The organism is Erwinia sp. AK-PDG3-5 (assembly GCF_056821705.1).
Map to the genome: position 1 here is coordinate 2,007,389 of NZ_CM165967.1, position 57,671 is coordinate 2,065,059.

Consider the following 57,671-nt stretch of genomic DNA (forward strand, 5'->3'; position numbering starts at 1 on the left):
AACCACCTTGTAAACAGTTTGTGCATAATGTACTTTTAAGTGCATATCTTACCCCAGGCCAGCCAGTTTGGCGGTCCGTCAGGAAAACATATGCATTCCAGAGGCATCCCCGTTATTACCGCAGAACAAACCGCTGAAATCCTTCTGCATGTCGATGTCAAAGAGGCCATGCGCCGGGTCTTTACCAGTCTTGCGCGTGGACAGGCTGTTCAGCCTGCACAGAAAGACGTCCTGCTGCCAAACTGCAAAGGGGACTTCATAAACTATTTTGGCGCGGATATGTCTCGCCAGATGCTCGGCGCGAAAATATCGCCTTATCTTGTGACAGAGCATAAGCCGGTCATTACCGCCTGGACGCTGCTTATGTCTGCAAGTGATGGTATGCCGCTGATGCTGTGCGATGCCTCGCTGCTGACCATAGAACGCACGGCGGCCACCACTGCGCTTGCTGTAGAACTACTGGCTCGGGAAAGCGCACAGATACTCACGGTCATCGGCACAGGACCTGTTGCGCGCGCTCATATCCGCCATGCCCTAACACTTCGCAACTGGAAAGAAATCAGGATCTGGAGCCGGAGCGGCTCACAGTCAGCTGAATCTATCCAGCGTGAATGCGGGCTGACTGAAGGGATGTTGAAAATCTGCCACAGCGCAGAAGACGCCGCAAAAGATACAGATGTACTGATGTTATGCACCTCCTCAGCAACACCGGTAATCGATGTGAAACGACTGATCCGGCCCTGCCTGATTACGTCCATCAGCACGAACGCGCCAGGTGCGCACGAGGTTTCTCCCCAGGCACTACAGGAAATGGACGTTTACTGTGATTACAGGCAGACCACTCCCTCTCACGCAGGCGAGATGGTCATCGCGGCCCGCGAAACAGGCTGGAGCACCGGGGATATCCGGGGGGACTTACCGGAATTGGTCACTGGAAGCGCCATCAGCCCCAGTTACAAACGACATGCATTTTTCCGCTCCCTGGGGCTGGGGCTGGAAGATGTGGCAATTGCAGACAGCGTGCTGTCTTACCTCAAAGAACAGGATAAATACGATGAAAATCAGACCGTTTGGTGTAGAGCAGTGGATGAATGATTGGGAAAACAACTGTAAATATAATCTTGCTGAAACCTGTGTTGAATCCCTGACCATGCAGCAACTGCTGGACATGACCGGTAAACCCCGGGAGGTTCTGGATGACATGCTGAATATTAAAATGACTTACGGGCATATCACCGGTTCACAAAGACTGCGTCAGCTCATCTCTGAGCAATATAGCAAACAGTCGGCTGAAAACATTCTTATCACGCACGGCGCGATCGGGGCTAACGCCCTGATTTATGGAACCCTTGTTGAGCCGGGTGACACGATAATTTCCGTTTTGCCAACCTATCAGCAACATTATTCTATCCCTGCAAGTTACGGGGCGAACGTCAGAATTCTGGCCTTGCGTGAAGAAAATAACTTTCTTCCCGACCCAGAGGAGCTGAAATCGCTCATTGATGACAAAACAAAGCTTATTGCCATTAATAATCCGAACAACCCGAGCGGATCGCTGATGGATGAAACACTTTTGAAGGAAATCGTTGAAGTTGCACGAGCAGCAGATGCCTGGCTGCTGTGCGATGAAGTCTATCGCGGTACCAATCAGGAAGGCGATGGTTATGGTCCCGCAATCGCTGACCTTTATGAAAAAGGTATCAGCACCGCCAGCATGTCCAAGTCTTACTCGCTGGCCGGTCTGCGCCTTGGATGGATAGCCGGTCCTCATTCTCTGCTCAAAGAGGTTGAAATCCACCGGGACTATACAACGATCAGCGTGGGCGTGCTGGATGACTACTTCGCCTCACTGGCGCTGGAGAACCGGGACAAAATTCTGGCCCGCAATCATAAAATACTACGTGATAACCTTCAGGTGCTTGACGTCTGGGTCAATTCAGAGCCGCTCATCAGCTATGTCAGACCCCGCGCCGGGACCACTGCACTGCTGAAATATGAGCTGCCGATCAGTTCGCGCGACTTTTGCATCCGTCTGCTGGAACGTTACGGCGTAATGTTCACCCCCGGCGAGGCGATGGATATGGAGGGATATGTACGCATCGGATTTGCCAACAACAGTGAAGTTCTGAAGCAGGGGCTGCCTCTTGTGAGTCGCTTCATTCAAGAGCTTGCAGAAGATATATGTTAATCGCCTTTCACCCGAATCTCCTTTATACGTGCGCTGGTAATATCTGAAAAGCGCAATAACCGGCAAAGCGGCGTGTTGCTGAAAAGATTCAGACGTCGCTAAAACCATCGAGAGGATATAATTCATGCATGACAAAACCTTCTACTCAATGCAAACAGCCGTTCCTGTCGGACATATCGCCTGCATCGTCACACATCTTGAAATGTCAAAAAGGCCCGAGCGAACCGACATAGAGCTTCCTGAAGGTATTACTTTACGCAGGATCATTAACCCCGCTCCTGAAGAATATAAAAAATTGTACCGTAAAATTGGCGGAGACTGGCTCTGGTGTTCGCGGCTAATGGTCAGTGAGAAGGAGCTGGAAGAGATACTTACCAGCCACGGCACAGAGGTTTTTTCAGTACAGAGCAATAATGAAGATGTCGGCATGTTTGAGCTGGACTTCAATACGCCCGGTCAGTGCGAATTGTCTTTTTTCGGAATTGATTCCTCACTGACCGGCAAGGGACTCGGTAAAGCATTGATGAGCGCAGTGATGGATAAGGTCTGGGCCCGTCCAGTCGAACGTTTCTGGGTGCATACCTGCACTTTCGATCATCCTGCTGCTCTGCGATTCTATCAGCGTGTGGGGTTCAGGGCTTACGCCACAGAAATTGAAATACTGGCTGATCCACGATTAACAGGCCATCTGCCAGCTGAATTTGCCCAACATGTCCCCCTTATTGTTTAAACATCTGTAACGCATTTTTGCCAAAGAACATTATACGTATCAACTCTAACCCAGAAAGCGATAACAATTATGAATGTCCGCTCCTGGCACAAAGCAGAAGTGCGTCTTAGACAAGGTCCGCTATAAGCCAAAATCGGCCGTTCAAGTTAAAAATAAGCTTAAGGTTATGTCCATGTAGCCGTGGTATATCAGACAGCCTGGTAGGCTGATCTGATATTATCCCCCATTCGATCCGATATCGTTTTCTTCGGTGCGCTCCCCACCTTCCTGTCCGGTATTCAGTAAACCACAGGGTTCTGTCATGATTTTTACCGCATTCTCATTGGACGTTCTATGTGTAATGCATTTGGTACAACATAGATTTCGCCCGAACTGACGTGGACGTAGCCGTCTCAAAAATCAATACGCAACTCACCCTCACTAACTCGAAGGTGTTGCCAAAAATTCCGGTCGCTGTTCGGCCAGCAAGGTAAATCTGGTTACTTCCGGATACAACGTACGGCTGATGGTATCCGGCAGCATCAATTCTGTAAAACGCCAGGCGACTGCGATACTGATACCGGCCACTGATAGCATGTCAGGATGACTTTCCCGCAGCCCGTTCTCCAGCGTCTGCCAGGCACCATGAAGTTGCTGAGTTACCCTATTCAACCAGGGTTGATGCTGTTTTTCTACCGGTCTGAGACGCTGTTCGTACACAATCTGCACCGCTTTTTCACAGGCTGCCAGGGCGAATCCGGTAAGATGCAGATCCCTCAGGTCTTCCGCTCTGGACGCTGATGTGGGTGCAGGCGAATGACCGAAATATTTCTCAAGGTAATTAATGATTAATGTTGAGTCGATCAGCACCTGATTATCATCTGTGATAAGCGTTGGTACTTTAACGGTTGGATTAATTTTTGTTAAGGCATCAAAATCGCTAAATACCGAAAGCGGCTGTTGTTCGAATTGAATACCTAATATTTTCATGTGGATAGCAACCCGTCTGACATAGGGTGAATCCAGCATTCCGATTAGGATCATAGCGCTACCTCATATTATGTTGGTTAACAAATTCAATTAACTGTGCGGCGACAGGCAAAGGGGCATCTTCCATTAAAAAGTGTCCGGCCTGTTCATAAATATGCAGCATGGATGAGGCGATGTCGCGCTGCAAACACCTTCCATACTCAACGGGCTGCCATTCATCTTCGGCGCCCCATAAAATCTGCACAGGCAACTGGAGTTGCGGCAATTTTTCTGCAAAGTCACTGGTGTAACAGGCATTGTAATGCGCAACCTGATGCTGATAAAACGAGGGCTGGCCCACCACGCCACAAAGGGGCGCGAGATAACTTTCCAGCCGCTGCTCTGTCATAAGATGTTTATTAAAAACAGCCATCTTTAACTGGCGAGACATTGCGCGGTAATGCTCAGTGGCAGGGATCAGTGCATAATCCACATAGTTATCCCGCATAGCTTTCCATGTGGGCGAAGGCCAGGAGTTGTAACTCGGAATATCGGCAATCGTGAGCGTCTTCAGCAGGGATGGGTTGTCGAATGCCAGTCTGAGTGAAATTGCCCCGCCGATATCGTGACCAAAAAGATGTGTTTTTTCGAGCTGCCAGTGTTCCAGCAGTTTCAGCAGAAAACCGACTTGTGCGGAAACCGAGGTATCAGCCGTCAACGGACGCTCTGATGCGCCGAACCCAGGCAGGTCATACAGGTGAACGTGAAAACCCGCATCGACAAATGCTGGCACCAGTGACTGCCAGATTACCGAGTGTGCGGGCGTGCCATGAACCAGCACCAGAGGTGTACCTGAACCATGGACCCCGGTCGCAATGCGACAACCTTTTATCAAAACGTCTTCATTCAGTAATGGGTTGTTAGCGGGCATTAGCTTTCTCCATTGAGCTTGTTCCTTTCAGGCTATCCGTTGACTGCATATGACGCCAGTGACATTATTTCCATCTGTAAACCCACTTTTGTCATATAAAAATGAATAAACGACTCTCTGTTGATGCGCTCAGAGTATTCAGAACCGTGGTGCAAACGGGCAATATGAGTAAGGCTGCATTACTCCTTAACCTGAGCCAGTCAGCCGTAAGCTGGAAGCTCAGACGGCTTGAAGATCAACTTCAATGCCAGCTACTTACGCGTATCGCCGGAAAAGCCGTTCCGACAGAAAAGGGCAGCGTTCTGCTACGTCATGCGGAAAAAATACTCACTGAACACGATCATGCCATGGCGTATTTTTCGCCTTCGGCACTACGTGGCAAGCTGCGAATTGGGGTCACTGAACATATCTCAATGATTGAAGTATGCGGGGTCATTTCAACCTTCAGTCACCATCATCCCGAGGTGGATGTACAACTGGTGGTGGAGCAAAGTCATCTCCTGCGTCAGCATTTTTCTGAAGGAAGCCTGGAGATCATCTTACATCAGGATTTCACGGGCACGGCATCGCCGGAAGATAGGGTATTGTGGAGTGAAAAATTATACTGGTACGCAACGCCTGCCTGGCTGCATGAATCGGATAAAAGCCTGAAGCTTATTACCTGGGGACCCGATTGCTATTACCGTAACCTGGCTGAGGAGAAACTTCGGCAGGCAAAAATTCCATTTTCTGTGATGCTGGAATGTCCTTCAGTAGCAGGTATGCTTGCGGCGATAACCACCGGACTGGGGGTGGGAATACTCAATCAATACAGCGTAGAGAAAACGATTTGCAATGTGTCTGAACTTGAGAAATTGATGCCTCTGCCGTCGGTTGATTGCCTGCTTCGCCTGAATAGACACTGCTTCAATCCCGCAAGCGAGGCCTTCTGCGAGATGCTGACCAGGCTGATGCATAAACATCGATAGTGAATTGGCCGCTATTGTCCTTCCTGATGTGCCTCTACCCATTTTTATGCTTTTCATCCTGCAGGTGACGGCATCAGCCCGGCTGACGAAGCCTGCCCCAGAGTCACATGGGGCGGGCAGCCCGCTTACAGGCGGTTACCGGCCTCGACCAGTTCGTTATAGGATTTTAAAACGCGCATCGGTGAACCCGATACCATCCAGCCCGAATTGCCGCTTGCTTTCAGCAGACTCTGCTCACCCGTGCTGTAAGGTGTTTTATCGCGAATCCGACGCATGCGATCCTTGCAGTTTTTCAGGAAGGTTCCGGCATTATCCTGGAAGATGGACCAGGTTAATGGCTTGCCCGCTTCGCTGGCCGTTGCCTTTTCTGCCTCAGTCAGCAGCGTACTGTAAGCATCAATCGCTTTTGTCATCTGTGCCACGTCGGGAGCGGGGGAGGTAAACAGGGTCGCCAGCGCCTTGGCCTGTGTGACTAATGCCAGGCGGTAGTAGCGACTATGACGGCCCTCAGACTTTTCAATCTCAACCAGTTGCGCAACCACGACCTCATTATTTTCTTTTTCAACTTCGGCACCGAACTGGTCACTGGATTTCATAAAGCTGTTAAACGCCTTCATAAGTGGCGGATGCATTTGCTTGCCTTTCGCGAAGCCATCATCCTTGTAATCTTCCTGACTATAGTAAAGGTGAGCCTGCGAAACCTGCGGCTGCAATGTCGTCAAATCCGCCAGATACTGTGTTGCTGCAGCATCCAGCGCCGGTAACGCCGGTTTAGCCTTCGATGCCTGGTTGATGGCTTTAGTGCAGCTCTCCAGTTCGTAAGGCGTGACCTCGCCCAGTACGTTGACGTTGCGCTCTTTGCCGGTTGGCCCCTTTTCAGCATTCGCCATCCAGCTCACATAGCGCAGGGCACTATCGCGAACCGATCCATCTGTAGTATTAAAGCAACCCACATAGGCGTTTAATTTTGTGGTGAGTTGCGCAGCAGTATCCTCCGCAACAGCCTGCGGTTGACTCTGCGGGGCTGGCTTTGCATCCGCTTTGTCACTGTTGTCGCATGCTGCCAGCGGCAGCACAAGGGCAGTCACCAGCATCCCGGGTATCATTGCCCTGCTTGCTCTTTTAAACACATTCGTTCCTTTATTTATGCGGTTAGAAATACAGGTTGGGAATTGATGTCCGCATCGGCTCCCTTATCAGCGGCGATGAGGGAGCCGATGAAAAACGGGTTATGCGCTTTGCGTCGCTTCCGACGATTCTTCTTTCAGTATCGCCCTGACTGTCTGATGACGATGCCAGTAATAGCCAAGGGTGTTTTTAAAGGCTTCAATCTCCTTTTTCAGGCCCGGCAGACGGATCTCACTGCGTTTTTTCCCCTGCGTGTTTGGCTGCACATGTTGCACGTAGAGCTTATCCCGGCCAAAGCTACGAATAACGTTGATGTTTTTAACGTTATCCCACTCCAGCACTTCGCCGGTTTTCGGCGCCACGATGCCCTGCCAGGTGATGACGATCTGCGAGCCATCTTTCAGGGTATAAGGAACATTGGGGAAGTGCTTCAGCACCAGCGCGGTTTCCATTTCACCGTCAGGCTGATAGCGCCAGGCCAGGCTCTCTTCATGCACTGAGGAGAAGTCGCGTTCAAATTTCTGCCACAACTGCTGTTCAATCTCGTCGGCAACCGGCATCAGATCGACCCAGCTCTGTGCCGGGAAATCGGCGGCGATCGCTGCATAGTCAGCTTCGTTAATCTCATACCCTACGTTGCGCATCCTTTCCGCCAGCGGCGGGTGTGAATCAAACGGGTGCGGCACATTCTGCTCACGGATGACGCTGATAAAGCCCGGAGAGGCGACATGTTCAGGCAGACCTGCAGCAATAGCTTTACTGATCCCCAGTTCATTTTCGTGCAGCGTTTGGTTATTAAACAAGTTTCGCTCAACTTCATTCCGGTAGCTGGCATACGCAGACACTTTGATCAGTGATTCGATAATCGCGGCAGGGGAGACCAGCGTTGATGCATTGCGATCCGCGACAAACTCACGTTCACGGCTGTTACGCTGCCACGCCAGCTCAAACAGCATGCGATAAAGATAGAGCGGATAGAAGACGATCAGCGTGGCCAGATTCTGACCCATCAGCTGCATATAGAGATCAAACCGGTGCAGCTTAGGTCCCAGTAATGCGCCGGAGGCGGTGTCGCCTTCATGGAGGTGAGTCAGTTCATGGACCATCACGCCATCAGCCTGCGCAACGGTGAGCTGACGCAGGAGTGGAATACTGACATAGAGCTTACGGCCGGTGAGCGAATTCCCATTCACGTTCAGCGGGGCTTCGGTCACGTAGAAGTTGGTGTCGATACCCGCAACAATATGATCGGGTGGCGTGGTGCCCACTCTCGCGGCCAGCATATCAATCTGTGACCAGAGTGCCGGGGCCGCTTCGCGGGTCACGACTTCGCCTTCAATACTCTCTTCCGGTGGGAGTTTTTTGAAGATGCCTTTAATCATGTAATACATACCGGCCAGCACCAGCAGTCCTACCGCCATCACCAGTTTCGGATAGTAGGTTTGTGTGAAGAAGGCGGTGCCCCAGAATGAGAGCCATACCAGCATGCCGCCCTGCACCATGACTTCCAGCGAACAGGCCAGCATCAGGAACTTGCGGGCCAGCGCCAGACTGATTACCTGTCCCTGGCGGCTTTTAAAGGCCAGCGCACTGAACAGCAGCACCATCAGCAGGACAACGCCGCTCGCGATCAGCGTCCAGAATGCCACTTTATCCATCATGTAGAACTGCCAAAGTTCGGATTGCGGTGCGCAGACGGCGTTTTTGTAATCCTGCAGATTTTCATCTACCGGGCCGCAGACACTGGAAGGCGGGTTCTGCTGCAGAAACGCCTGGAGTTTGCCCGTATCCTGATGTTGTTCCCGCGCATCATTCATGAAGATTTGCGTGTATTGCTGATCAAGTTGCATGTTGCCATATTCAGCAAAAAACAGGGTAATGACGGGGACGAGAAACAGTGTGAATAGCAGCCAGAAAAATACCTTTAGATAACCCTTTTTCAATTCCGTTAATGTATTCAAAATCATAACTTCCTGCATGTCTGTGAAAGGGAGAAGCTGCTGCTATCAGGCAATTCCGAAAAGAATAACCTTGCCCCGATTAAACGGTGCGGAAGCATTTATGCGAGCTTCACGATATTATAATTATTGCAGAGCGATTATAAGCCAGATTGGTGATGATGCCATACAGGGCGTTAAAACCCTGGCCCAGATCAATATCGAGATATTTTGGATAAGCTATAGCCATTGTCGAAAAAAACCACTGATAGTGCAGTATAAACAACTGCCATAATTAAAATAAGCGTGATATTTCCCTTCTAAAGGCAGAGCACAAACAAATAAATCGGGCCGAAAAAGTAGGTAATAACATTGAAGTTAATTTTACCTTTTTGTTTAAAGGACAGCTGTTTCAACGCCTGTCTGAAGCCAGGTGCACTGACTGCCAGAACAGCGCATACGAATTTTAAAAACAGGGAAGCCGCGTTAATTCGCACGAAAATAATATCGGTACGGTACAAATAGCCATGCTACACCCTGGGTGCGCTATTAGCTGCACGGTTGCCGAATTCAGGTTAAACAATAGTAGTGTAAAATAAATCCATCAAATCAGTAATGTTAAAATTGCACAGGCTGGACATCCCCTGTGCTGGATGTCATTTATATTAGCACCAAAGAAAATATCGCCACAATGATAAAAATATGTTAATTTCAAAAAAAATTATTCCTCATTCCTCACACCTTAGAAGGATATAAAGATGATCGCATGGAGCGGAGTGGGTTTTTTCGTCGCAGTCTTAATTTCTGCCGCCTATCTCCTGTGTAAATGGCTGTTAGATATTTATTACTACGACGGTTTCTTTATCGCGCATTTATGGGCGACAGGGGCTACGCTGATAGTTTCTGCCCTTTTCTGTGCGGCCTTTGTCTGGGTGCTCCGGCAGGAAAAATGGCTGGACTCCATTGCACAGGCAACAAAAAGCCAGCCAATGATGGCCCCCGAAAAAACCCATAACTTCTTTTTTATTCCCGTTCTCTACTGGCCGATTATTCTGTTTCTGCTCGGCTCAGGGATCTGTTTCTACGATCTGACCCGATAACCCCCTTACATCACTGATACAGGCCATCTGATGCTGTATCAGCGAAATGGAAATATCATCAATACGCAGGAGTTCATCGTGAAATTAAGAAAATCATTAAATATCGTGGGTGCAATCTGCCTGGCAACTGCCATCGGCGGAACCTCTCTGACGGCATCCGCAGCTGAGGCAGCACCAGCCGGAGCCACGCAGACTGAGACGCTTGCTTTGCTGGATGGAAAGCAGACGTTCAAACTGCAGGGCTATGAAAAGCAGCCTGTTCCGGGCGGCGGACCGGGAACAATGTATGTTAACAAGCCGGAAAAACGCGTGTTGATCATTGGCGAAGAAGATATCCCGGTAATTGCTCGCGGTGGCAGCGATGCTGATTTTCTCAACGGCATGAAGTCAATCAAAGACAAGCAGAAGCAGGCTTCACCTTCTTATAAGGTGATAAGTGAGAAAACTGAAAATGCCAACGGTTTGCCGGTTTACCATATCGAAGCCACTGATAAGATGGGGGGTAACGATGTGCAGCAGGCCACTCTGCTGGCGGTCGCTGACAAAAAATTCACCGTCATTCAGGTGGTCTCAAACCACAAAGATAAGGTTGGTCACCTGAAAGCGGTTAACAATATTCTCGGTAAATAAGGCGTGAGTAGATAAGGCTGCATCAGCCCCATCACCCAACCGTCACCGCAGCGACATAAATCCTTCATTCCTTTCCGCTAGCGTACTGCCATTCAGATTCTCGGATTGCGGATGCATGAGCCACCTCTCGCTTCACCATATTTATAAAGCCTGGGGCGAAAAAATCGCCCTGAATGAGATCAGTTTTGCGGCGGAACAGGGAAGTTTTGTTGCATTGCTGGGGCCATCGGGCTGTGGAAAATCGACCTTATTGCGCACCATCGCCGGGCTGGAAACCGCCGATCGCGGCGCCATCCAGTTTAATCATGCCGACATCACCCATCTCCCCCCGTCGCAGCGCAAGCTGTCGATGGTGTTTCAATCCTATGCGCTGTTTCCTCACCTTAACGTGCGCGAAAACCTGCTGTTTGGCTTAAAAGCGCGGGGCGAAGAGAAACAGTCGTTTGCTCAGCGCCTGGCGGATGTCAGTAAGTTGATGGAGCTGGATACGCTGCTGGATCGCCTGCCGTCGCAGCTTTCCGGCGGCCAGCAGCAGCGCGTGGCGTTGGGCAGGGCGGTGATCGCCAACAACACGCTGTGCCTGATGGATGAGCCGCTGTCGAATTTGGATGCCAAGCTGCGGCAAAGCATGCGCCGTGAAATCCGCGCGCTGCAAAAGAAACTCGGCCTGACCATGCTGTACGTGACCCACGACCAAACCGAAGCCATGAGCATGGCCGACAGCATTATACTGCTTAACGATGGCCATATTGAGCAACATGGCACGCCGGATGAACTCTATAACCATCCCGCCAGCGTGTTCGCCGCGCAATTTATCGGCGCGCCGCCGATGAATATCCTGCCGCTGCAACGCAACGGTAGCCATCATTACCTCCTGCCTCTTACGCAGCCGGTGGTCGACTATCCCGAGGCGACGCTCAGTCTGGGATTGCGTGCCGAAGATATCCAGCCGATCCCCGCTGCACAGGCGGCACTGACCGCGCGCGTAGAGAGCGCCGAATATATGGGTGCCGATACCTTACTGGTGTGCAGGCTTGCGGGCCTCGACGTGTCGCTGACGGTCAAAGTTCCCGGCATGCAGCGCTTCGCCGAGGGTAGCGACGTGGGATTGCAGTGGTCCGCCGCGCGGCAATACCTTTTTCACCGCGAAAGCGGTAAGCGCTGCGAACATGCCGAACAACAGATGTTTGCCTCACAAAAAAAATACGCCATTTAACCGTTGTCATTTGCCTAAGGGAAAATCATGTTTGTAACTCGTTACTCACGCCTGTCCTCTGTTGTCTTGCTCGCGATGGCCACCTCGGCGTTCGCTGCCGATCCGGTCAAGCTGCAAATGTATTATCCGATCGCGGTGGGTGGCAAAGTCAGCCACACCGTCGATACGCTGGTGGCGGACTTCGAAAAAACGCACCCGGATGTGAGTATTCAGCCGGTGTATACCGGTGACTATGCGACGACCGTGACCAAAGCGCTGACCGCTTTTCGCGGCGGTAACGCGCCACAGATGGCGGTGATTGGCGATATTGAGGCGTATTCACTGATTGATGCCGGGGCGATTGTCGCGGCCAGCGATCTGGCGCAGGGCGAGGAAGGCAAAAAATGGATCGACGGTTTCTATCCCGCCTTTCTGCGTCACATCGACGGTAAGGTGTGGGGCGTGCCGTTCCAGCGTTCAACCGTGGTGATGTACTGGAACAAGCAGGCATTCGAGAAAGCCGGTTTGAACGCCGATACGCCGCCCGCCAACTGGCAGCAGGTGGTGGAATTCAGTAAGAAACTGACCCTCAAAGATGCCAACGGCGTCAGCCAGTGGGGTATCGAGATCCCGTCCACGCCAAACGGTTACTGGAACTTCCAGGGCCTGTCGGCCACCAACGGCGGACGTCTGGATAACGGGAAGGGCACTGCGGTTAACTTCAATACGCCGGGCAACGTTGAAACGCTGCAATGGCTGACCGATCTGGGGCAGAAAGAACAGGTTTCTCCGAAGGGAGCAATTGCATGGGGCACGACGCCGCAGGACTTTATCAGCGGCAAAACCGCGATGATGGTCACCACCACCGGCAACCTGACCAACGTGCGTGATAATGCGAAGTTCCCGTTTGGCGTGGCAATGCTGCCTGAGAAAACCCAGCGCGGCAGCCCAACCGGCGGCGGCAATCTGTATGTCTTTAAAAACGCGTCAGCGGAACAGCAAAAAGCCGCGATGGAATTCATCCGCTGGGTCACGTCGCCAGAGCAGGCTGCACGCTGGAGTATCGCCACCGGTTATGTCGCCACCTCGGCAGCGGCGTGGGATACCCAGGTGATGAAGGATTATGTCAAGCAGGTCCCGCAGGCCTTAGTGGCGCGTGAGCAGTTGAAGTATGCCCAGCCAGAACTGTCGACCTACAACAGCGTGCAGATTCAGGATGCGCTGAATCACGCGGTGGAAGCGGCGGTGACGCAGGCGAAAACGCCAGCTGACGCGCTGGCCAGCGCACAGAAGCAAGCCGATCGTCTGCTGAAGTCATACCAATAATTATGAGCATCATTCTCACCGTCGCACCGGTTCACCGTCCCCGGTTATGGACGATGCAGCTGTATGGCTATCTGCTGATCTTGCCAGCACTCAGCTTTTTGCTGCTGTTCACCCATTATCCGGCGGTTGCGACCGTGTGGGAAAGCCTGTTCAGCGCGGCGCGCAACGGTCATCCGGCCCAGTTTGTCGGGCTGGATAACTACCTTGCGCTGCTGGATGACGACATCTTTATCCAGTCGCTGCGCAATAACCTGCTGTATGCGCTGATTACCATTCCGCTGGCGGTCACGCTGGCGCTGTTAATGGCGCTGGCGGTCAACCGGCAGATGCGCGCCACTGCGCTGGTTCGTACCGCCTTTTTTATTCCCTCGCTGCTGCCGATGATCGCCATCGCCAACCTGTGGCTGTTTTTCTACACGCCGCAGCTCGGCTTGCTCAATAAGCTGCTGGCGCTGTTTTCGCTACCGGCGGTTAACTGGCTCGGTGAACCGCAGAGCGCGCTCTACTGTCTGATGGCGGTTTCGGTGTGGCGCGAAGCGGGTTTCTTTATGATTTTTTATCTTGCCGCGCTGCAGCAAATCGATCCGCGACTCGGTGAAGCAGCGGCGATAGAAGGTGCCTCGCGCCGCTATTTCTTCCGACGGGTACAGTGGCCGCTGCTGATGCCGACCACGCTGTTTGTGCTGATCAATGCTTCGATGAATGCGTTCCGCATTGTGGATCAGGTGATCGCCATGACCAACGGTGGCCCGAATAACAGCAGTAGTTTGCTGCTGTTTTACATCTATCGCACCGCCTTCAGCTTCTGGGAAATGCCTGCCGCCGCGGCGATGACGGTGGTGCTGCTGGTGATCCTGGCCGCCATTGCGCTGCTGAAATTCAACCTGCTGGACAAGCGAGCCCATTACCAATGACGCTGACACTCTCATTTGGTCGTTTATGCCTGAATACGGTCATTGTCCTCGCGGCGTTGCTGTGGTTTTTACCGATTCTGGTGGCGTTGTGGGTGGCGATTCATCCGGCGTCGGAACAGGCCAGTTTTTCATTACTCTCTCCGTTGACCCTGCAGAACTTCGTGGATGCCTGGCACGCCGCGCCGTTTGCCCGCTACTTCCTTAATACCGGACTGCTGGTGCTGATGATTGTGGTGGTGCAGCTGGTGCTGGCGACGATGGCGGCATACGCGCTGGTGCGTTTTCGCCTGAAATTCGCCGGGGTGATCTTTGCGTTGATCCTGCTGCAGTTGATGATCAGTCCGGATGTGCTGATCCTGAATAACTATAAAACCATCGGCGCGCTGGGATTGCGTGACACGCTGACCGGCATCGCGCTGCCGTATTTCTCCTCGGCGTTCGCCATCTTTCTGCTGCGACAAACCTTTAAAAGTATTCCGCTGGTGCTGGAAGAGGCGGCAATTGTTGAAGGTGCCAGCCGCTTTTATATTCTGCGGAAGATTTACATCCCGCTGGCGAGGCCGATTTATGTCGCCTTTACGCTGGTGTCGATCAGCTTTCACTGGAACGATTTCCTCTGGCCGTTGGTGATCACTGACTCGGTCAACGTGCGTCCGCTGACCGTCGGCCTGCAGCTTTTTTCCGCGCCAGAGCAGGGTGTGCAATGGGCGCTGGTCAGTGCGGCCACCCTGATGACTACCTTACCGCTGCTGGTGCTGTTCCTGATTTTTCAGCGTCAGTTTATTCAATCGTTTATGCGTGCAGGTATTCGCTAAGGAGTGCTTGTTGTGTCTTATCCGCATCCACTGAACCCGTTACAGCGAGAGCTGTTAGGGGATGTCGCCAGGCTATATGCCTTGCCCAACGTGCGTTCAGCCGCGCTCAACAGCACCTTGCGGTTTGGGCTGATTGCCGATCCGCAATATGCCGACATTGACGCCGATATCGCCAAGAATCTGTACTATCGCCATGCGCTACAAAAATTGCCGCAGGCGATTGAGGCACTCAACCGGCAGCCGCTGGATTTTGTCGTCACGCTCGGGGATTTGGTCGACCGTCATTGGGAAAGTTTCGCGGCGATCCTGCCGGTTTACGAACGCCTTCACCATCCGCATGCGGTGGTGTTGGGCAATCACGATGCGCAGACCCTTACCCTGCACCTCAACGACGCCGCCGCGCTGCCGAAAAGCTATTATGCCTTTGGGCTGCAAGGCTGGCGTTTTATTGTTTATGACGGCAACGATATCAGCCTCTATTGCAACGCGCTGAACGGCGACGATCGCGCGCAGGCGGAGGCGATGCTTGCCGACCTCAGCGCACGGCACCAGCCGCAGGCCAAACCCTGGAATGGTGCGGTAGGCCAGCAGCAGCTCAAATGGATTGAGCAGCAGTTGCAGGATGCCCAGCGGCACGAGGAAAACGTGGTGGTATTTGGCCACTATCCGCTGGCTCCGCACAACAGCCATAATTTGCTGAATGGGGGGGAGCTGGCCGAGTTACTTGCTGCTTACCGTGTAAAAGGCTGTTTCTCCGGGCACGATCATCGCGGCGGCTATGCCCGTATTGGCGAAACCGGCTTTTACACCCTGAAAGGGATGTTGGATGGCGCCGACACGGTGCCCTTTGCGGTGGTGGAAATCGAAGGGGATACGTTGCGCGTCAACGGTTACGGCGGTGAAACCAGTCATCTATTTCCTCCGGACTGAAGCTGAATAATGGGCTAAAATGAACGTCGCAGCATGCCAGTCAGTCTCCGAACGGTCTGAGAAGCTGACTGGCAGGGGATCCGTTATCGACATTCCGGGTTTAAGATCGCCGTACCAATATGACGCCGTCACGCCACCATCCATCAGAAAATCGCTACCGGTAATAAAGCTGCCTTCTGGCCCCATCATCAGAGCAGCACCTTCCCGCGCTTTCTGCGTTCTCAGGGCGTAAGTCAGCTAACAGCACAGTCTTACCCTGGCTGACCCGACGTACAATCGCCTGACCGATTGATCCCGCACCGATAACAACAAAAACGTCTTTCATAATGACTCCAGAGAAAAGGGTGACACTCGCGGTAAAAATTATCTGATCCAAAAACCGGGGGATTTCAAAATCGCGCCCGGCGAAACACGCTCAATGCCAGTTCTGTTGAGTGACACGGCAATGCCTTTCCAGGGTTCCGTGAGTGCTGATGATAAGAAATATAGCGGGTTGAAGTGAGGATGACTGTAGGCGAAAACAGCCAGGGGTTATGAGTTGGGCTCATAACTGTGATGAGCCTGATATCGGACGCATCCAGAGTGCGAAATGATTAACAGCGCTCTCAGGGTTATTCAATGATGAACAGCCCTCATAGGGCTATGCAGTGAACGACGCTAATGTCCTGGAGCTTTTTATATTATCTTTCTGAGAGTTAACTCAAGAAAGGTAGCGTTATTATGAACAGCTCAGATTCCCTTAATCCACGCCAACGCGCGATTATCCCAATTGCGGCTTTCACTGCCAAAGGCGATATCTCTTCTTTGACGATAGCAGGCGGTTTGAATGTGGGGCTGTCTCAGCAACAGATCGGCGCGTTATTCACTGAGTACGGTCACAGCGTAAATATCAGCGAAGGCCAGCGCGGTGAAGAGTTGCTGGCGGAGGTTCTGCTTAGCCGAACAGCCGAGTAGACTGGTTTTTGTCGTTAAACGAATGGCCGTTGAACAGACTGCCATTCTCGTTATCCTTTATATCTTACGGCTTCAATAAGCTTTGAAAATGCCGCCGTATGCTGTTTTCGGCTGGGGTAATACAGGTAATAGCCGCTAAAAGGTTCGCACCATTCATCCAGCAGACTTTCCAGTCGACCTTCATTAATATGATGCTTGACGGTGTCTTCCGGCACACAGGCAATGCCCATGCCGGATAACGCCGCATCAATTCGTGAGGCAAGATTATTGAAAATAAGCTGCCCTTCAACTTTAACCCGGATCTCTTTTCCATCTTTGCTGAACTCCCAGCTATACAGACCACCCAGCGTTGGAAGTCGCATATTAATGCAGCTGTGATCCTGAAGCTGATAGGGTGTTTCCGGTTGGCCATATTTCGCCAGATAGTCCGGCGAGGCGACGACCGCCATGCGCCAGTCGGGACCAATTCTTACCGCCACCATATCTTTTTCAATTGACTCGCCCAACCTGACGCCCGCATCGAAGCGGCCACTGACAATATCTGTCAGCGTGTTATCGACCGATAATTCAACTTTAACCTCGGGATACGCCTGTAAAAATGGCTTTAACAGCGGCCAGAGTGTCGATGACAGTGCATGTTCACCGGCGGTGATACGAATGTTTCCCGAGACAGAACCGACATTATCGGTGATTTGCAGTAAGGCTTTTTCAATATCCGCAATCAGCGGCCCCACGCTTTCGATTAATCTTTCACCGGCTTCTGTCGCTGCCACGCTACGCGTCGTACGCGTCAGCAATCGGGTTTGCAACCGCTCTTCCAGGCCGCGAATGGAATGGCTTAACGCCGATTGAGAAACGCCTAATTTCGCGGCTGCGCGCGTAAAGCTTTTCTCTTGGGAGACCATCACTAAGTAAATGAGATCGTTGAAATTTTCTTTGAGCATAGTCAGCCTTGTGCAAGCGTGGGTGGGGACCCGGTCAGTATCCTCTATTTTGTCGGGTGGTTTTTATGAATTTTACTCATAGGTGCTTTTCGATTATTGACTCTAATCGTCACGCCGCAGGTTTGCTACAGTCATTTCACGCTATACACATTGAATAAGGAACATCGCATGTTGAAAATTATCCCTAACGGCTCAGTGCCGTCTGTCAAAGGCCCGGAGCAGTATTTCACCGGTACGGTTCGCATTGATGCGCCGTTCAGTGGCACCGAATCCGCGCGCGTTGGCGGTGCAACCGTGACTTTTGAACCGGGCGCACGCACGGCCTGGCACACGCATCCACTCGGTCAAACGCTGATCGTCACTCACGGCCAGGGCTGGATCCAGTGTGAAGGTGAAGACACCGTGGTGATGAATCAGGGTGACATCATTTTCATTCCCGAAGGCGTGAAACACTGGCATGGCGCCACGGCAGATAACGCGATGACCCATATTGCGATTGCCGAATCACTGAATGGCAGCCCGGTAGAATGGCTGGAAAAAGTGACCGACGAGCAGTACAAAAAATAACGATTTAATGAAAGCTTCGCCGGCAGAATATTGCCGGCAGGCAGTTTGAGAAACTTATATGGATGACGCCGATCAGCGTTTGAAATCCTTTACCGTAAAGTCGTCCGGCATGACGTTTGTTATTATTCTGAGTGCCTTAATGGCTTTTACCTCGTTATCCACCGATATCTATCTGCCCGCCATGCCGATAATGGCAAAAGAACTGCACGGTGACGCTGAACTGACCATTACCGGTTTTTTAATCGGTTTTTGTATCGCTCAGCTGATCTGGGGGCCGTTAAGCGATCATTTTGGCCGTAAAAAACCGCTGTTTGTCGGTCTGGTGCTGTTTATTATTGGCTCGATCGGCTGCGCGCGCTCTACTGACATCACGCAGATTGTTTTCTGGCGCGTGTTCCAGGCGCTGGGGGCCTGCACCGGTCCGATGCTGGCTCGCGCCATGATCCGCGACCTGTTCGGTCGTACCCGTGCCGCGCAAATGCTGTCGACGCTAATCGTCATTATGGCTATTGCGCCAATTGCCGGGCCGCTGATCGGCGGGCAGATGATCAGGGTTACCTCGTGGCACAGTATTTTTTGGCTGCTGGCGGTGATTGGCACCGTTATGCTGATCGTTATTTGCTGGCTGCCTGAAACCTTACCGGAAGATAAAAGGGTGAAAGCTTCTTTAACGGGGGCCTTCAGCAATTATTATCTGCTGCTGAAGAATAGCCACTTTATGCGATTTACCATGTGCGTGACGTTTTATTATGTCGCTGCCTATGCCTTTATTACCGGTTCTCCGTTTGTCTATATCACTTACTTCCACGTCGATCCGCAGCACTATGGCTGGCTATTTGCCGTTAACATTGCCGGAGTCATGGGGGTAAGTATGTTGAACCGAAAGCTGGTTCAGCGCTATCCGTTAGAATTACTGCTGAAGATTGCCAGCGTTATCGCGGCGTTGGCCGCTGTGGTGCTTGCCGTGTGTACCCGCTTTGAAGTTGGCGGGATCGCGATGGTCATTCTGCCGGTGTTCGTCTTCTTTTCCATGAACGGCATTATTGCCGCCACCTCAACCGCCTCGGCGATGGATGCCGTACCCAACGTTGCCGGCTCCGCATCAGCCCTGATTGGATCGCTTCAGTACGGTAGCGGCATTATTTCGTCATTACTGCTGGCTTTACTCAGTGACGGCACGTCCTGGACCATGGGCTGGATAATTGCAGCTTTCACCCTGGCGGCGGCGGTGATGGCGTTAACCGTTTCATCCCGGTCATCCTGACAAGGCTGTCAGGAAATTGTCAGCTTAATGTCGGCGACTATTACGCAAAAATAGCGCCTAAGAGTGAATCAGGAAAAATGCCTAATGCGATTACTGTTGATGAAAATCACCGAAGCGCGCAAGCAGCGCGGCATTCAGGATAGCCAGGGAAAAGATCCCGTCCAGGCTGTTCCCGTGGGGGAAGAACTCCGCCAGCTGGGCATCGCCAATCAGACAACACTCTCTGGCGCACCGGTGCAGGGGCCGCTGTTGAATTTGCCCCGGTAATCAATCAGTTCCTGCAAACCCATCTTTTTGGCGATATTTTTGCCCGCGACAACCTCGACTGGCAGAGCCGGGAACTGGCGACGGTGGGTGCGTTAGCCGCTACGCCGGGCGTGGAAACGCAACTGCTGTCCCATATGCGGGCCAGTTTGCGCGTCGGCCTGAGCACTGAACAACTGCGGCAGGTGGTGGAACTGTTGCGTGATAACGGTGACCCGGCTGCGGCCGGGCGTGCTGAACAGGCGCTGAATAACGCGCAGGAAAACCTGAAATAGCCTTTCACCTGATGAAGAGGAGACAGCATCTCAACTTTGCATGATGCCGATCGTAGAAGGCTACTCACCGCGCTGGCAGGCGTCGCCGTGGCCACCAGCATTTTTACCCCAGCCGCCGCCAGCCCGGTGATTAAACAAAATAACAGCCGTAAGCTGGTGGTCTGTTTTTCCAGAAGCGGCAATACGCGGGTGATCGCAGGCGTGATCCATCGCAGCCTGAAAACCGATTACGTTGAGATAGAACCGGTCACCGCCTATCCCGCCGATTATTTCCAGACCGTTGCGTTAGCAAAAAAACAGCGCGAAGAGGGCGTTAAGCCTGAGCTGAAAAATGTGGGCATTGAGTTGGCAGGTTACCAGACAATTTATTTAGGCTTTCCCATCTGGGGCACCAGCGTCCCGCCCGTGGTGCAAACCTTTCTGGCTAGCCACAACCTGACGGGAAAGTTGTTAATCCCTTTTATCACTCACGGGGGATACGGTGTCGGGGACAGTGAGGAGATTCTGGCCGATCTTGCTCCGCAGGCCCGCAGAGAGAAACCGCTGGTGATTGAATGTGACCAGGAAAGACAGACCACGGAAACGGTGATGCAGTGGTTAGAGGTCATTCGTAGCTAAGGATGTTTAATTCCGGTGAACCCTGTTCAGGCTGGCGGAATAACGAATCGGTTCAGGCGGCATGTGATGCGCGCCCATTAAGAGGAAATACGCGTGAATGCACTCTTTAAAACGTTAGGCCTGACTCTGTTAGCAGGTGTTGTGTGGGCCCAGGCCCAAGCCGCTGAACCGCTGATCATTCAGTCGCAAGGCAGCTTTTCTGCAGGCGGTGGCGTGGCTACGGCGGCGGGCAAATTCGATGCGAAAAAGCCACTCGATCCTGCCGGTCAAACCTACCATGGCGATCACGCGAATGTGTTTTATCAGATCCCGGTTTATCCGCATAAATATCCCATCGTGATGCTGCACGGTGCGGGACAGTTTTCGCGAACCTGGGAGTCAACGCCAGACGGCCGGGAGGGGTTCCAGAATATCTTTCTTCGCCGGGGATTCCCGACCTATCTGGTCGATCAGCCGCGTCGTGGTGGTGCAGGGCGGAGCATGGTGGAAACTTCAGTGACGCCAAAACCCGACGAGCAACTGTGGTTTAATCAGTTCCGTCTCGGCGTCTGGCCTGAGTTCTTTAACGGTGTGCAGTTCTCGCAGGATAAAGAAGCCCTGAATCAGTACTTCCGCCAGATGACGCCGAATACCGGACCCTACGATGCGAAGGTAATTTCAGATGCGATGTCAGCCGTTATTGATAAAACCGATCCGGCTATTCTGTTTACGCATTCCCAGGGCGGCGGCCCGGGGTGGGGTACCGCCATCAAGAATAACAAGGTCAAGGCTATCGTGGCGTTTGAGCCCGGCAGTGGTTTTGTTTTCCCTGCCAATGCGTTACCGGCACCCATGCCCAGCGCGTTTGATACCTTAAAAGGGGAACCGGTGCCACTGGAGCAGTTTAAGGCGCTGACGCGCATTCCCATTCTGATCATTTATGGCGACAACATCCCTGACAAACCGGTCGCGATGCCGGCTCAGGATAGCTGGCGCGTACGCCTGGCGATGGCAAGACAATGGCGCGATGTGGTTAACAAACAGGGTGGCGATGTGAAGGTTATCCATCTGCCGGAAATCGGCATCAGGGGAAATACGCATTTTCCCTTCTCCGATCTGAATAACGTGCAGATTGCTGACGTGGTCAGCCAGTTCCTCAAAGAAAAAAACCTGCAGTAAATCCCCCGTTAGCTGCGCGCATTGATTAATGAGCGCAGCTAATAACCCCTAGCAGATTACGCCCTCTAATCGAACCAATCCCGCCAGGCTATGCTGATCTAAACTCGACAAAGGATAACCCTATGCAAACGGTAAAACTGAATAATGGCATCGACATGCCGCTTCTCGGCTTTGGTGTCTTCCAGATGACCGATGCCGCCGAATGCGAGCGCGCCGTCATTGACGCCCTTGAAACCGGCTACCGACTGATTGATACCGCTGCCTCCTATCAAAATGAAACGCAGGTCGGTAACGCGCTTAAGCAGAGCGGCATGGCGCGTGACGAACTGTTTGTGACCACCAAGCTGTGGCTACAGGACACCCATTATGAAGGGGCAAAGGCGCAGTTTGAGCGGTCGCTGAACCGGCTGCAGCTGGATTACGTCGACCTTTATCTGATCCATCAGCCGTATGGCGATGTGCACGGTGCGTGGCGTGCGATGGAGGAGCTGCATCAGGCCGGTAAAATTCGTGCCATTGGCGTCAGTAACTTCCAGCCGGATCGCCTGGCGGATCTTATCGCCTTTAATAACATCGTTCCGGCGGTCAATCAGGTCGAAGTGAATCCGTTCTACCAGCAGCTTCATGCCGCGCCCTGGATGCAGAGTCGCGGCATTCAGCCCGAGGCCTGGGCACCGTTTGCGGAAGGAAAAAATGGTCTGTTCCAGCATCCGCTATTGTCCGCCATCGGCGACAAATACGGGAAAAGCGTCGGGCAGGTTGTCCTGCGCTGGATCTTCCAGCGCGGCATCGTCTCGCTGGCTAAATCCGTGCGCAAAGAGCGCATGGAAGAAAACATCAATGTGCTGGATTTCGCGCTTAACGATGCTGACATGATGCAGATTACGGCACTGGACACCGCGACCAGCGCCTTCTTCTCGCACCGTAACCCGGCGATGGTGGAGTGGCTGACCGGCCGCAAACTCGACGTCTAATCACACTGAATGAAACCGGAAGGAGAGAGAAATGCAAAAACGTTATTTGGGCAACTCAAAACTTGAGGTTTCTGCGCTGGGTCTGGGGTGTATGGGCCTCAGCCACGGCTATGGTCCGGCGACCGGGTCGCGCCAGGCGGTGGAGCTGATCCGTGCGGCGGTAGAACGCGGCGTGACCTTTTTCGATACCGCAGAAGTCTACGGGCCCTACCTCAATGAAGAGGTGGTCGGCGAGGCGTTAAAGCCTTATCGCGATCGGGTGGTCATCGCCACCAAATTCGGCTTTACCTTTGGCAATGATAATAAGCAGCAGATCCTCAACAGCCGCCCGGAACATATCCGCGAAGCCGTTGAAGGCTCGCTGCGCCGTCTGAAAACCGACGTCATCGATCTGCTTTATCAGCACCGTGTCGATCCCGACGTGCCGATTGAAGATGTGGCGGGAACGGTCAAAGATCTGATTGCCGAAGGTAAGGTAAAACACTTTGGCCTGTCAGAGGCTGGCGCAAAAACTATCCGTCGTGCGCACGCCGTACAGCCGGTCACCGCGCTGCAAAGCGAATACTCCATGTGGTGGCGTGAGCCGGAGCAGGACATTCTGCCGCTGCTTGAGGAGTTAGGGATTGGCTTTGTGCCGTTCAGCCCGTTAGGAAAAGGTTTCTTAACCGGCGCGATTAAACCGGGCACCACCTTTGGCGAAGATGATTTCCGCAGCAAAGTGCCGCGCTTTGCCGCTGAAGCGATGGCCGCCAATGAAAAACTGGTGACGCTGCTGGGCCATCTTGCCTCAGAGAAGGGCGTGTCCTCGGCGCAGATTGCGCTGGCATGGCTGCTGGCTCAAAAGCCGTGGATTGTGCCTATTCCGGGGACCACCAAGCTCCATCGCCTGGAGGAGAATCTGGCCGCGGCGGATATTATTCTGTCGGGTGATGAGATGCATAAGCTGACTCAGGCGCTGGAAACCATCAAAGTGATCGGCGAACGCTATCCCGCCGCGTTACAGGCGAGAGTCGGCGGCTAACGTCAACCTTCGGCACGTTTAAACGCGCACTCAGGCGGCGAGAGCAGGAGCATCGCCGCTGATATCGCCGCAAAGGTCAGCAAAGCAGGTACCACGCCGGTGCCTGCAGAGAGCAGGCCGAACAGAACCGATCCGGCGACCTGACCTGCGGCCAGCGCGAAGAAAACCGCCGCCACGCCGGTTGCGGGCGCGTTGTTTGTCACCGCCACTCCACTCACCAGTAAAACGCCGGACAGCGTTACGTATCCTGCGCCGCAACAGGCCACCGCCGGGAACAGCCACCCGTGCATCTGCTGACTCACTGCCAGCAATACCAGCGGTACGGCCATGGCCAGTTGCGAAAGACGGTAAACCTGCTTCATTCCGATGCGCTCCGCCAGCGGACCGGTTAGCGCCCCCATCACTCCCGCACCTCCCCCGACCAGCCACAGCAGATTGACGGTACCGGCTTCGACATCAATATGATGACGCAATACATCCGGGCCAAAATTCCACCAGGCTGCGCTGGCTATGCCGCTGAAGAAGGCGATCAGCATCAGATTTAGCATGGCACGTTGCAGAAGCGTTTCACGCCAGCCGGGCGGTGTTTCGCGGGCAGTCGTTTGCCCACGCGGCACGTAGCGCAGGATCGCCGGCAGGCAAGCCAGGGCAAATAGGGTGAAGACAATACAGGCCGCGCGCCAGCCTCCGGGCAGAAAGTACAGTATTGGCACCGACAGGATGATCCCGGCGCTGGTGCCGGAATTAATGAGGGTATTCAACTTTGGCTGCGTCTCAGGTTCGACCACCAGGTCCACCGCGGCTGCCAGCGAAGGGGACGCTAAACCCGGACTCAGGCCGGCGATAAACAGCCCGGCTGCCAGCATCGCGGGGGAACCTGCGACGGCAATCACCGCCAGTCCTGCCGCGGCACAGCAGGCGGCCGCCGCTGCCAACCATCGCGGGCCAAACCGCTGGTCCAGCACAGACGACGCCACGATGGCAAGGCAGTAAGCGGCAAAACTACAGGCCGAGATAAAGCCCGCCATTTGCGGGCTGAACGGGATATCAACGTTCACCTCGGGCAGCATCAGCCCCCAGGAAAAGCGCGCCATGCCGTAGGTGACGGCAATCAGCGAGGTGCCGGCGATGCCCAGCGCGATCGTTTTCATCGGCGGGTGTCGCTGGCGGTAAGCAGCGCTGCCGCCTCACCGGCGCGAAAGGCGGCTTCAGGTCCGGCGACCAGCGCCGCGGTAATTGCCCCTTCAAACAGCATCCAGATGGCATCCGCCAGCACCTCGCGATGCTGGCCGGGCATATTGCGTACGCAGGCCGCGATGTATTCACGCATCTCGTAGCGATAGTCCAGTGCCAGCGCCGACAACCAGACATCCTGCTCGGCATATTCTCCCCACGCTTTCAGGAAGAAACAGCCGGACGTGCCGTAATCCTGCATCCAGCTGCCGAGCACGCTAAACAGTTGCGCGATCGCCGCCGGATCCTCCGCCGGAAGCAGCGCCGCAGAGAAGCGATCTTTTCGGGCATTCATCACCGCTTCGGTCAGCAGTTCCCGCGAAGGAAAGTAGCGATACAGCGTGCGGGTGGAGACGCTGGCTTCGCGACAAATCCTGTCGGTGCTGGTGGCGTGAAAACCGTTGCTGTAGAACAGCCGCTCAGCGGCGTTCAGGATGTCCTGTTTCTTTTTCATCCTCTAAAAGTAAACCGATCGTTTTACTTTTGCAAATCAGCCGTGGAAAAAGTCACTCAGCTCGCGGGCAATGGCTTCGGGCTGTTCTTCCGGCAGGAAATGGCCGCAATAAGGGACCACAACGCCGGTGACATCTGCTGCAAACGGGCGCAATGGTGCTGCCATATCGGGGATCGAGCCCTGCCCGGCACTGATGGCGAGGATTGGCATGCTCAACTTGCCGTTAGCCTGTAATTCCCGGTTTTGCTGTGCGGAGAGGGCGGCGGAACGGTAGTAGGCGAGGCCCGCGCGTAATCCACCGCTTTTCATCAGAATGCGCAAATACTCATCCATGTCAGTTTCAGAGAAGACGTCAGGGCAGGCGGTTTTGCGCTTCAGGAACCACTCCAGGTAGACGCGTTCATGCCCTGCGATCAGCGCTTCGGGCAGGTCCGGGATGACGTGAAAGGCGAAGTGCCAGGTTTTCCAGGCAGCATCCGGCGACACGGGCAGGGCATCCGGCAGGGTGATCCCCGGAATACCGGCATCCAGCAAGGCCAGTCGCTTAACCTCGTCACCGTATAGGGCAGCATAAGGCCAGGCTACCCAGGCTCCGACATCGTGCGCGGCCAGGTAATAGCGGCTGATAGCCAGTGAGCTGAGCAGGCCGTGCACCTTTGTTGCCAGCGATCGGGTGTCATAACCCGTTTCGGGCCGATCTGAATCGCCCTGACCCGGCAGATCCGGCGCAATAATGCGGTAGGTCGATGCGAGCCGCGCCATCACCTGTCGCCATGCAAACCAGCTTTGCGGGAAGCCGGCCAGCAGCACCAGGGTTTCGCCCTGCGGATTGCCGCCGCAGACATAATGCAGCCTGACCCCCTCAACGTTGGCATAGCGATGTACAAAACCGGGAAGGGTGCTGTCAGCAAATGTCGTGGGTTCCGCCTCGGTGCGGCGGGGCAGGACGCTTTCTGTTGTTGGCTGTTTCATCGTGGACCTCTTTAGTGATTGCCTGCGGGCTGGCAGGTATGTCTATTAGGAAATGAATACTTCCTAAATGGCTAAATTTTTAATCGAGTAGCTTCATCGCCAGCGTGATGGTGGCTTCGCGGTCACTGATATTTTGCATCTTACCGATGATACGCATGCCAAAAATCAGGCATAAAATCAGTTCTGCTGCGGTCTCCACCGCCAGGCTGCGGGATACCGAGCCATCCTGCTGGCCCTGGGATAACAGCGAGGTCAGCAGGCTTTTATTACGGATCACTGCCTGACGAACCAGCGCTGACAGCGCCTCGTCCAATACCTGCAATTCGGTGGCGCTGCCGACCACCAGGCATCCACGTCTTCCTTCAACATCCTGAGCCGATTCCAGATAGAAGCGCAGTAGCTCGGCCAGTTTCTCGCGGCCGGTGGTGAGCAGCGCCAGACGCTCGCGCAGCGCGCCATTACGCAACGAGGTGTAACGCTCAAAAACCTGCAGGAAGAGCGTGCGTTTATCCTTGAACGCCTTATAGATGCTGCCTGCGGTCAGGTTCATTGCCTCGCCCAATTCCGCAATCGAGGCGGCGTGAAAGCCTTTTTCCCGGAACACCAGCATGGCGTTGTCCAGCGCCAGGTCGGTATCAAACTCGCGTGGGCGGCCGCGCTCTTTGCTGTGCTGCGGCAGAAGGGATGCGTTGTTCATAAGTATCCAATAAGGGAACGATTGCTTCCAAAATGCCAGAGAGCGGGATAACTGGCAAGAGAGTTCTCGCTCAGCAGCCCATCGCGCATTATTCTGATAGGCACCTCGTCAGCCTCAGGAGAAGATCGTGGTGATACGTATTGCGATACCGGATGATTATCAGCGGGCAACCGCTCAGCTTAGTTTCCTGCACGATAATCCGGCCTTTCAGTGCCGCGCGCTGGGTCACCTGCCAGATCCGCATGCCAGCGAGGTGCTGGCGACGGCCGAGGCGCTGATTTTGATCCGCGAACGAACGCAGATCGATGCCGCTTTTCTGCGACAAACCCCTCAACTTAAGCTGATCAGTCAGACGGGCAAAGTCGCGCGCAATATCGATCTGGCGGCCTGTCAGCGGGCTGGCGTGGCGGTGGTGGAAGGAACGGGCTCGCCGGTGGCGCCTGCAGAACTGACCTGGCTGCTGATAATGGCCTCCCGCCGTAAGCTGGTGTCCTCGGTGAATGCCATGGCCGCCGGACGCTGGCAAACGGAGATCGGCAGGGCAGTTAACCGGCAAACCCTCGGCATTCTTGGCTACGGCAAAATTGGCAAGCTGATTGCCGGCTATGCCCGTGCTTTCAATATGCAGGTGCAGGTATGGGGCAGCGAACGCGCCCGCGAGGAAGCGCGGCGCGATGGTCACAGCGTGCCTGCCGATCGCACCGCCTTGTTTGCCACCAGTGATATTCTGTCTGTCCATCTGCGACTGGTCGACGCAACCGAAGCCAGCATTAGCGAGGCCGATCTGCTGGCGATGAAACCGGATGCGCTGTTTGTGAATACCAGCCGGGCCGAGCTGGTCGCGCCGGGTGCGCTACTGCATGCGCTGGGCCAGGGGCGTCCGGGCTTGGCCGCGCTGGATGTCTACGAGCAGGAGCCGGTGTACGATCCGGCCTCGCCGCTGTTGCAGATGCCGAACGTGCTCTGTACGCCGCACCTCGGTTACGTCGAGCAAGCCAGCTACGAGGCCTATTTTCGCGTGGCGTTCGACAACCTCACCCGCTTTTTTGCCGGCGATCGGTCACAGGTGATTAACCCCTGAGTTCACTCTCTCAGCGCGCCGCATAAATAATAAAGGTCACCACGCCGAACACGCTCAGCCCGGCTTCGTCGTCGATATCGATGGCGGCGTAGCTGGGATTCATCGGCAGCAGCTTCACCGAAGGCGTCAGCTGCAATTTCTTCAGGGTGAATTCGCCATCAATAGCGGCAATCACCCGATCGCCATGCTGAGGCTTTAACGAGCTGTCTACCACCAGCATATCGCCGTCGTTAATATTACCCTCGATCATCGAATTTCCCGCCGCACGGATAAAGTAGGTCGCGCTGGGATGGCTGACCAGCAGTTCATTCAGGTCTATCCGCGATTCCACATAATCGGCCGCCGGCGAGGGAAACCCGCAGGCGACCCGTTCAACGAACAACGGGATGGTGAGAGGACGCGGAGAAACAACAAGTTGGTGCATGTGCATAATGATGACTCAATGTTACTGTGTTTATATACAGTATTATCAATCCGTGCTGGCAATCAACCGCTGAATCAGCGTAAAAACCTACGCGCTTGTTCTGCTGAGGAATTTAGTTTCTGCCTGAAAAAACGTGGCGAATACGCGGCCTGCGTAAATGTAAAAATTAAGTAAAAGATGCGGTCAGCCGCCGCATTCACTGAAGCTTTTTCAGGCAAGGCCGATACCTGTGCTGAATGGAGGAACTGGCAAAGAGGCACAGGATGATCAGGCGAATTCAGGTACAGGCGCTGCGCGTTGGGATGTATGTGCACAAGCTGGAGGTTTTCTGGCTCAAGCATCCGCTCGTCCACAACGACATGCTGCTGACCACCAATCTGCAGATCCAGGTGATTGCAGAAAACGGCATTAAAGAAGTCTGGATCGATCTGTCTAAAGGGCGGGCGCCGGACGAAACAGACACAGAGATTGAAGAAGACCAGGCGGACGTGCCGCGTGGTCCCATCAGCATGCATCAAGAAGTTGAGCAGGCGCAGGCGATTTGCCTGAATGCCAAAGGGCAGGTAATGGATATGTTCAGCGATGCCCGGCTGGGACGTACCATCGACACTGTCAGCACGCTGCCGCTGGTGGATGAAATCGGCGGTTCGATCAGCCGACATCCTGCCGCGCTGCTGAGCGTGGTGCGGCTGAAAACCCATGATGATTACACCTATCTGCATTCGGTCGCCGTCTGCGCGCTGATGGTGTCGCTGGCCAGGCAGCTGCAGCTGGAAGAAGAGCAGGTGCGGCGGGCGGGAACCGCCGGGCTGCTGCATGACGTGGGTAAAGCCGGGATCTCGCTGGATATCCTCAACAAGCCCGGCAAGCTGACCGACGCCGAGTTCGACATCATGAAACAGCATCCGGTGATTGGCGAAGCGCTGCTGCGGAAAAGCGGCGGCGGCGAAGATCTGCTGGACGTGGCGTTACACCACCATGAAAAATTCGATGGACGCGGCTATCCGCATGGCCTGGCCGGTGAAAAAATCTCGCTGCTGGCGCGGATGGCGGCGGTCTGCGACGTCTATGATGCGGTCACCTCTAACCGGCCTTATAAAGCAGGCTGGAATCCGGCCAGCGCCATGCACCAAATGGCCAGCTGGGAAGGGCACTTCGACCGCAAGGTGTTCTTCGCCTTCGTGAAGGCGGTGGGCATCTATCCGGTGGGCTCCACCGTGCGTCTCGCCTCAGGACGCATTGCGGTGGTCGCCGAACCGGGTGGAGGCTCACTGCTGCAACCCAAAGTCTGCGTCTTCTATTCACTGGTCACCAACCAGAGGCTGTCACCGGAGATCGTCGACCTCGCCGATCGCTTCTGCTGGGACAGCATTACCGGCCCGGAAGAGTCCACTAACTGGCACGGCATCAATGTTGATGCGCTGTGGATGAAGCCGGTAGCCTGAGGGTCGGGCAAAGGCGGATCGGTCCGCCTGAACCCTTACCCCTGTCACTCACAGTTTTTCCGAGTCATTTCCGCTAAACATTTCGCCTTTCTCCTATGTCTTTTTCCCCAGTAATTTGGCAGGCTGGATGCATCGATCCGGGCTCAAAGCCGCGTATTGTCTGGCAGAGTCAGGATCAGCGTCTATACTGAATGCTGATATTGCTGCGTTTTCCTCGTGCGTTGTGGGTGATTCAGATACGCCATCTGACCCTCCCCCGTGAGTTGGGCCGTAACACAGCCCGATGAACGTATCGCCGTAACACACTCAATCAGGAGGAATACTTTGAACACCCAGAATGAAACCGCGCCCCAGTTATCCGCCAGCGGCCGGTATGCTTTTTTCTTCGATGTCGATGGTACGCTGGCTGCCATTCAGTCCCGTCCGGATGAAGTGTTTATCCCCGGAGAAGTGATTTCTCACCTGGACCGACTCAGCCGCCTGACCGATGGCGCGCTGGCACTGGTGTCGGGCCGTCCGATGTCTGAGCTGGACGCGTTGGTCGCACCCTTGCACCTCCCACTGGCTGGCGTTCACGGTGCTGAACGACGCGACGGCCAGGACAACATTGAACGCCTGTCCCTGCCGGATGACGTCGCCCGTTCGCTCTCTGCTTTACTGGGCGAGGCGATGGCGAAAATGCCGGATACCCAACTTGAAACCAAAGGAATGGCCTTCGCGCTGCACTACCGGCGTGCGGAACACTATCAGCAGGACGTGCTGGCACTGGCCGAGGCGATGGTCGCACGTTTCCCGGTGCTGGCTCTGCAACCGGGCAAATGTGTGGTTGAGCTGAAACCGAAAGGCGTCAGTAAAGGGGCGGCTATTGACGCGATCATGCAGCAGGCCCCGTTCGCCGGCAGAACGCCTGTGTTCATCGGCGACGATGTGACAGATGAAGCCGGATTTAAGGTTATCAATGCTATGGACGGCATCGCCATTAAAGTGGGCGAGGGACCAACGGAGGCCGGCTACCGGTTACCGGACGTCGCTGCGGTTTACCACTGGCTTGAACAAACACTATTACAACTAGATCAAGACGAAACAACGTCGGTAAGGAGTCAAGGTTATGAGTCGCTTAGTAGTCGTATCTAACCGCATCGCTGTACCGGATGGGACCAAGGCCAGCGCAGGCGGTCTGACTGTCGGGATCGTGGATGCCCTGAAAACCACCGGTGGACTGTGGTTTGGCTGGAACGGCGAAATCAATGAAATCGGTGAAGATGACGAGGATATGGACCTGTTCGAACAGGACAACGTCACCTACGCCTCTTTCGGGCTGAATCAAAACGATTACGACCTGTATTATCTGCAGTTCTCCAATGCCGTGCTGTGGCCCGCTTTCCACTACCGGCTTGACCTGGTTAACTTCCAGCGTGAAGCCTGGGAAGGCTACTGCAACGTCAACACGCTGCTGGCTAACCGCCTGCTGCCGCTGCTGAAGCCGGATGATGTACTGTGGATCCACGATTATCACCTGCTGCCATTTGCGGCCGCACTGCGTAAGCTGGGCGTGAATAACCGCATCGGATTCTTCCTGCATATTCCGTTCCCGACGCCGGAAATCTTCAATGCGCTGCCGCCGCACAATGAGCTGCTGGAAATGATGTGTGATTACGATCTGCTGGGCTTCCAGACAGAGAGTGACCGCACGGCGTTCCTCGAATGCCTGTCGCTGATGACGCAGTTGCAGACTGACGGCAAGCAGCATCGCGCCTTTGGCAACACCTTCGCCACTGAGGTCTACCCGATCGGCATCGAGCCAGACAGCATTAAAGAGATGGCGGAAGGGCCATTGCCGCCGAAGATGGCTGCAATGAAAAAAGACCTGGGCGATGCGAAAAACATCATTGCCTGTGAGCGTCTGGATTATTCCAAAGGGCTGCCTGAGCGTTTCCTCGCTTATGAAGCGCTGCTGGAGAACTATCCTGAGCATCACGGCAAGATCCGTTATTCGCAGATTGCCCCGACCTCGCGCGGTGACGTGCAGGCCTATCAGGACATCCGCCATCAGCTGGAAACGGAAGCCGGGCGTATTAACGGCAAATACGGCACGCTGGGCTGGACGCCGCTGTATTACCTTAATCAGCACTTCGATCGCCGTCTGCTGATGAAAATCTTCCGCCTGACCGATATTGGTCTGGTGACGCCGCTGCGCGATGGCATGAACCTGGTGGCGAAAGAATATGTCGCCGCACAGGACCCGAACGATCCGGGTGTGCTGGTGCTGTCTCGCTTTGCCGGTGCCGCCAACGAGCTCACCTCCGCACTGATTGTGAACCCTTACGATCGTGATGAAGTGGCCGCCGCGTTGAACCAGGCGGCGACCATGCCGTTAAACGAGCGTATCTCTCGTTATAACGACATGATGGCCGTGCTGCGACGCAACGATATCAGCAACTGGCGTAAAACCTATCTGAAGGATTTGCAGGCTGTAGAGCTGCGCACGACGGAGCAGGGGGAGGCCAATAAGGTCGCCACCTTTCCGCGACTAGCATAATCTGTGCCAGTAAACAAAAGGGCGATCTCAGGTCGCCCTTTTTTTCGACTAAAATCAGCACCATAAATGAGACAGGGGTCTAAGTTTTCCTCAAAAAAGAGCCATTTATAAGAAAAATAACGAAAATTGCCCCTTTCCACTAAAGATTGTCTGCAGAGTGCCGATACTTACCCTGATAGCTCAAAATTCCGCTAAAACATTCATATCACTAATGTAACTGCCGATTACATCCCTTTACACGCCCTAAACACAAGCTGGATAAGGCTTACGAAACGCTATCGCTTGCTGATAGAAACCTGCGCTATGTCACATTTCAGTCATCATACACACTCCTGACAGTCACCTTTCGTGACTATTTTGTGATCGCTACTTATGTCGCATATCCAGCATTAAATTCTGATTATTTTTGTCAACACAGATTGTTGAGCTGATATTGATCTAAATCACGCACCCGTTCCGTTTAATACTCGTAACCAGAATCGTTTTCATTTGGAAATGATACGGGTTTGTTAAATTGTGACAAAAAGGGGGTAAATTGATTAGTTAGTGAACTAATCAACAGCATCGCTGAAGGGTTATTTTAGTTAATTTACCCCAAAAGTGTGATCTGCGTCACACTTTATCTAAAATTTGGCCTGGCCCTCGTTGTATGTCGAAATCAGAGGGGATAGAGTTGCCTTGTTTTCGGAATAGTCCTAAAAGGTAGTAAGAAAAGTCTGACTCCAGGGTCAGGTAAAGCGGACGGAAAACAGGGAAGCAGTACTGGCAAAATGAGTTAATGACTACTTTCTGGACAGGCGCTAATTGGCACCTTACAGCTTCGCAAACGTTTGGCTTCTGCCACTAAATTATTTGCCAACTTAGATTTACCAATCAGCAACCAAGGTAGCGGCGTAATCCGCAAACGTTTAAGTAGTGTCAGTCAGGATGGAAAAAAAATGGGTACATCAGAATTACTCAAACATATTTACGACATCAACTTGTCTTATTTATTGCTTGCTCAACGCCTTATTAACCAGGAAAAAGCCTCTGCGATGTTTCGTCTCGGTATCGATGAAGCAATGGCAGATACACTTTCTCAATTAACTCTGCCTGAAATGGTGAAGTTAGCTGAAACGAATCAGCTTGTTTGTCAGTTTCGCTTCAACGACCACAATACAATTACTCGCTTGACGCAGGAATCACGCGTGGACGATTTACAGCAAATCCACACTGGTATTCTGTTATCCAGCCGTTTATTACGCACCGTGTCGGGTAAAAGCGACGAGTTGCCTAAAAAGAGAGCGAGCTAATGAGTGAAAAAAGTATTGTCCAGGAAGCGCGCGATATTCAATTAGCGATGGAGTTGATCTCGCTGGGTGCGCGTCTGCAAATGTTAGAAAGCGAAACGCAGCTGAGTCGTGGCCGTTTAATTAAATTATATAAAGAACTGCGCGGTAGCCCACCGCCGAAAGGCATGCTGCCGTTCTCAACCGATTGGTTTATGACCTGGGAACAGAACATTCACTCTTCTATGTTCTGTAACGCCTGGCAGTTCCTTCTTAAAAGCGGGTTGAGCAAGGGTGTGGACGCGGTAATCAAAGCGTACCGACTCTATCTCGAACAGTGCCCGCAACAGGACGAAGGCCCGCTGTTGGCGCTGACCCGCGCCTGGACCTTAGTCCGGTTTGTTGAGAGCGGAATGCTCGAACTGTCCGATTGCAAAAGCTGCAACGGCAGTTTCATCAACCACGCACACCAGCCGGTTGGCAGTTTTGTCTGCAGCCTGTGCCAGCCGCCATCCCGTGCGGTAAAAAGACGTAAACTTATCGGGGAATCTGCCGATAACATTTCACAACTGCTGGAGGAAGAGATTAAACAAGCCGTTTAATTCTCCTCACAACGTGGAATGCATCCAGCAGCGGTTATTTAACCGCTGCTTTTTTTTTGCCTGCGGCGGGTAGAAACATCCTGAAGCGCTCTTCTTCAACCCACACGTCACCAGACGTAAGGATTTAGTGTGTTAATTATTATTGGGTATATCCTGGTACTCGGGTCGGTGTTGGGGGGCTACGCGATGGTCGGTGGCCACCTTGGCGCGCTCTATCAACCTTCAGAATTGTTGATCATCGGCGGCGCCGGTATTGGCGCATTTATCGTGGGGAATAATGGCAAAGCCATTAAGGCCACCATGAAGGCGCTGCCATTATTAATGCGCGGCTCAAAATATAACAAAGCCGTCTATATGGATCTGATGGCCTTACTGTACCGCATTATGGCCAAATCCCGCCAGCAGGGCATGTTATCGCTGGAAGCGGATATTGAAAGTCCGCAGGAAAGTGAAATTTTTGCTAATTACCCGCGCATCCTTGCCGATAAAAGACTAGTGGACTTCATTACCGACTATTTGCGTCTGATGGTCAGCGGCAATATGAACGCCTTCGAAATCGAAGCGCTGATGGACGAAGAGATTGAAACCTACGAACACGAATGCGAAGTGCCGGCAACGGCGCTGCAAACGGTTGGCGATTCTCTTCCGGCTTTCGGCATCGTGGCGGCGGTAATGGGGGTGGTACATACGCTGGCATCCGCCGACCGCCCGGCAGCAGAGTTAGGGGCATCGGTCGCACACGCGATGGTGGGAACCTTCCTCGGCATTTTGTTGGCCTACGGATTTATCTCTCCGTTAGCCGGGGTGTTACGGCAGAAATGTGCAGAAACCACCAAGATGATGCAGTGCATCAAAGTGACGTTGCTCTCCAGCCTGAATGGCTATGCGCCGCAAATCGCGGTTGAGTTTGGTCGTAAGACGCTGTACTCAACCGACCGACCGTCGTTTACCGAGCTGGAGGAGCATGTCCGTAACGCAAAATCACCAGCGAAACAGACTTCAGACCAGGACGCATGACGCATGAAGCATAACAATCACCCCATTATTCTGGTTAAGAAAAAGAAGCATAAAAGACATGAGGGCGGTCACGGCTCATGGAAGATTGCCTATGCCGACTTTATGACCGCGATGATGGCTTTCTTTATGGTGATGTGGCTGCTGTCGATCGCGAACCCTCAGGAATTGGTGCAGATTGCCGATTACTTTAAGACGCCGTTGAAAGTGGCACTGACCGGCGGTTCGAAGAGTAGTGAAAGCATCAGCGTGATCCCCGGCGGCGGCGAGGACCCAACCCAGAAATCGGGCGAGGTCCACAAGGTGGTGGATATGGATGCGCAGAAACGCAAGCTGGATGAAATCCGTCTTAACCGTCTGCGTGAAAAGCTCGACCAGTTGATCGAATCGGATCCACGGTTGAAGGCCCTGCGTCCGCATTTGATCATCAATATGGTGGAAGAGGGGCTGCGTATTCAGATTATCGACAGCGAGAACCGGCCGATGTTTAAAACCGGTCGCGCGGAAGTTGAGCCGTATATGCGCGATATTTTGCGGGCAATTGCACCGATCCTGAACGATATACCGAACAAAATCAGCCTTGCCGGCCATACCGATGATTTTCAGTATGCCAATGGCGACCGCGGATACAGTAACTGGGAACTGTCTGCCGACCGCGCGAACGCCTCACGGCGTGAGCTGGTCACCGGCGGACTGGATAGCGGCAAGATGCTGCGCGTGGTCGGGATGGCCGACACCATGAGTTTAAAAAACCGCGGCGCGGATGATGCTGTAAACCGTCGAATCAGTCTGCTGGTGTTGAACCACGACACGGAGCTGCAGATTGAGAAAGAAAACTCGGAGAGCGACGCGACGCAAATCAGCGGCAGCAATGCGGGCAGCCTTAAAGAAATCGTCGCACCGGCACTCCCTGCCGATGCCACAAAAAAACCAGACCCTCAACCCCCAGTGGCTGAGCCAGCAGGCGATCAGGTAAAACCGACAGCATCCGCTCCGGCTAACCCGGTACCGGCGGCCCAGACCGATCGCGACTCACAGCAGAGGTGATCCCGTGAGCATGGATATTAGCGATTTTTATCAAACGTTTTTCGATGAAGCCGACGAACTGTTGGCCGACATGGAACAACACCTGCTGGGGTTAGACCCACAGGAACCGGATTCGGAACAGCTTAACGCTATCTTCCGTGCGGCCCACTCGATTAAAGGCGGGGCGGGTACCTTTGGTTTCACTGTGTTACAGGAAACCACGCATATTCTGGAAAATATTCTCGACGGCGCTCGTCGCGGCGAAATGCAGCTGAGCACCGATATCATCAACCTGTTTTTGGAAACCAAAGATATTATGCAAGAACAGCTGGATGCCTATAAAACCGCCACGGAACCCAATGCCGCGACGTTTGAATACATCTGTCAGGCGCTGCGCCAGTTAGCGTTAGAAGCCAAGGGTGAAGTGATTGAAGCGCCTAAAACGCTGGCAGCCGCGGCGAACGCGCCTGTGGCGGCCGCCGGTCTGAGACTGGCGCTGGTGGACCTGAAACCGGCAGAAATTCCATTAATGCTGGAAGAACTGGGGAATCTGGGCACCGTTTCTGACGTGGTGAAAGGCGAAACCTCGGTTGAAGTGACCCTTGACTCTACCGTCGATCAGGATGACATCGTTGCGGTGCTGTGCTTTGTGATTGAAGAAGCGCAAATCCAGTTCCTGACGGCGCCGTCAGCAGCAATAGCGGTTGAGCCAATCGTTGAAGCGGTGGCTGAAGAGCCGGCCGCACCACTGGCCACGGTCACCGACATTACGCCGGCGAAACGTGAAGCACCGAAAAAGGCGGTCGCCAAGGCCAGCGAATCCACCAGTATCCGCGTTGCGGTAGAAAAAGTGGACCAGCTGATTAACCTGGTTGGCGAACTGGTTATCACCCAGTCGATGCTGGCGCAGCGTTCCGGTGAACTGGATCCGGTTGCCCACGGCGACCTGCTGAACAGCATGGGGCAGTTAGAACGTAACGCCCGTGACCTGCAGGAATCGGTGATGTCCATCCGTATGATGCCGATGGAATATGTCTTCAGCCGCTTCCCACGTCTGGTGCGCGATTTGGCAAGCAAGCTGGGTAAAGAAGTGGAGCTGACCCTGCAAGGCAGCTCGACCGAGCTGGATAAGAGCTTGATCGAGCGCATTATTGACCCGTTAACGCACCTGGTGCGTAACAGCCTGGATCACGGTATCGAAACCCCGGAAAAACGTCTTGCCGCCGGCAAAGACGCCATCGGTAACCTGATCCTCTCCGCGGAACATCAGGGCGGCAACATCTGCATCGAAGTGGTTGATGACGGTGCCGGTCTGAACCGTGAACGTATCCTGGCGAAAGCGCTGTCGTCTGGCCTGCCGGTCAGCGAATCGATGAGCGATGAAGAAGTGGGCATGCTGATCTTCGCCCCTGGCTTCTCCACGGCGGAGCAGGTGACTGACGTCTCGGGTCGCGGTGTTGGCATGGACGTGGTGAAGCGAAATATCCAGGAGATGGGCGGTCACGTCGAAATCTCGTCGAAGCAGGGTAAAGGCACCACCATTCGAATTCTGCTGCCACTGACGCTGGCGATCCTCGACGGCATGTCCGTGCGCGTAGCTAACGAAGTGTTCATTCTGCCGCTGAACGCGGTGATGGAATCGCTGCAACCGCTGGCAGACGATCTGCATCCGCTGGCCGGTGGCGAGCGCGTGCTGGAAGTGCGTGGCGAATACCTGCCGCTGGTTGAGCTGTGGAACGTGTTCGATGTGCAGGGCGCAAAAACCGAAGCAACGCAGGGCATCGTGGTGATCCTGCAAAGCGCCGGTAAACGCTATGCGATGCTGGTCGATCAGCTGATTGGCCAGCACCAGGTGGTGGTTAAAAATCTGGAAAGCAACTATCGCAAAGTGCCGGGTATCTCGGCAGCAACCATCCTCGGTGATGGCAGCGTGGCGCTGATTGTCGACGTATCGGCTCTGCAGTCTCTCAACCGTGAAAAGCGTGTGGCGGGAGCCGCAGCCTGACTTTAACCGATTAAGGGTAGAATTATGAATGGAATGGCAACTGTCTCTAAACTCACTGGCGAAACCGTAGGTCAGGAGTTCCTGGTGTTTACGCTGGGTGACGAAGAATATGGCATCGACATTTTGAAAGTGCAGGAGATCCGCGGTTACGATCAGGTTACCCGCATCGCCAATACGCCTTCCTTTATCAAAGGCGTGACCAACCTGCGCGGCGTTATCGTGCCAATCATCGACCTGCGCATTAAGTTCGCGCAGTCCGATGTCGGGTATAACGAAAACACCGTGGTGATCGTGTTGAATCTGGAACAGCGCGTGGTCGGTATCGTGGTTGACGGCGTGTCTGACGTGCTGTCACTGACCCACGACCAGATCCGTCCTTCACCGGAATTTGCGGTGACCATGTCGACCGAATATCTGACCGGCCTGGGTGCACTGGGCGATCGCATGTTGATTCTGGTCGATATTGAAAAGCTGCTGAACAGCGAAGAAATGGCGTTAGTCGACGTGCTGCGTAGCGCCTGATAACCGTTATTTTTCCTGTTGAAAATGGGCCTTGCGCAACACGCAGGGCCCTTTTTTTAGTTACAATATTATTTGGTCTTTGTTTTATATAGCAAAATAAATCTCCGCAAAATATCTCTCTCGCAACATAAAGTATGGCCCTGAAAAGCCGATAGATCCGGTGTTGTTTTTTACTTTTACACACCAAGGGTTCTCTATGTTCACACGCATCAAAGTGGTCACCAGCCTGCTGCTGGTCCTGCTCGTTTTTGGCTCATTGCAGCTGATCTCTGGCGGCATATTTATCGGCGCGCTGACCAGCGATAAAGACAGTTTTTCCATTGCGCAAAATTCCAGTGACAACGTGGCGTCCTTCACCGACGCGTGGATTGCACTGAACCAGACCCGCATCACCCTGAACCGCGGCATGCTGCGTCTGCAGAGTGAAACGGCCAACAGCATCAACAGCGCGTCGCTGACCGCGATTTCCGATCAGGGTAAGAAACTGCTGGCTGATGCCGACAAATTTTACGCGCGCTATCAATCCATCCCGAACACCAAGGGTGTTGACCCTAAAGTGGTTGATGACCTTGAGCAGAACTACGTCAGCTATTCCAAAGCGCTGTCGACCATGCTGGATTTGATGCAGAGCAAGCAGCTGCCTGAGATGTTCAAACTGAACATCGAGCAGAAGCAGAATGATATGCAGCAGGCCTATACCGTCTGGCGTACCGCCCTGAATGAAATCACAGTGCAGGGCGTGAAGGCCAACGAAGCGGCGTACAGCAAAATGCTGTGGGTGATTGGCACCATCATGGTACTGGTTGTCGCGCTGATCGCCCTGTGCTGGGTGGGCTTGCGCAAGATCCTGATTACGCCATTACAGAACAACATTGCCCATATCAGCCACATTGCGGGCGGCGACCTGACGCACACCATCGAAGTAGAAGGCCGTAATGAAATGGCCCAGCTGGCAAACAGTTTGCTGGAGATGCAGCAGGCGCTGGTGCGTACCGTTAGCGACGTACGCGACGGTTCCGATGCGATCTATACCGGTGCCAGCGAAATTGCCGCCGGCAATAACGATCTGTCTGCCCGTACCGAGCAGCAGGCTGCCTCACTGGAAGAAACCGCGGCCAGCATGGAGCAGTTAACCGCGACCGTGAAGCAGAACGCCGAGAACGCCCGTCAGGCCTCTCAGCTGGCGCTTAGCGCGTCTGAAACCGCGCTGAAAGGCGGCAAGGTGGTGGATGGCGTGGTGAAAACCATGAGCGACATTGCCGGCAGTTCGAAAAAAATTGCTGACATTACCAGCGTGATCGACGGGATTGCTTTCCAGACCAACATCCTGGCGCTGAACGCCGCGGTGGAAGCGGCGCGCGCCGGTGAGCAGGGTCGTGGCTTCGCGGTGGTTGCCGGTGAAGTGCGTAACCTTGCCCAGCGCAGTGCGCAGGCGGCGAAAGAGATCAAAGGGCTGATTGAAGATTCGGTGGCACGCGTCGACAGCGGCACCGTATTGGTGGGTACCGCAGGCGAAACCATGGCGGATATCGTCAGCGCCGTGACCCGCGTGACCGACATTATGGGCGAGATTGCCTCTGCTTCTGATGAACAGAGCAAAGGCATCGACCAGGTGGGCACCGCCGTGACCGAAATGGACCGCGTGACGCAGCAGAACGCCTCGCTGGTGGAAGAATCCGCCACTGCAGCTGCCGCGCTGGAAGATCAGGCCAGCCGTCTGACGCAGGCCGTCGCGGTGTTCCGCGTGCGCAAAGAGTCCGGTTTCACACCGGCGGCGAAAGCCAGCACCGTGAAACGGGCAGCATCGCCGGTGGCGCGCAAAGCCACCGCGCCGGTTGCCTCGGACAGCAACTGGGAAACCTTTTAATCCGTTCTGCGCAGTAAAAATGCCGTCATAAGATTATCCGCTGAGCAATCGGCGGATATCTGCATAAAGATCCCATTCCCTTTGCCGATAACAGTGCCAGTTGTTTCCCCTTCCTGAGGTAGTCATGTTCAAACGGATAAAGGTTGTTACCGGCCTGGTCAGCGTACTGGTGCTGTTTGCGTTGCTGCAGTTTGGCACCGGCGGATTGTTTTTCCATACGGTCAAGAATGACAAAGATAATTTTGCGTTTAACCAACGTCTGCGTGTGTTGCAGCAGTCAATGGGCACCTCCTGGGTCTCTCTGGTTCAGGCGCGTAATACCCTGAACCGCGCCGGGATCCGCTACCTGCAGGATGCCAATCAGATGGGATCGGGTGCCACGGTGAAGGAACTGCTGGTGTTGGTACAGCAAGAGCTGGATATCGCCGATAACTCGATGGCGGTATTTGACGCCAATCTGTCTGAGAAGGGCAAAACCGCCGAGAACATCAAGCAGCTGCATGCCAATTATAAGCAGCTGCACGATGCGCTGGCCGACCTGATTGTGATGATGCAGACCGGCAAGTTCACCGACTTTATCGCTCAGCCAACCCAGAGCTATCAGAATCAGTTTGAAAAAACCTATAACGACTGGCTGGAAACCAATAACCGGCTGACCGCCGAGGGTGTTGAGGCTAACAGCCGCGCTTACAAGCATACCCTGTGGCTGCTGTTTGCGGTGCTGGTGATCTCTCTGCTGGTGATCGCGCTGGCCTGGAGCGGCATCTATAAGATCCTGCTGCGTCCGTTACGCACCAATATCGAACATATCCGCCATATCGCCAGCGGCGATCTGACCCAGTCGATCGCGTCAGAAGGGCGCAACGAAATGACCCAGCTGGCCGACAGCCTGCGCGAAATGCAGCAGTCGCTGGTCCGCACGGTGAGCGATGTCCGCGACGGTTCCGATGCGATTTATACCGGCGCCAGCGAAATCTCCGCCGGCAATAACGATCTCTCCTCGCGTACCGAACAGCAGGCGGCCTCGCTGGAGCAAACTGCCGCCAGTATGGAGCAGCTGACCGCCACGGTGAAACAGAACGCCGAGAACGCCCGTCAGGCCTCTCAGCTGGCGCTGAGCGCGTCAGAAACCGCGCAGAAAGGCGGCAAGGTGGTGGATGGCGTGGTGAAAACCATGAACGACATCGCCGGAAGCTCGAAGAAGATTGCTGACATTACCAGCGTCATCGACGGCATTGCCTTCCAGACCAATATCCTGGCGCTGAACGCCGCGGTCGAGGCGGCCCGTGCCGGTGAACAGGGACGTGGCTTCGCGGTAGTGGCAGGCGAAGTACGTAACCTGGCCCAGCGCAGCGCGCAGGCGGCAAAAGAGATCAAAGGGCTGATTGAAGATTCCGTGGCCCGCGTCGATACCGGCTCGGTGCTGGTTGAAAGCGCCGGAGAGACCATGGCCGACATCGTCAGCGCGGTGACCCGCGTCACCGACATCATGGGCGAAATCGCCTCGGCGTCGGACGAGCAGAGCAAGGGTATCGACCAGGTGGGCACCGCCGTGACCGAGATGGACCGCGTCACCCAGCAGAACGCCTCGCTGGTGGAAGAGTCTGCGGCAGCCGCCGCCGCGCTGGAAGAACAGGCCAGCAGACTGACGCAGGCGGTCGCCGTGTTCAGAATTCGTAAAGAAAATGTCATCCAGGCCGTTAATACCAGTAAGGCAAATAAAAACCCACTGTTAATGCCGGCAGCCGCACCGCGTAAAGCGCTGGCCGCACCGACATCCAACGATAATTGGGAAACTTTCTAACAGACTTTTTTGCCGCTCATCTTGGGCGGCAAAACCTGGAGGCTTTAATGGTGAGTCGTATACGTATTTCTACCGCAATTTTCCTGCTGTTGGGGTTGTTCTGCGTGATGCAGATTGTCGGTAACGGTTTGTCTTTTAATTCTTTCCGCCTTGATGCCCGCAACTTGCAGGACGTCGAAGTCAGCAGTAATCAGCGTGAAGCGCTGGGGGAAACATGGGCGGCGTTACTGAGCGCCCGCGTCACGCTGAGCCGCGCCGGAACGCGTGCCGCACTGAGTTTACCGCGCGATCAGGTAACAAGTTTGATGGCAAAGGCTCAGGAAGATCTGAATGCTGCCGATAATGCTTTTAAGCGCTTCAACGCTATCCCGGAAACCACACCGGCAGGTGGCGCGCTGAAAAAGTCGATGAATGAGGCCTATGACGTTTATGCCCACGAGCTTTCTCAGCTGATTGCCTATTTACAGAATTACCAGTTACAGGACTTCCTCGACTCGCCGACGCAGGGCAAGCAGGACAAATTCCAGGTTCAGTACAACCAGTGGATGAAGCATATCGATCTGCTGCGCGAACACGCTAACCAGGCCGGGAAAGGCTTTTATGCCCAGTCGAAAATTATCTTTATCGTGGCGGTGGTGCTCTGCCTGTTAGTGACCTTCAGCGGTATCTGGTGGGTGCGCCGTGCGGTTATCGCGCCACTGTCCAGAATGCGTGGCCACTTTGAACGTATCGCCTCGGGCAACCTGGGCGGCACCATCGAAACGGAAGGGCGTAATGAGCTCAGCCAGCTGTTTATCAGCCTCAACGCCATGCAGAAATCATTGGCAGAGACGGTCAGCAGCGTACGTGATGGCACGCACGCCATGCACACCGGCATCCGTGAGATTGCGTCCGGCAACAACGATTTGTCTGCCCGTACCGAGCAGCAGGCCGCGTCATTGGCCGAAACCGCCGCCAGCATGGAGCAGCTGACCGCTACCGTGACCGGCAATGCCGAAAATGCCCGCCAGGCTTCTCAGCTGGCAAAAGAGGCCTCAACCACCGCCCATAAAGGCGGCCAGTTGACCGGCAAAGTGGTCACCACCATGAGTGAGATCGCCAGCAGCTCGAAGAAGATTGGCGATATTACCGGGGTGATTGACGGCATCGCGTTCCAGACCAACATCCTGGCGCTGAATGCCGCGGTGGAAGCGGCACGCGCCGGCGAGCAGGGCAGAGGCTTTGCGGTAGTGGCCGGCGAAGTCCGCAACCTGGCGCAACGTAGCGCGCAGGCGGCAAAAGAAATTAAAGCGCTGATTGAAGCGTCGGTGGATCGCGTCGATCAGGGCGCGGTGCTGGTGGCTTCAGCCGGCGAAACCATGGACGAGATTGTGCAGTCGGTGACGCGCGTCAACGACATCATGGGCGAAATAGCTTCAGCCTCTGATGAACAGCGTCGCGGCATTGAGCAGGTTGCACAGGCAGTCAGCCAGATGGATCAGGTAACACAACAGAACGCCGCGCTGGTAGAGGAAGCGGCAGCAGCCACAGAAGCCCTTGAAGCTCAAGCTGACCATCTGACGGGCACGGTGACCAGATTTACACTCGACGCAGAAGGCCAGTCAGGTTATCCGGACGGCATACAGGGAATATAGCTGTGTTTTACCCCCTTAATCAGTACGTTGCAGGGTAGCCCTACATGAAAAAATCGACGTTGTTAGCCCCGCAGGAGAACGCCACGCTGCTGTCCCAGATGGTTCAGCGCCTGCCGTTATCGGATACGCACTTTAAGCGTATCAGTCAGTTGATCTACCAGCGTGCTGGCATCGTTCTCGCCGATCACAAGCGGGAGATGGTTTACAACCGGCTGGTCCGGCGGTTGCGGATGTTGGGTATCGACGATTTCGGTCGTTACCTTGCGCTGCTTGAGAGTGATTCCAACAGCCCGGAGTGGCAGGCATTTATTAACTCGCTGACCACTAACCTGACGGCATTTTTCCGTGAGGCGCACCACTTCCCGATTCTGGCCGATCACGCCAAACGCCGGGCGGGCAGTTTTAACGTCTGGTGTGCGGCGGCCTCAACGGGTGAAGAGCCGTACTCCATCGCCATGACGCTGGCGGAAACGTTGGGCGCAGGGCCGGGGAAATTCCAGGTCCATGCCAGCGACATTGATACGCAGGTGCTGGAGAAGGCGCTGAGCGGTGTTTATCGCCAGGAAGAGCTACGCACGCTGTCTCCACAGCAGCTGCAACGTTTCTTCTTCCGGGGCACCGGCCCGCATTCCGGGATGGTAAGAGTCCGTCCCGAACTGGCCAACACCATTAATTTTGCTCAGCTGAATCTGCTGGGCAGCGACTGGGCGCTACCGGGCCCGTTCGACGCCATTTTTTGCCGTAATGTGATGATCTATTTCGATAAAGAAACACAGGAAAAGATCTTACGGCGTTTTGTCTCGATGTTGAAACCCGGTGGGATCCTGTTCGCCGGTCACTCCGAGAACTTTAGCCAGATCAGTAAAGAGTTCTATCTGCGCGGCCAGACAGTCTACGGACTGACTAAGGAAAGATAATGGGAAAAATCAGAGTGTTATGTGTTGATGACTCTGCATTGATGCGACAGCTGATGACAGAAATCATTAACAGCCATGCAGATATGGAGATGGTCGCCTCGGCACCGGATCCTTTAGTGGCAAGGGACATGATCAAAGAATTCAACCCGGACGTGCTGACGCTGGATGTGGAAATGCCACGCATGGACGGACTGGATTTTCTGGAAAAGCTGATGCGCCTGCGGCCGATGCCGGTGGTGATGGTGTCGTCGCTGACCGGGAAGGGTTCGGAAGTGACGCTGCGCGCGCTGGAGCTGGGTGCCGTGGACTTCGTTACCAAGCCGTCGCTGGGGATCCGTGAAGGCATGCTGGCCTACAGCCAGATGATTGCCGATAAGGTCCGCGCGGCCTCCCGAGCAAAACTGCATGCGCGTGGCGCGCAGCCTGCGCCGGTGATGCTGAAAGCTGGCCCGTTGTTGAGCAGTGAAAAGCTGATCGCCATTGGTGCCTCCACCGGCGGAACCGAAGCGATTCGCCATGTGCTGCAGCCGTTACCGGCGACCAGCCCGGCACTGTTGATTACTCAGCATATGCCTCCTGGCTTCACCCGTTCATTTGCCGAGCGCCTGAACAAGCTCTGTCAAATTACGGTGAAAGAAGCGGAAGACGGTGAGCGCATTCTGCCAGGCCACGCGTACATCGCGCCGGGTGCCATGCACCTTGAGCTGGTGCGCAGCGGAGCGAACTATCAGGTCAAACTGAACGAAGGACCGCCTGTAAATCGTCATAAACCGTCGGTGGACGTTTTATTTAAGTCGGTGGCGCAGTACGCCGGTCGTAACGCCGTCGGGGTGATCCTGACCGGTATGGGTAACGACGGGGCCGCCGGATTGCTGGCGATGAACAAGGCAGGTGCCTGGACCATCGCCCAGAACGAAGCAAGTTGTGTGGTATTTGGCATGCCAAGAGAGGCAATCGCCCTCGGGGGAGCCAGTGAAGTGGTGGATCTTCACCAAATCAGTCAGCACATGCTGGCCAAAATTAGCGCCGGACAGGCATTACGTATTTAACGCAGCGCCCGTCCAGCGGGCTACAAAAAAACGGGAGTGGGTATGGTTGATAAAAATATGCGGTTTCTGGTGGTCGACGACTTCAACACGATGCGTCGTATCGTCCGTAACCTGTTAAAAGAACTCGGCTTCAACAACGTTGAAGAAGCTGAAGATGGTGTGGATGCGCTGAACAAGCTGCGTGCCGGTGGATTTGATTTCGTGGTGTCTGACTGGAACATGCCCAACATGGACGGTCTGGAACTGCTGAAGACCATCCGTGCCGATGCGGGTATGGCCAAGTTACCGGTGTTGATGGTCACGGCGGAAGCCAAAAAAGAGAACATTATTGCGGCTGCTCAGGCTGGTGCCAGCGGCTACGTCGTTAAACCTTTTACAGCAGCGACCCTTGAAGAGAAGTTAGGCAAAATCTTCGAAAAGCTGGGTATGTAAGGAGCCGAGATGAGCACACTTCCGACACCAAATGTTGATGCGGCTTCTGCCAACGACATTATCTCCCGAATTGGTTCGCTGACGCGGATGTTACGCGACAGCCTGCGTGAATTGGGACTGGATCAAGCTATTGCTGAAGCGGCGGAAGCAATTCCGGATGCCCGCGACCGCCTGGATTACGTAGTGCAAATGACCGCTCAGGCGGCAGAACGCGCGCTGAACTGCGTGGAAGCTTCACAGCCACGTCAGACGCTGATGGAAGATGGAGCGAAGGCGCTGAAAGGCCGTTGGGATGAATGGTTTGAAAATCCTATCGAACTGGCGGATGCCCGCTCTCTGGTTTCGGATACCCGTGGCTATCTGGAGTCTGTGCCTGAACATACCTCTTTCACCAACGCCCAGTTGATGGAAATCATGATGGCACAGGATTTCCAGGACCTGACCGGTCAGGTGATCAAGCGCATGATGGACGTTATCCAGGAAATCGAGCGCCAGCTGTTAATGGTGCTGCTGGATAACATGCCAGAACAGGCTTCCCGTCCGAAGAAGGATGTGGACAGCTTGCTCAATGGTCCGCAGATTAACGGTGCCGCGCCTGGCGTGGTGGCGAATCAGGATCAGGTGGACGATTTACTGGACAGCCTCGGGTTTTAAGCTTGTCTGTGACAGGAGCTGGCGCCCGCCAGCTCCTGCTATTTTTACCATCCCGCAAATAACCCCCATTTTACGCGTTTACTCGCGGCATTATCCCTGCGCCAATTTGGCATGCTGGCACCTGAAATTCCGTATTGAAGGTAAGCTGCCGTGGCCGGAGACAGCGAAGAGGAAAAGACCGAATCCGCAACCCCCCACCGAATAGAAAAAGCACGAGAAGAAGGGCAAATTCCGCGTTCGCGCGAGCTGACCTCCGTGCTGATGTTGGTGGCGGGACTGAGTATTTTGTGGATCACCGGGGCGACAATGGCACGAAAGATCGGCGCGCTGCTGGCCGATGGGCTCAAATTCAACCATTCCGTGGTCAGCGATACCAGCCAGATGCTGCATTTACTGGGCAACCTGGTGCAGCAGGGGATCTTCACGCTGATCCCGATGATGGCCGGTTTAGTGCTGGTGGCGATTGCCGCACCGATGCTGCTGGGCGGCGTGGTAATCAGCGGTAAAGCCATCAAGTTTGATGTTGGCAAGATGAACCCGATTAAGGGCATCGGCAAACTGTTCTCAGGCCAGACGGCTGCAGAGCTGTTGAAGTCGGTGCTGAAGGCGATCCTGGTCGGCTGCGTCACCTGGCTGTATATCCGTCATCACTGGCCCGATATGCTGCGACTGATCAGCGAATCACCGTATAACGCCTTAGCCAATTCGTTAAATATGATTGCGATGTGTAGCGTGCTGGTGGTGTTTGGGCTGTCGCCGATGGTGATGTTTGACGTGTTCTGGCAGCTGTACAGTTACTTCAAGGGCCTGCGCATGACGCGCCAGGATATCCGCGATGAGTACAAGCAGCAGGAAGGTGACCCGCACGTGAAGGGCCGCATTCGTCAGCAGATGCGCGCCGCCGCCCGCCGACGCATGATGGCGGATGTGCCAAAGGCCGACGTGATCGTTACCAACCCGACGCACTATTCCGTGGCCTTACAGTACGACGAACGCAAGATGAGCGCGCCGAAAGTGGTGGCGAAAGGGGCCGGCGAGATTGCCCTGCGCATCCGTGAGTTGGGCAAAGAACACCGCATTCCGATTTTAGAAGCACCGCCGCTGGCGCGTGCCTTATACCGACACAGTGAGATTGGTCAGCATATTCCGGGAACGTTATATGCCGCCGTTGCAGAAGTGTTGGCCTGGGTTTGGCAACTCCGTCGCTGGAAGCTGGAGGGTGGCCTGGCCCCGAAAAAACCTGACAATTTAACCGTCCCGGAAGGACTGGATATTGTCATAAGAGATGAAGACTAATGGCGAATCTGGCCGCAATATTACGGTTACCGAATTTTAAAGATACCCAATGGCAGGTGATGGCCGGGCCGGTATTGATTCTGATGATCCTGTCGATGATGGTGCTGCCGCTGCCGCCCTTCATTCTGGATCTGCTGTTCACCTTTAATATTGCGCTGTCGATCATGGTGCTTCTGGTGGCGATGTTCACCCAGAAAACGCTGGAGTTCGCCGCTTTCCCCACCATTTTGCTGTTCTCAACGTTACTGCGCCTGGCGCTGAACGTGGCCTCAACCCGTATCATTCTGATGGAAGGCCACACCGGCGCCGGTGCGGCCGGACAGGTCGTTGAAGCCTTCGGTCACTTCCTGGTGGGCGGTAACTTCGCCATCGGTATCGTGGTGTTTATCATCCTGGTGATCATCAACTTTATGGTTATCACCAAGGGTGCGGGCCGTATCGCCGAAGTGGGCGCGCGTTTCGTGCTCGACGGCATGCCCGGCAAACAGATGGCCATCGACGCCGACCTTAACGCCGGCCTGATTGGCGAAGAAGAAGCGAAAAAACGCCGTTCTGATGTGACCCAGGAAGCAGACTTCTACGGTTCGATGGACGGTGCGAGTAAGTTCGTTCGTGGTGATGCCATCGCCGGTATCATGATCATGGTGATTAACGTGGTCGGCGGGTTGTTAGTGGGCGTTATCCAGCACGGAATGGACGTGGGACACGCGGCGGAAAGCTACACGCTACTGACCATCGGTGATGGCCTGGTTGCGCAGATCCCGGCGTTGGTGATCTCAACCGCAGCCGGTGTGATCGTCACCCGCGTCGGCACCGATCAGGATGTCGGCGAGCAGATGGTTACCCAGCTGTTCAAAAACCCGCGCGTCATGATGCTGAGCGCCGGCGTTCTGGGTCTGTTAGGTCTGGTGCCTGGCATGCCAAACCTGGTGTTCCTGCTGTTCACCGCTGCCTTGCTGGGCCTCGCCTGGTACCTGCGCGGGAAAGAGACCAAACCGAAAGCGGCAGCACCGGCACCAACCAAACAGGTTGAAGCCTCTTCCAATACCGAAGCCTCCTGGGGCGATGTGCAGCTGGAAGATTCGCTGGGCATGGAAGTCGGTTACCGCCTGATCCCGATGGTCGACCATCAGCAGGATGGTGAGCTGCTGGGCCGTATCCGCAGTATCCGTAAAAAATTCGCCCAGGAGATGGGCTTCCTGCCGCCGGTGGTGCATATCCGTGACAATATGGATCTGCCGCCTGCGCGCTACCGTATCCTGATGAAAGGCGTCGAAATCGGCAGCGGCGATGCCTATCCTGGCCGCTGGATGGCGATCAACCCCGGCACCGCCGCCGGCACGCTGCCGGGCGAACCGACCGTCGATCCGGCCTTCGGTCTGGCGGCCACCTGGATTGACAGTGCGCTGAAAGAGCAGGCGCAAATCCAGGGCTTTACGGTGGTGGAAGCCAGTACCGTGGTAGCAACACACCTGAACCACCTGATTGGTCAGTACGCCAGCGAGCTGTTTGGCCGTCAGGAATCGCAGCAGCTGCTGGATCGCGTGACCCAGGAGATGCCAAAGCTGACCGAAGATTTGATCCCAGGGGTAATTACCCTGACCACGCTGCATAAGGTGCTGCAAAACCTGCTGGCCGAGCGCGTTTCAATCCGTGATATGCGCACCATTATTGAGACGCTGGCGGAGCACGCTGCGGTACAAACCGATCCGCATGAGCTGACGTCGGTGGTTCGCGTTGCACTGGGCCGCGCCATTACCCAGCAGTGGTTCCCGGGTACCGGTGAAGTACAGGTGATCGGGCTTGATACCACCCTGGAACGTCTGTTGCTGCAGGCGCTGCAGGGCGGTGGCGGACTCGAGCCGGGCCTGGCAGATCGTCTGATGGCGCAGGCGCAGGGCGCGCTGGATCATCAGGAATCATTAGGCGCACCGCCGGTGCTGCTGGTTAACCATCCGCTGCGTGCGTTGCTGGCCCGCTTCCTGCGCCGCAATATGCCGCAGCTGATGGTGATCTCGAATCTGGAATTGAGCGATAACCGTAATATCCGCATGACGTCGACCATTGGAGGTCACTGATGAAAATGCTGCTACTGCTGCTCTGTTTGCCGGGCGTTGCCCTGGCCGCCGGCGGTGCCTGGCAGGCCAGCTCGATCGGGCCTGGCCTGCAAAATCGCGGGATGCAGGCGGCATCTCCGGCGCTGACCGCGTCTGAAGCGGTGGACGGTTCGATCACCGAAGTGGCCTGGCGCTATGTGGTTAACGGCCCGGTGCCTTCAGGCATGATGGTGCACCTGTGTGCCGAAACCCGCTGTGTGGCGCTCGACGGTGCCAGCGGCGCAACCCGTGGCCTGAGCAACCTTGCCGCTAACCAGAGCCTGCATTTTGTTTACGGCGTGCAGGGGAAAGGGCGATTAAACAGGGATCTGCGGGTGATCAGTAATCAGGTGATGGTCAACTACCACTGATTGCTGAACGGCAGGATCAAAAAAGGGGACGATTATACATCGTCCCCTTTTTTGATCCTGCCGTATGGCGGTTACATTCTTTCTACCGTCTCGATACCCAGCGTATCCAGACCCTGTTTCAGGGTTTTCGCCGTTAACAGCGCCAGCTTCAGGCGGCTCTGTTTAGTGGCTTCATCGTCGGCTGTCAGAATCGGGCAGTGCTCATAGAAACCAGAGAACAGGCCGGCCAGATCGTACAGATAAGCACACATCACGTGTGGCGTACCGTCACGGGCAACCTGGGTGATGGTTTCTTCAAACTGCAGCAAACGCACCGCCAGCGCCGCTTCACGATCTTCGACGATCTGCGCGTGACCGGTGACGCCGGACTCATCAATCCCCGCCTTACGGAACACCGACAGCACACGGGTATAGGCGTACTGCATATACGGCGCGGTGTTGCCCTCGAAGGCCAGCATGTTGTCCCAGTCGAAGATGTAATCGGTGGTGCGGCTCTTGGACAGGTCGGCATACTTGATCGCACCGATACCGACGCTGTTCGCCAGCGCCTTCAGCTCGTCGGCTGGCATGTCCGGGTTCTTCTCGCCAACCAGCTTAGTGGCACGCTCGACCGCTTCGTCCAGCAGATCGGACAGCTTAATGGTGCCGCCCGCGCGGGTTTTGAACGGCTTGCCGTCTTTGCCCAGCATCATGCCAAAGGCATGGTGTTCTAACGGCACCGACTCAGGCACGTAACCGGCTTTACGCACGATGGTCCACGCCTGCATCAGGTGCTGATGCTGACGGGAATCGATGTAATACAGCACGCGATCCGCCTTCAGGGTTTCATAACGGTATTTCGCACAGGCGATATCGGTGGTGGTGTAGAGGTAGCCGCCATCCTTTTTCTTGATGATCACGCCCATTGGGTCGCCATCTTTGTTCTTGTACTCGTCAAGGAACACCACGGTGGCGCCTTCACTTTGCACCGCCAGACCTTTCGCGGTCAGATCGGCGACGATGCCCGGCAGCATATCGTTGTACAGGCTTTCACCCATCACGTCTTTGCGGCTCAGCGTCACGTTCATGCGGTCATAAATGATCTGGTTCTGCGCCATGGTGATGTCGACCAGCTTCTTCCACATGGTGCGGCAGTATTCGTCGCCACCCTGCAGCTTAACCACATAGCCACGCGCACGCTCGGCGAAGGCCGGATCTTCATCATAGGTGCGCTTCGCTTCGCGGTAGAACACTTCCAGATCCGCCAGCGCATGCTCTTCGTGATGCTCGTTCTGCTGTTTCTCGAGGAAGGCGATCAGCATGCCGAACTGGGTGCCCCAGTCACCGACGTGGTTCGCGCGGATCACGTTGTGGCCGAGGAATTCCAGCGTACGCACCGCTGCGTCACCAATGATGGTGGAGCGGACGTGACCGACGTGCATCTCTTTCGCCACGTTTGGCGCAGAGTAGTCAATCACCACGGTTTGTGGTGCCACCGACGCAACACCGAGGCGCGGCGCGGCGGTAACCGCATCAACCTGCGCGGACAGCCACTGCTTATCAAGGAACAGGTTAATAAAGCCGGGACCGGCAATCTCTACTTTGCTGGCAATTCCGGTCAAATCGAGATGCTTAAGGACTTCTTCCGCCAGTTGTCGGGGCGCCATGCCCAGCTTCTTGGCCACTGCCATAATGCCGTTCGCCTGGTAGTCACCAAACTGCACTTTGGCTGATTGTCTTACCTGCGGTTCGCAGTCGGCCGGAGCCCCTGCTGCGATCATCGCCTGACTGACTTTTTCTGAGAGAAGAGCCTGAATATTCACCGGGTTACCTTATATGCTAAAAAGCCTGCGTCGGGGCAAGCCATCATGCTGAACGACGCCAGGCCACAGAGCGATCTGTTGTACACTGGCACCGCCAAAAAAGAAGGGGAAAAGTATACTGCATTTCAGGCGGAGTTATCCAGGAACCTGATCATCGGCAGATGAAGCGAGGGCGGCGGGAAACAGTACTGTGTCTGTTTCCCGCCAAAATAGTCAGGAACGGCGACGGGCTACGCGGTGAGGGCGATGCGGGCTGGCAATGGTGCTTTTATCATTACGTACCTTCCAATGGCGGGCCAAAGCAAACCCCATCATCGCAATCAGCACTGCAACTAAAATATACATAAGCATTATGCATTTTCCTTGTGTGAGGGTGGGAACAAATCTATAAGAATCCACAATACCCTACAACGTCCCGGCAGGGATTTAGGAATAGTCGCATTGTATAAATTTAACTAAACTAAAACAGAAAGTTAAAAGACATTTTCTAAATAATACGCTGGTCCTGAACCAGCTAAAACTGAGTATTTGTGTTAAAAATCGTTATGTACGAGCACATTAATCAATAAATTCACAGGTTCCATAACATTCGCTGGTCCGATAATGAGACGGCGTCGCAAAGCAATGATTAAGCAAACTACAGTAAGGAGGCCGAATGGCGCTGTTTTCAGGTAAAAATGCAGAAGAATTAAACGATTTGTCTAATGATTTACCCCGTTTTTTACACTCTCTTTACCAATTAGCGGATCGATTAGAACTGGATTTGACGCAGCTTGAGGTTGACCATATTGCCGTGCGCTGTAACCAGAACACCACCGCAGCGCGCTGGAAATCTGGCTTTATGCAGCATGGCGTGCTGTTTTCTGAAAAAGAAATCAACGGACGTCCTGTGGCCCTTTTTGAACTGGAGTCGCCGCTGTCGGTTGGCCCCTGGAAGATAAGCGTTGTTGAACTCCCGTGGCCAGGAAATCGCCTGTATCGCCACGAAGGATGGGAGCATATCGAAGTGGTGCTGCGTGGTGATCCTGAAGAATTGGGATCGCGCGCGCTGGCGCTGTGCTCAGATGCGGGACTGATTCAGCAGGGAATTTCCATCAAAAGCAGCGCGCCAAAGGGCGAAGGGGAACGTCTTCCCAATCCCACGCTGGCGATCACTGACGGTTCGGTCACCATCAAGTTCCATCCCTGGAGCCTGAAAGAGGTGGTTGAAAGCGAGTTATGACAGGTTAAGACGCGGCAGGGTGCGCACGGCATTTTCCATGCGTCGGAGGGCTTCGTGGATAAAGTCGCGCGGGCAGCCGAAGTTCAGGCGCACATAACCGTCGTCGCCAAAGTCACGGCCTGGTGAAAAGCCCAGTCCGTGACGTTCAAAGAACAGCGCCGGACTGGCGGCCTTCAGCTGACTGGCATCAATCCACGCCAGGTACGTGGCTTCAGGTGCCACCATCGACAGACCGGGTATGGCATTGACGCGCTGCGTCAGCAGGTCACGCGTCTCCCGCAGATAGGCCAGCTGCTCATCCAGCCACGGCTGTCCGTCACGCCAGGCCGCCGTAGCGGCAACATACGAAAGAATATCCACGCTCGGCACCAGTCCCTGACGTTGCCGGGTGAAACGCTTGCGTAGCTCCCTGTCCGGAATGATCGCCACTGAAGCACCCAGGCCCGCAATATTGAAGGTCTTGGACGGGGAGAGCAGCGTGACAGAGCGCTGCTCGGCATCCTCATTCAGCGAGGCAAAAGGAATATGCTGCGCGCCGGGCTCCAGCAGCAGATCGCAATGGATTTCATCTGAACAGACAATCAAATCGTGGCGCTGGGCAAAACGCCACTGCTCCAGTAACTCCTCGCGACGATACACCGTGCCGCCCGGATTTTGCGGGTTACACAGCATCAGTAACTTCTCATTGCCAGTCATTTGTGGCTCTAACGCCGCCAGGTCCATCACCCAACGTTTCTCTTCCAGACGAAGCTGCGCATTGAGTTGGCTACGGTTGGCATTGGAGGCGGCTGAACGGAACGGCGGATAGATTGGGGTAGGTGCGATGGTACCCTGATGCGCTTCAGTCAATGCGCGCACCGCAAGATTTAAGCCGGTGACCACGCCGGGCAGGAACACCAACCACTCAGGTTTTATCGCCCACTGATACCTTTCAGCCATGCGGTCAATAATCACGTCAATCAGTTCGGAGGGCGGATTGCCATAACCAAAAACGCCGTGCTCAACGCGCTGCGTCAGGGCATCGATAATACACTGCGGAGAACGGAAATCGGTGTCGGCGACCCACAGCGGGAGGATATCCTGATCACCATATTTTTGCCATTTGAGACTATCGCTGTGACGGCGATCGATCCGTTCATTAAAATTGGATGCCATGTTAGTGATTCCCGTTAATATTAAATCGAAGTTATTGAGTCAGACTAAACACCTGCAAAGATTTTCACAACCAGCCAGCAGTCATTAACAGGAGGATGGGATGCTAAAACTGGAAGTATGCTGCTATGGAGTCGATTGTGCGTTGACTGCTGAACAAGCCGGAGCCGATCGGGTTGAATTATGTGCTGCACCGGCTGAGGGTGGGTTAACCCCGTCTGCCGGCAGCCTTAAACTGGCGCGTGAAAAGCTGACGCTGCCCGTCCATCCCATTGTTCGCCCGCGCGGCGGCGATTTTTGCTTCTCAGCCAACGAATTTAATGAGATAAAATCAGACGTCGCGCTGATCCGCGAATTGGGCTTTCCGGGCGTGGTGGTCGGCGTGCTGGATGTTGATGGCCACATTGACCTGCAAAGGATGAAACAGATTATGGCGCTGTGCGATGGCATGGCGGTCACCTTCCACCGGGCCTTCGATCTTTGCCACAGCCCGCTGATGGCCTTGCAGCAACTGACCGATCTCGGCGTGGCGCGCATTCTGTCTTCAGGACAGCAACAGAGTGCCGAAAGCGGATTATCGCTGCTTAAGGAACTTAACCGAATGACGCGCGGTCCAATCATTATGGCTGGGGCGGGCGTCCGTCTCGGCAATTTGCAGAAGTTCATTGATGCAGGTCTGAGCGAAATACACAGCTCGGCCAGCCAGAGAGTGGCCTCGCCGATGCGCTACCGTAAAGCCGGTGTCTCTATGAGTTCTGTGGCAGAAACCGATGAATTCAGTCGCACCTGTGTGGACAGTGATATGGTCGAAGCGATGAAAGTCGCGCTGTCGCTCAGTCCCCCGGTGAGAGTTGCCTGACCCGATTTTGCCGCGCAGCACGCCACTAAACGACGTGATGTTTGCAAGTACCAAGCCCCATCGTTTTGGTGGGGCTTTTTTTCACCCCAAACTGCCCGCAAGGCAGAAATTCCCCTTACACTTAGGCTATTCCTTTCCTCTTTGACGAGATTGTTCATGAAAATCATCATGCTGGGTGCAGGGTGTTTTATGTTGTGGGCAGGCGTCTCGGCCGCGTATGCCGCAGAGATCTGTCCTGCGCAGGCGAAGCAGATCAATGACAGCAACAGCCTGGTGCTGCTGGGTGGCACCGCCAAAGGGCCGATCAAGCAGGTGGTGGTCGGTGAATTCGGTAAGGATGTTAACCAGCAGAAGCGCATTCTGGGCCAGTTCGATCGCTGTGGCGCGTTGCTCAGGGCGGACATCAGCTATGACAAGAGCGAAGGCAGCATGATGCTGCGGATGGTGCAGAATATCGCCCGGGTTAACAGCGGCTGGCAATCGGTGTATGACATGTCGGTGTTCGTGATCAAAGACGGCCAGCCGGTCGAAGTGAATCGCAAACAGGGAACCGTGAACTATCTGGTTGGCAACAAGGGTATTATCACCAGTTCAACTGATGCCTTTTTACTGAAGGGCGAGAAGGGGTTCACCGAAACCACCAACAGCTTTGATTCCCGTCTGCGGTTGATCAAAAGCGTGGCCAGAGGCTCCGACCAGCAGGCTAACGGTGTGTTTCGCTATCAGTGGAACAACAAGAACCAGTTAGTCAACTCCAGCTCCGGCAATAGCAAAATGAGCTGGTCGTATGATAAGCAGGATCGCGAGCAGCGCTTGCTGACGCTGACCCATTCCGCCAACAGCGACTTGACCGCGGTTGATGAGTGTCAGCTGTGGGACGATCGGGGGAACTGTACCTTAAGCTACGCCCATGAAAAGGAAGTGTTTCCGCAGGGCGAAATTAACCGCCATATCAGCGCCGCCTACCGGTTTGAATACTGGGAGCAGTAACAGGAAATAAAAAAGGCGGCGGGAGGGTTCCGCCGCCTTGTTACAGGGTGACGCGATTATTTCACCGTCAGGCTAAAGGCATCCACTGCCAGAATGGCACTGGCAATATCTTCCGCACTCAGATTGGGGTTGAGGTTTTTAAGCGTATCGCCTTCGCTGTTGGCCAGCGCGCCGACTTTCACCAGGTTTTCCCAGCTCTCCTTCTCCAGATGCAACGCTTCCAGCGTGGTTGGCATGTTAATCGAGCGGTAGAAGCGGATGTAGCGCGCGATCTCTTCATCCGGACGCTGCTCCAGCACCATCTGCGTCAGCGTGCCGTAGGCCACTTTCTCGCCGTGCGTCAGGTGGTGAATATCGCCATCGATGGCGGTAAAGCCATTATGGATTGCGTGCGCGCCGGCCAGACCGGCGTTTTCAAAGCCCAGTCCTGACAGCAGGGTATTGGCTTCGACCACTGCTTCCACC

Annotated in this window: 55 protein-coding genes and 1 pseudogene (1 of these 56 cut by a window edge); 42 read left to right on the plus strand and 14 right to left on the minus strand. The window is 54.6% G+C overall.

From position 1 onward, the window contains the following. Positions 1-90 precede the first annotated feature (90 nt). The 3 genes from AC1UKS_RS09220 (at position 91) to AC1UKS_RS09230 (ending at position 2,918) form a co-directional block, all read left to right on the plus strand. On the plus strand, positions 91-1,095 hold the full coding sequence (locus AC1UKS_RS09220; RefSeq protein WP_482436565.1) for an ornithine cyclodeaminase family protein: 1,005 nt from the start codon (positions 91-93) through the stop codon (positions 1,093-1,095). Then, positions 1,055-2,188 (plus strand): aminotransferase, encoded by a 1,134-nt coding sequence (locus AC1UKS_RS09225; protein WP_482436566.1) that lies wholly within the window; start codon positions 1,055-1,057, stop codon positions 2,186-2,188. Before AC1UKS_RS09220 ends, AC1UKS_RS09225 begins: the two co-directional genes overlap by 41 nt. Positions 2,189-2,312: 124 nt before the next feature. Next, a complete protein-coding gene (locus AC1UKS_RS09230; RefSeq protein WP_482436567.1) occupies positions 2,313-2,918 on the plus strand; it encodes a GNAT family N-acetyltransferase in 606 nt (201 codons plus the stop codon). A gap of 420 nt (positions 2,919-3,338) precedes the next feature. Here the strand turns inward: AC1UKS_RS09230 and AC1UKS_RS09235 are convergent, their stop codons facing one another. Together AC1UKS_RS09235 and AC1UKS_RS09240 are read right to left on the minus strand one after the other, a co-directional pair. Beyond that, entirely contained in the window at positions 3,339-3,941 is a 603-nt protein-coding gene (locus AC1UKS_RS09235) for a glutathione S-transferase (RefSeq protein ID WP_482436568.1), read from the minus strand. 4 nt (positions 3,942-3,945) lie between these two features. After that, positions 3,946-4,797, minus strand: a complete 852-nt coding sequence (locus tag AC1UKS_RS09240) for an alpha/beta fold hydrolase (RefSeq protein ID WP_455915626.1) — start codon at positions 4,795-4,797, stop codon at positions 3,946-3,948. Between the two features lie 101 nt (positions 4,798-4,898). Here AC1UKS_RS09240 and AC1UKS_RS09245 point away from each other — a divergent pair, with 101 nt between their 5' ends. Next, a complete protein-coding gene (locus tag AC1UKS_RS09245; protein ID WP_482436569.1) occupies positions 4,899-5,765 on the plus strand; it encodes a LysR family transcriptional regulator in 867 nt (288 codons plus the stop codon). 125 nt (positions 5,766-5,890) lie between these two features. On the opposite strand, the gene AC1UKS_RS09250 is transcribed toward AC1UKS_RS09245, so the two are convergent. Beyond that, entirely contained in the window at positions 5,891-6,859 is a 969-nt protein-coding gene (locus AC1UKS_RS09250; protein ID WP_482436571.1) for a YiiG family protein, read from the minus strand. Between the two features lie 135 nt (positions 6,860-6,994). Then, on the minus strand, positions 6,995-8,872 hold the full coding sequence (locus tag AC1UKS_RS09255) for a M48 family metallopeptidase (protein ID WP_482436572.1): 1,878 nt from the start codon (positions 8,870-8,872) through the stop codon (positions 6,995-6,997). A 716-nt stretch (positions 8,873-9,588) separates the two neighbouring features. On the opposite strand from AC1UKS_RS09255, the gene AC1UKS_RS09260 reads away from it, so the two are divergent. From AC1UKS_RS09260 to AC1UKS_RS09295, 8 genes are all read left to right on the plus strand, one after another. Beyond that, the gene (locus AC1UKS_RS09260; protein WP_482436573.1) at positions 9,589-9,930 is read left to right on the plus strand and encodes a hypothetical protein; all 342 of its coding nucleotides are present in this window, start codon (positions 9,589-9,591) and stop codon (positions 9,928-9,930) included. Between the two features lie 30 nt (positions 9,931-9,960). Further along, the gene (locus tag AC1UKS_RS09265) at positions 9,961-10,560 is read left to right on the plus strand and encodes a hypothetical protein (protein ID WP_322874493.1); all 600 of its coding nucleotides are present in this window, start codon (positions 9,961-9,963) and stop codon (positions 10,558-10,560) included. Positions 10,561-10,675: 115 nt separating this feature from the next. Beyond that, positions 10,676-11,776, plus strand: coding sequence for an ABC transporter ATP-binding protein (locus tag AC1UKS_RS09270; protein ID WP_482436576.1), 1,101 nt, complete (start codon positions 10,676-10,678; stop codon positions 11,774-11,776). A gap of 27 nt (positions 11,777-11,803) precedes the next feature. Beyond that, on the plus strand, positions 11,804-13,081 hold the full coding sequence (locus AC1UKS_RS09275) for an ABC transporter substrate-binding protein (protein WP_265910747.1): 1,278 nt from the start codon (positions 11,804-11,806) through the stop codon (positions 13,079-13,081). Positions 13,082-13,083: 2 nt separating this feature from the next. Further along, positions 13,084-13,995, plus strand: coding sequence for a carbohydrate ABC transporter permease (locus AC1UKS_RS09280; protein WP_482436580.1), 912 nt, complete (start codon positions 13,084-13,086; stop codon positions 13,993-13,995). Next, positions 13,992-14,810, plus strand: a complete 819-nt coding sequence (locus tag AC1UKS_RS09285) for a carbohydrate ABC transporter permease (protein ID WP_265910746.1) — start codon at positions 13,992-13,994, stop codon at positions 14,808-14,810. Before AC1UKS_RS09280 ends, AC1UKS_RS09285 begins: the two co-directional genes overlap by 4 nt. A 12-nt stretch (positions 14,811-14,822) precedes the next feature. Then, a complete protein-coding gene (locus AC1UKS_RS09290; protein ID WP_482436581.1) occupies positions 14,823-15,740 on the plus strand; it encodes a metallophosphoesterase in 918 nt (305 codons plus the stop codon). A 720-nt stretch (positions 15,741-16,460) separates the two neighbouring features. Beyond that, a complete protein-coding gene (locus AC1UKS_RS09295) occupies positions 16,461-16,694 on the plus strand; it encodes a hypothetical protein (RefSeq protein WP_482436582.1) in 234 nt (77 codons plus the stop codon). Between the two features lie 50 nt (positions 16,695-16,744). Here the strand turns inward: AC1UKS_RS09295 and AC1UKS_RS09300 are convergent, their stop codons facing one another. Then, positions 16,745-17,638 carry a LysR family transcriptional regulator gene (locus tag AC1UKS_RS09300; protein ID WP_265910742.1) on the minus strand — a complete coding sequence of 298 codons (894 nt, stop codon included), beginning with the start codon at positions 17,636-17,638 and terminating at the stop codon, positions 16,745-16,747. A gap of 168 nt (positions 17,639-17,806) precedes the next feature. On the opposite strand from AC1UKS_RS09300, the gene AC1UKS_RS09305 reads away from it, so the two are divergent. From AC1UKS_RS09305 to AC1UKS_RS09335, 7 genes and pseudogenes are all read left to right on the plus strand, one after another. Beyond that, on the plus strand, positions 17,807-18,205 hold the full coding sequence (locus tag AC1UKS_RS09305) for a (R)-mandelonitrile lyase (protein WP_482436583.1): 399 nt from the start codon (positions 17,807-17,809) through the stop codon (positions 18,203-18,205). Between the two features lie 58 nt (positions 18,206-18,263). Continuing rightward, positions 18,264-19,469, plus strand: a complete 1,206-nt coding sequence (locus AC1UKS_RS09310) for a multidrug effflux MFS transporter (RefSeq protein WP_482436584.1) — start codon at positions 18,264-18,266, stop codon at positions 19,467-19,469. 96 nt (positions 19,470-19,565) lie between these two features. Next, a pseudogene (locus AC1UKS_RS09315) lies at positions 19,566-20,008 on the plus strand (carboxymuconolactone decarboxylase family protein); the annotation flags it as partial. A gap of 27 nt (positions 20,009-20,035) precedes the next feature. Beyond that, positions 20,036-20,626, plus strand: a complete 591-nt coding sequence (locus AC1UKS_RS09320; protein WP_482436911.1) for a flavodoxin — start codon at positions 20,036-20,038, stop codon at positions 20,624-20,626. Positions 20,627-20,746: 120 nt separating this feature from the next. Next, the gene (locus tag AC1UKS_RS09325) at positions 20,747-21,784 is read left to right on the plus strand and encodes an alpha/beta hydrolase (protein ID WP_482436912.1); all 1,038 of its coding nucleotides are present in this window, start codon (positions 20,747-20,749) and stop codon (positions 21,782-21,784) included. A 122-nt stretch (positions 21,785-21,906) separates the two neighbouring features. Continuing rightward, on the plus strand, positions 21,907-22,758 hold the full coding sequence (locus AC1UKS_RS09330; RefSeq protein ID WP_482436585.1) for an aldo/keto reductase: 852 nt from the start codon (positions 21,907-21,909) through the stop codon (positions 22,756-22,758). Between the two features lie 31 nt (positions 22,759-22,789). Further along, entirely contained in the window at positions 22,790-23,779 is a 990-nt protein-coding gene (locus AC1UKS_RS09335; RefSeq protein WP_482436586.1) for an aldo/keto reductase, read from the plus strand. A 2-nt stretch (positions 23,780-23,781) separates the two neighbouring features. On the opposite strand, the gene AC1UKS_RS09340 is transcribed toward AC1UKS_RS09335, so the two are convergent. The 4 genes from AC1UKS_RS09340 to AC1UKS_RS09355 form a co-directional block, all read right to left on the minus strand. Beyond that, positions 23,782-24,930, minus strand: a complete 1,149-nt coding sequence (locus tag AC1UKS_RS09340) for an MFS transporter (RefSeq protein ID WP_482436588.1) — start codon at positions 24,928-24,930, stop codon at positions 23,782-23,784. Beyond that, positions 24,927-25,466, minus strand: a complete 540-nt coding sequence (locus AC1UKS_RS09345; protein WP_482436590.1) for a TetR/AcrR family transcriptional regulator — start codon at positions 25,464-25,466, stop codon at positions 24,927-24,929. The genes AC1UKS_RS09340 and AC1UKS_RS09345 overlap by 4 nt, the downstream gene beginning before the upstream one ends. Before the next feature lie 36 nt (positions 25,467-25,502). Beyond that, positions 25,503-26,438: an alpha/beta fold hydrolase gene (locus tag AC1UKS_RS09350; protein WP_482436591.1), complete on the minus strand. Its 936-nt coding sequence runs from the start codon at positions 26,436-26,438 to the stop codon at positions 25,503-25,505. Positions 26,439-26,517: 79 nt separating this feature from the next. After that, on the minus strand, positions 26,518-27,135 hold the full coding sequence (locus AC1UKS_RS09355; RefSeq protein WP_482436592.1) for a TetR/AcrR family transcriptional regulator: 618 nt from the start codon (positions 27,133-27,135) through the stop codon (positions 26,518-26,520). A 127-nt stretch (positions 27,136-27,262) separates the two neighbouring features. On the opposite strand from AC1UKS_RS09355, the gene AC1UKS_RS09360 reads away from it, so the two are divergent. After that, complete coding sequence (locus AC1UKS_RS09360) at positions 27,263-28,216, plus strand: D-2-hydroxyacid dehydrogenase family protein (protein WP_482436593.1); 954 nt, start codon at positions 27,263-27,265, stop codon at positions 28,214-28,216. A 10-nt stretch (positions 28,217-28,226) separates the two neighbouring features. Here AC1UKS_RS09360 and umuD read toward each other — a convergent pair whose 3' ends face one another. Beyond that, complete coding sequence (gene umuD / locus AC1UKS_RS09365; RefSeq protein ID WP_013202564.1) at positions 28,227-28,646, minus strand: translesion error-prone DNA polymerase V autoproteolytic subunit; 420 nt, start codon at positions 28,644-28,646, stop codon at positions 28,227-28,229. Positions 28,647-28,903: 257 nt separating this feature from the next. On the opposite strand from umuD, the gene AC1UKS_RS09370 reads away from it, so the two are divergent. The 19 genes from AC1UKS_RS09370 to flhE all read left to right on the plus strand — a co-directional run bounded on the left by AC1UKS_RS09370 (position 28,904) and on the right by flhE (position 51,181). Further along, complete coding sequence (locus AC1UKS_RS09370; RefSeq protein WP_482436595.1) at positions 28,904-30,085, plus strand: HD-GYP domain-containing protein; 1,182 nt, start codon at positions 28,904-28,906, stop codon at positions 30,083-30,085. Positions 30,086-30,409: 324 nt separating this feature from the next. Next, positions 30,410-31,219: a trehalose-phosphatase gene (gene otsB / locus AC1UKS_RS09375; protein WP_265910727.1), complete on the plus strand. Its 810-nt coding sequence runs from the start codon at positions 30,410-30,412 to the stop codon at positions 31,217-31,219. After that, positions 31,194-32,624, plus strand: a complete 1,431-nt coding sequence (gene otsA, locus AC1UKS_RS09380) for an alpha,alpha-trehalose-phosphate synthase (RefSeq protein WP_482436596.1) — start codon at positions 31,194-31,196, stop codon at positions 32,622-32,624. The genes otsB and otsA overlap by 26 nt, the downstream gene beginning before the upstream one ends. Positions 32,625-33,562: 938 nt before the next feature. Continuing rightward, complete coding sequence (gene flhD, locus AC1UKS_RS09385) at positions 33,563-33,916, plus strand: flagellar transcriptional regulator FlhD (protein ID WP_041692028.1); 354 nt, start codon at positions 33,563-33,565, stop codon at positions 33,914-33,916. Next, positions 33,916-34,494 (plus strand): flagellar transcriptional regulator FlhC, encoded by a 579-nt coding sequence (gene flhC / locus AC1UKS_RS09390; RefSeq protein ID WP_013202558.1) that lies wholly within the window; start codon positions 33,916-33,918, stop codon positions 34,492-34,494. The genes flhD and flhC overlap by 1 nt, the downstream gene beginning before the upstream one ends. Before the next feature lie 129 nt (positions 34,495-34,623). Continuing rightward, positions 34,624-35,511, plus strand: a complete 888-nt coding sequence (motA, locus tag AC1UKS_RS09395; RefSeq protein ID WP_013202557.1) for a flagellar motor stator protein MotA — start codon at positions 34,624-34,626, stop codon at positions 35,509-35,511. 3 nt (positions 35,512-35,514) lie between these two features. Then, positions 35,515-36,555, plus strand: a complete 1,041-nt coding sequence (gene motB, locus AC1UKS_RS09400; RefSeq protein ID WP_482436597.1) for a flagellar motor protein MotB — start codon at positions 35,515-35,517, stop codon at positions 36,553-36,555. Positions 36,556-36,565: 10 nt separating this feature from the next. Beyond that, on the plus strand, positions 36,566-38,539 hold the full coding sequence (gene cheA, locus AC1UKS_RS09405; protein WP_482436599.1) for a chemotaxis protein CheA: 1,974 nt from the start codon (positions 36,566-36,568) through the stop codon (positions 38,537-38,539). Between the two features lie 24 nt (positions 38,540-38,563). Further along, positions 38,564-39,061, plus strand: a complete 498-nt coding sequence (cheW, locus tag AC1UKS_RS09410) for a chemotaxis protein CheW (protein WP_265910724.1) — start codon at positions 38,564-38,566, stop codon at positions 39,059-39,061. Positions 39,062-39,257: 196 nt separating this feature from the next. Then, positions 39,258-40,928 carry a methyl-accepting chemotaxis protein gene (locus tag AC1UKS_RS09415; RefSeq protein ID WP_482436600.1) on the plus strand — a complete coding sequence of 557 codons (1,671 nt, stop codon included), beginning with the start codon at positions 39,258-39,260 and terminating at the stop codon, positions 40,926-40,928. Between the two features lie 124 nt (positions 40,929-41,052). Continuing rightward, the gene (locus tag AC1UKS_RS09420; protein WP_482436601.1) at positions 41,053-42,732 is read left to right on the plus strand and encodes a methyl-accepting chemotaxis protein; all 1,680 of its coding nucleotides are present in this window, start codon (positions 41,053-41,055) and stop codon (positions 42,730-42,732) included. A gap of 47 nt (positions 42,733-42,779) precedes the next feature. Then, on the plus strand, positions 42,780-44,366 hold the full coding sequence (locus tag AC1UKS_RS09425) for a methyl-accepting chemotaxis protein (RefSeq protein WP_482436602.1): 1,587 nt from the start codon (positions 42,780-42,782) through the stop codon (positions 44,364-44,366). Between the two features lie 44 nt (positions 44,367-44,410). Further along, complete coding sequence (cheR, locus tag AC1UKS_RS09430; protein ID WP_013202550.1) at positions 44,411-45,283, plus strand: protein-glutamate O-methyltransferase CheR; 873 nt, start codon at positions 44,411-44,413, stop codon at positions 45,281-45,283. Further along, positions 45,283-46,332 carry a protein-glutamate methylesterase/protein-glutamine glutaminase gene (locus tag AC1UKS_RS09435; RefSeq protein ID WP_013202549.1) on the plus strand — a complete coding sequence of 350 codons (1,050 nt, stop codon included), beginning with the start codon at positions 45,283-45,285 and terminating at the stop codon, positions 46,330-46,332. The genes cheR and AC1UKS_RS09435 overlap by 1 nt, the downstream gene beginning before the upstream one ends. Positions 46,333-46,374: 42 nt before the next feature. Further along, complete coding sequence (cheY, locus tag AC1UKS_RS09440; protein ID WP_053142652.1) at positions 46,375-46,764, plus strand: chemotaxis response regulator CheY; 390 nt, start codon at positions 46,375-46,377, stop codon at positions 46,762-46,764. Positions 46,765-46,773: 9 nt separating this feature from the next. After that, a complete protein-coding gene (cheZ, locus tag AC1UKS_RS09445; RefSeq protein WP_265910720.1) occupies positions 46,774-47,418 on the plus strand; it encodes a protein phosphatase CheZ in 645 nt (214 codons plus the stop codon). A 150-nt stretch (positions 47,419-47,568) separates the two neighbouring features. Further along, positions 47,569-48,714: a flagellar biosynthesis protein FlhB gene (gene flhB / locus AC1UKS_RS09450; RefSeq protein WP_013202546.1), complete on the plus strand. Its 1,146-nt coding sequence runs from the start codon at positions 47,569-47,571 to the stop codon at positions 48,712-48,714. Beyond that, a complete protein-coding gene (gene flhA / locus AC1UKS_RS09455) occupies positions 48,714-50,792 on the plus strand; it encodes a flagellar biosynthesis protein FlhA (protein WP_482436603.1) in 2,079 nt (692 codons plus the stop codon). Before flhB ends, flhA begins: the two co-directional genes overlap by 1 nt. Continuing rightward, entirely contained in the window at positions 50,792-51,181 is a 390-nt protein-coding gene (gene flhE / locus AC1UKS_RS09460; protein ID WP_265910718.1) for a flagellar protein FlhE, read from the plus strand. The genes flhA and flhE overlap by 1 nt, the downstream gene beginning before the upstream one ends. 71 nt (positions 51,182-51,252) lie before the next feature. On the opposite strand, the gene argS is transcribed toward flhE, so the two are convergent. Beyond that, a complete protein-coding gene (gene argS / locus AC1UKS_RS09465) occupies positions 51,253-52,983 on the minus strand; it encodes an arginine--tRNA ligase (RefSeq protein WP_482436605.1) in 1,731 nt (576 codons plus the stop codon). 213 nt (positions 52,984-53,196) lie between these two features. Next, positions 53,197-53,334, minus strand: a complete 138-nt coding sequence (locus tag AC1UKS_RS09470; RefSeq protein ID WP_265910716.1) for a hypothetical protein — start codon at positions 53,332-53,334, stop codon at positions 53,197-53,199. A gap of 304 nt (positions 53,335-53,638) precedes the next feature. On the opposite strand from AC1UKS_RS09470, the gene AC1UKS_RS09475 reads away from it, so the two are divergent. Further along, positions 53,639-54,205, plus strand: a complete 567-nt coding sequence (locus tag AC1UKS_RS09475; protein ID WP_265910715.1) for a VOC family protein — start codon at positions 53,639-53,641, stop codon at positions 54,203-54,205. On the opposite strand, the gene AC1UKS_RS09480 is transcribed toward AC1UKS_RS09475, so the two are convergent. After that, complete coding sequence (locus AC1UKS_RS09480; protein ID WP_482436606.1) at positions 54,200-55,360, minus strand: MalY/PatB family protein; 1,161 nt, start codon at positions 55,358-55,360, stop codon at positions 54,200-54,202. The two genes, AC1UKS_RS09475 and AC1UKS_RS09480, sit on opposite strands and share 6 nt — an antisense overlap. 100 nt (positions 55,361-55,460) lie before the next feature. Here AC1UKS_RS09480 and cutC point away from each other — a divergent pair, with 100 nt between their 5' ends. Then, entirely contained in the window at positions 55,461-56,216 is a 756-nt protein-coding gene (cutC, locus tag AC1UKS_RS09485) for a copper homeostasis protein CutC (RefSeq protein ID WP_482436607.1), read from the plus strand. Between the two features lie 156 nt (positions 56,217-56,372). Beyond that, the gene (locus AC1UKS_RS09490; protein WP_265910712.1) at positions 56,373-57,206 is read left to right on the plus strand and encodes a hypothetical protein; all 834 of its coding nucleotides are present in this window, start codon (positions 56,373-56,375) and stop codon (positions 57,204-57,206) included. A gap of 56 nt (positions 57,207-57,262) precedes the next feature. On the opposite strand, the gene AC1UKS_RS09495 is transcribed toward AC1UKS_RS09490, so the two are convergent. Continuing rightward, on the minus strand, positions 57,263-57,671 hold the 3' portion of the coding sequence (locus AC1UKS_RS09495) for a glycerol dehydrogenase (RefSeq protein ID WP_482436608.1). 689 nt of this gene lie beyond the right edge of the window; the window shows 409 of its 1,098 coding nt (coding positions 690-1,098); its start codon lies off the right edge, out of view; the stop codon is at positions 57,263-57,265.

Excerpts from the sequence above, each read along its gene's own strand:
- AC1UKS_RS09220 (WP_482436565.1), top strand. The coding sequence starts at position 91 with ATGCATTCCAGAGGCATCCCCGTTATTACCGCAGAACAAACCGCTGAA.
- AC1UKS_RS09225 (WP_482436566.1), top strand. The coding sequence starts at position 1,055 with ATGAAAATCAGACCGTTTGGTGTAGAGCAGTGGATGAATGATTGGGAA.
- AC1UKS_RS09230 (WP_482436567.1), top strand. The coding sequence starts at position 2,313 with ATGCATGACAAAACCTTCTACTCAATGCAAACAGCCGTTCCTGTCGGA.
- AC1UKS_RS09235 (WP_482436568.1), bottom strand. The coding sequence starts at position 3,941 with ATGATCCTAATCGGAATGCTGGATTCACCCTATGTCAGACGGGTTGCT.
- AC1UKS_RS09240 (WP_455915626.1), bottom strand. The coding sequence starts at position 4,797 with ATGCCCGCTAACAACCCATTACTGAATGAAGACGTTTTGATAAAAGGT.
- AC1UKS_RS09245 (WP_482436569.1), top strand. The coding sequence starts at position 4,899 with ATGAATAAACGACTCTCTGTTGATGCGCTCAGAGTATTCAGAACCGTG.
- AC1UKS_RS09250 (WP_482436571.1), bottom strand. The coding sequence starts at position 6,859 with ATGCTGGTGACTGCCCTTGTGCTGCCGCTGGCAGCATGCGACAACAGT.
- AC1UKS_RS09255 (WP_482436572.1), bottom strand. The coding sequence starts at position 8,872 with ATGCAGGAAGTTATGATTTTGAATACATTAACGGAATTGAAAAAGGGT.
- AC1UKS_RS09260 (WP_482436573.1), top strand. The coding sequence starts at position 9,589 with ATGATCGCATGGAGCGGAGTGGGTTTTTTCGTCGCAGTCTTAATTTCT.
- AC1UKS_RS09265 (WP_322874493.1), top strand. The coding sequence starts at position 9,961 with ATGCTGTATCAGCGAAATGGAAATATCATCAATACGCAGGAGTTCATC.
- AC1UKS_RS09270 (WP_482436576.1), top strand. The coding sequence starts at position 10,676 with ATGAGCCACCTCTCGCTTCACCATATTTATAAAGCCTGGGGCGAAAAA.
- AC1UKS_RS09275 (WP_265910747.1), top strand. The coding sequence starts at position 11,804 with ATGTTTGTAACTCGTTACTCACGCCTGTCCTCTGTTGTCTTGCTCGCG.
- AC1UKS_RS09280 (WP_482436580.1), top strand. The coding sequence starts at position 13,084 with ATGAGCATCATTCTCACCGTCGCACCGGTTCACCGTCCCCGGTTATGG.
- AC1UKS_RS09285 (WP_265910746.1), top strand. The coding sequence starts at position 13,992 with ATGACGCTGACACTCTCATTTGGTCGTTTATGCCTGAATACGGTCATT.
- AC1UKS_RS09295 (WP_482436582.1), top strand. The coding sequence starts at position 16,461 with ATGAACAGCTCAGATTCCCTTAATCCACGCCAACGCGCGATTATCCCA.
- AC1UKS_RS09300 (WP_265910742.1), bottom strand. The coding sequence starts at position 17,638 with ATGCTCAAAGAAAATTTCAACGATCTCATTTACTTAGTGATGGTCTCC.
- AC1UKS_RS09305 (WP_482436583.1), top strand. The coding sequence starts at position 17,807 with ATGTTGAAAATTATCCCTAACGGCTCAGTGCCGTCTGTCAAAGGCCCG.
- AC1UKS_RS09310 (WP_482436584.1), top strand. The coding sequence starts at position 18,264 with ATGGATGACGCCGATCAGCGTTTGAAATCCTTTACCGTAAAGTCGTCC.
- AC1UKS_RS09330 (WP_482436585.1), top strand. The coding sequence starts at position 21,907 with ATGCAAACGGTAAAACTGAATAATGGCATCGACATGCCGCTTCTCGGC.
- AC1UKS_RS09335 (WP_482436586.1), top strand. The coding sequence starts at position 22,790 with ATGCAAAAACGTTATTTGGGCAACTCAAAACTTGAGGTTTCTGCGCTG.
- AC1UKS_RS09340 (WP_482436588.1), bottom strand. The coding sequence starts at position 24,930 with ATGAAAACGATCGCGCTGGGCATCGCCGGCACCTCGCTGATTGCCGTC.
- AC1UKS_RS09345 (WP_482436590.1), bottom strand. The coding sequence starts at position 25,466 with ATGAAAAAGAAACAGGACATCCTGAACGCCGCTGAGCGGCTGTTCTAC.
- AC1UKS_RS09350 (WP_482436591.1), bottom strand. The coding sequence starts at position 26,438 with ATGAAACAGCCAACAACAGAAAGCGTCCTGCCCCGCCGCACCGAGGCG.
- AC1UKS_RS09355 (WP_482436592.1), bottom strand. The coding sequence starts at position 27,135 with ATGAACAACGCATCCCTTCTGCCGCAGCACAGCAAAGAGCGCGGCCGC.
- umuD (WP_013202564.1), bottom strand. The coding sequence starts at position 28,646 with ATGCACATGCACCAACTTGTTGTTTCTCCGCGTCCTCTCACCATCCCG.
- AC1UKS_RS09370 (WP_482436595.1), top strand. The coding sequence starts at position 28,904 with ATGATCAGGCGAATTCAGGTACAGGCGCTGCGCGTTGGGATGTATGTG.
- otsA (WP_482436596.1), top strand. The coding sequence starts at position 31,194 with ATGAGTCGCTTAGTAGTCGTATCTAACCGCATCGCTGTACCGGATGGG.
- flhD (WP_041692028.1), top strand. The coding sequence starts at position 33,563 with ATGGGTACATCAGAATTACTCAAACATATTTACGACATCAACTTGTCT.
- flhC (WP_013202558.1), top strand. The coding sequence starts at position 33,916 with ATGAGTGAAAAAAGTATTGTCCAGGAAGCGCGCGATATTCAATTAGCG.
- motB (WP_482436597.1), top strand. The coding sequence starts at position 35,515 with ATGAAGCATAACAATCACCCCATTATTCTGGTTAAGAAAAAGAAGCAT.
- cheA (WP_482436599.1), top strand. The coding sequence starts at position 36,566 with ATGGATATTAGCGATTTTTATCAAACGTTTTTCGATGAAGCCGACGAA.
- cheW (WP_265910724.1), top strand. The coding sequence starts at position 38,564 with ATGAATGGAATGGCAACTGTCTCTAAACTCACTGGCGAAACCGTAGGT.
- AC1UKS_RS09415 (WP_482436600.1), top strand. The coding sequence starts at position 39,258 with ATGTTCACACGCATCAAAGTGGTCACCAGCCTGCTGCTGGTCCTGCTC.
- AC1UKS_RS09420 (WP_482436601.1), top strand. The coding sequence starts at position 41,053 with ATGTTCAAACGGATAAAGGTTGTTACCGGCCTGGTCAGCGTACTGGTG.
- AC1UKS_RS09425 (WP_482436602.1), top strand. The coding sequence starts at position 42,780 with ATGGTGAGTCGTATACGTATTTCTACCGCAATTTTCCTGCTGTTGGGG.
- cheR (WP_013202550.1), top strand. The coding sequence starts at position 44,411 with ATGAAAAAATCGACGTTGTTAGCCCCGCAGGAGAACGCCACGCTGCTG.
- AC1UKS_RS09435 (WP_013202549.1), top strand. The coding sequence starts at position 45,283 with ATGGGAAAAATCAGAGTGTTATGTGTTGATGACTCTGCATTGATGCGA.
- cheY (WP_053142652.1), top strand. The coding sequence starts at position 46,375 with ATGGTTGATAAAAATATGCGGTTTCTGGTGGTCGACGACTTCAACACG.
- cheZ (WP_265910720.1), top strand. The coding sequence starts at position 46,774 with ATGAGCACACTTCCGACACCAAATGTTGATGCGGCTTCTGCCAACGAC.
- flhA (WP_482436603.1), top strand. The coding sequence starts at position 48,714 with ATGGCGAATCTGGCCGCAATATTACGGTTACCGAATTTTAAAGATACC.
- flhE (WP_265910718.1), top strand. The coding sequence starts at position 50,792 with ATGAAAATGCTGCTACTGCTGCTCTGTTTGCCGGGCGTTGCCCTGGCC.
- AC1UKS_RS09470 (WP_265910716.1), bottom strand. The coding sequence starts at position 53,334 with ATGCTTATGTATATTTTAGTTGCAGTGCTGATTGCGATGATGGGGTTT.
- AC1UKS_RS09475 (WP_265910715.1), top strand. The coding sequence starts at position 53,639 with ATGGCGCTGTTTTCAGGTAAAAATGCAGAAGAATTAAACGATTTGTCT.
- AC1UKS_RS09480 (WP_482436606.1), bottom strand. The coding sequence starts at position 55,360 with ATGGCATCCAATTTTAATGAACGGATCGATCGCCGTCACAGCGATAGT.
- cutC (WP_482436607.1), top strand. The coding sequence starts at position 55,461 with ATGCTAAAACTGGAAGTATGCTGCTATGGAGTCGATTGTGCGTTGACT.
- AC1UKS_RS09490 (WP_265910712.1), top strand. The coding sequence starts at position 56,373 with ATGAAAATCATCATGCTGGGTGCAGGGTGTTTTATGTTGTGGGCAGGC.